The sequence below is a fragment of the Acinetobacter puyangensis genome (assembly GCF_900096995.1).
GTDB classification, from domain to species: domain Bacteria; phylum Pseudomonadota; class Gammaproteobacteria; order Pseudomonadales; family Moraxellaceae; genus Acinetobacter; species Acinetobacter puyangensis.
Map to the genome: position 1 here is coordinate 173,015 of NZ_OANT01000004.1, position 57,671 is coordinate 230,685.

A 57,671-nucleotide genomic window follows, 5' to 3' on the forward strand; every position below is an offset into this window, starting at 1 on the left:
CATGTTTGGTATCAAGTTCGATGGACATCCGATGTTACGTCGTATTCTATTGCCAACGTACTGGGAAGGCCATCCGCTACGTAAGGAATATTCCGCCCGTGCGACTGAATACACTCCGTATATGCAGAACCAAGCTAAACAGGATTTTGAACAGGAGCATTTGCGTTTTGTACCCGAAGATTGGGGTCTAAAACGTGGTAATGCCGATGAAGACTATATGTTCCTGAACATTGGTCCTAACCATCCGTCAGCGCATGGTGCCTTCCGTGTGATCTTGCAGCTTGATGGTGAAGAAGTGCTAGATTGTGTGCCGGATATTGGTTATCACCATCGTGGTGTGGAAAAAATGGCTGAGCGTCAAACATGGCATTCATTCATTCCGTATACCGACCGTGTTGATTATCTCGGTGGTGTAGCGCAAAACATGCCGTATGTGATGGCGGTTGAGCAAATGGCAGGGATTACTGTGCCGGATCGTGCGCAATGTATTCGTGTCATGCTATGTGAGTTATTCCGTATCAATAACCACTTGCTGTATATCGGAACAGCAATTCAGGATACCGGTGGTATGACACCGGTATTTTATATGTTTGCCGACCGTCAGAAAATTTATGATGCGATTGAAGCGATTACTGGTTTCCGTATGCATCCGGCCTGGTTCCGTATCGGTGGTACAGCACATGATTTGCCGAATAACTGGCAAAAGTTGATCAAGGATATTCTGGACTGGATGCCAAAACGTCTGGACGAATACCACAAGGCAGCATTGAAAAACTCGGTGTTTCAGGGTCGTACCAAAAATGTGGCGCAGTATGATGCCAAGTCTGCATTGGCATGGGGTGTTACAGGTACGGGTCTACGTGCCACAGGGATTGATTTTGATGTGCGTAAATATCGTCCATACAGTGGTTACGAGAATTATGACTTTGAAGTCCCTGTTGAATATGAAGGCGATGCCTTTGCCCGTGTCATGGTGCATTTCCATGAAATTCGTGAATCATTAAAGATCGTTAAACAGTGTCTGGATTATATGCCATCAGGTGCGTATAAAGCCGATCATCCACTGGCTGTTCCACCGCCAAAAGACAAGACTTTACAGGATATTGAGACCCTGATTACACACTTCCTGAGTGTGTCATGGGGACCTGTTATGCCTGCGGGCGAGTCGTCATTTATGGCAGAAGTGGTAAAAGGTGCGAGTACCTATTATCTGACATCGGATAAGGCGACGATGAGCTATCGTACCCGTATCCGTACACCGACCTTCACGCACTTACAGCAAATTCCTTCAGTGATTAACGGTAGTTTGGTTTCTGACTTAATCATTTATTTGGCAACCATTGACGTGGTTATGGCAGATGTGGATCGCTAGGGGTAACGTATTATGATGATTTTGACTGATAAAAAACCTCGTGTGAATGTGGAAGGGATTTTGACCAGTGAAGAAATTCACGAAATTGATCATCACATTCACCATTATCCGGATCCACGTGCAGCATCACTGGATGCATTGAAATGTGTACAGCGTCGTAATGGCTGGGTTGATGATGCACAGATGAATGCGATTGCACAGTTGCTGACAATTAGCGTGGCAGATCTGGAAGGTGTGGCAACATTCTACAACCGGATTTATCGTCGTCCTGTGGGTCGTCACGTGATCTTGTTATGTGATTCGATTGCCTGCTTCTTGATGGGCGCTGAAACACTGGCAGAAGCATTCCAGCGTGAATTGGGGATCCAGTTTGGTCAGACCACTGCCGATGGACGTTTTACCTTGTTGCCAATTTGCTGTCTGGGCAATTGCGATAAAGGACCAACACTTATGATTGATGAAGATACACACGGTTTGGTTGCTGTATCTTCGGTCAAACAGTTATTGGAGAAGTATGTATGAATACTGAACCAAAACCGATTTATGGCGACGGCAATCCTGAAACGCATCCTTTAACATGGCGTTTAAGCAAACAGGATCATGTCCGCAGTGCTGATGCTTATGAAGCACTGGATGGCTATGCTGGCTTTAAAAAAGCCATTACCATGCAACCTGCCGAAGTATTGGACGTAGTGAAAGCTGCTACAGTCAAAGGGCGTGGTGGTGCAGGTTTTCCAGCCGGGATCAAATGGTCGTTGATGGCACCGAATGATGGTGGTCCTCGCTATTTGATCTGTAATGCCGATGAGATGGAACCGGGAACCTTTAAAGACCGCTTGTTGATGGAGCGTTTGCCACATCAACTGATTGAAGGCATGTTGATTGCAGGTTATACCCTTGAAGCAACACAGGGCTATATCTTTATTCGTGGTGAATATATTGAAGCTGCGAAATATTTGAATGAAGCACTAGAGCAGATTCGTGCCAAAGGTTATCTCGGTGAAAATATTCTGGGTACCGGCTGGAACTTCGAAATGCATGTGCATACCGGTGCCGGACGTTATATCTGCGGTGAAGAAACTGCATTGATTAACTCGCTGGAAGGGCGTCGTGCCAATCCTCGGACCAAACCACCATTTCCACAGGTTGCTGGTGCATGGGGTCGCCCAACCATCGTGAATAACGTGGAAACTTATAATAACTTACCGGCGATTATGTTACGTGGTCCGGAATGGTATATCGGCCTGTCGGCGGGTAAATCCAAAGATCCGGGCACAAAAATCTATGGTGCTTCAGGTAAAGTCAATTTCCCCGGATTATGGGAATTGCCATTTGGTACTACCGCACGTGAAGTGATCGAAGAGCATGCCGGCGGTATGCGCGATGGTCTGAAACTCAAAGCATGGTTACCGGGCGGTGCATCGACCGACTTTCTTGCCGCAGAGCACATTGATCTGCCGATGGATTCGGAAAGTATCATGAAAGCAGGTTCACGTTTGGGGACATGCCTGCTGATGGTAGTCGATGAAACCCAGTGTATGGTTGCCGCAGTGCGTAATCTTGAAGAGTTTTTTGCACGTGAATCCTGTGGCTGGTGTACCCCATGTCGTGATGGTTTACCATGGGCAGTAAAAGCACTTAAAGCCCTCGAAAATGGTGACGGTACCATGGAAGATATACAGCATCTTCAGGAACTCACCAAAAAATTATGGATTGGTAAAACCTTCTGTGCCCATGCGCCCGGTGCAATGGAACCGTTAATGGGTGCATTAAAATATTTCCGTAGCGAGTTTGAAGCAAAAGTGACCAATCGTCCGGTTGCTCAAGCCAGCCACGTTGAACAAGTTTAAGGAATTCGACTATGGCTACAATTCATGTCGATGGAAAACAATATGAGGTCAATGGCTCAGAGAACCTGCTACAGGCATGTTTGTCTCTGGGGATTGATATTCCTTATTTTTGTTGGCACCCATCCTTAGGTTCAGTTGGTTCTTGTCGTCAATGTGCGGTCACGCAGTATGCAAATCCTGAAGACACACGCGGACGTCTGGTGATGTCATGTATGACACCAGCGGCTGACAATACCTATATTTCGATTGAAGACAAAGAAGCGGTTGATTTCCGTGCTTCGATTGTTGAACTGCTGATGACCAACCATCCACACGATTGTCCAGTGTGTGAAGAGGGTGGTCATTGTCATTTGCAAGATATGACAGTGATGACACAACATGATCGTCGTCGCTATCGTTTCACCAAACGTACCCATCATAATCAGGAATTGGGTTCGTTTATTGCGCATGAAATGAACCGTTGTATCGCGTGCTATCGTTGTGTGCGTTATTACAAGGATTATGCTGGCGGCACCGACTTTGGTGTGTATGCCAATGCATCTCGGGTTTATTTTGGTCGTCCTGAATCAGGGATACTGGAATCTGAATTTTCAGGTAACCTGACTGAAGTTTGTCCAACAGGTGTATTCACCGATAAAACCCATTCCGAACGTTATAACCGTAAATGGGACATGCAGTATGCACCTAGCGTATGTCAGGGCTGTTCTTCCGGTTGTAATATTTCACCGGGTGAGCGTTATGGCGAATTACGCCGTGTCGAAAATCGTTTTAATGGTGAAGTCAATCAATACTTCCTGTGTGATAAAGGACGTTTTGGTACTGGTTATGTCAATCGTAGCGATCGTCCACGTCAGCCACAATTACGTGCCAATGGCAATGTGGTGACTTTATCCACTGATGAAGCACTGGATCAGGTGCTGCTTAATTTAAAAGGCAAAAAAGTCCTCGGTATTGGTTCACCACGTGCCAGTCTGGAATCCAACTATGCACTGCGAGAATTGGTAGGACGTGAGCATTATTCCACCGGGATGAGTCAGAAAGAACAATCTCTGGTAGAGCTGGCTGCGGACATTATGCAAAGTGAAGGGATTTATAATCCCGGCATGCGTGAAGTGGAAAGCTATGATGCGGTATTGATTCTGGGTGAAGATTTAACCCAGACCGCACCACGTATGGCATTGTCGGTACGTCAGGCAGCAAAAAACAAAGCCAAGCAAATGGCAGCGGAAAAACGTACACAGGAATGGTTGGCAGAACCGGTACAACGTATCGGACAACATGCCAAATCACCAGTGTATATTCTGGCAGCAACGCAAACTCGCTTATCTGATATTGCAGAAGCAGAAGTGGTTGCATCGCCGAATGATATTGCCCGTTTAGGTTTTGCAGTGGCTGCTGCATTAAAAGGTGAAACACTGACTGGTTTGGCTGATGATGCAAAAGCATTTGCACAAACCATGGCAGATACCTTAAAAGCTGCGAAAAAACCATTGGTGATTTCAGGTACCAGTTTACAGGATCCGGCAATCATCGAGGCGGCTGCGGCAGTTGCACAGGCCTTGGGTGAACCTGCTGGCTTAAGCCTGACTGTACCGGAAGTCAACTCAATGGGCTTGGCAATTTTCGGTGGGTTAAGTCTGGAACAGGCATTTGCACAAGATTACGATACAGTTGTGATTATCGAAAATGACCTTTTCCGTCGTTTACCGGCGGTACAAGTTAAAGCAGCATTCAATAAAGCACAATGTGTCATTACGCTGGATCACAGTGAAACCGAAACAGTAAAAGCATCTGATTATGTCTTGTCTGCGGCCAGCTTTGCCGAAGGTGATGGCACAGTCGTGAGTCAGGAAGGTCGTGCACAACGCTTCTACCAAGTTTATGATCCTGCTTATTACAAACCTGAATATGTGATTAAGGAATCATGGCGCTGGTTGCATGCCATTAAAACCGAGCTGGAAGGTCGCGAAATTTCATGGACCTTGCTGGATCATGTGATTGAAGATGTGGCACGTTCTACACCACAATTGGAAGCTGTACGTGAGGTTGCACCTGATGCCAGCTATCGTATTCATGGTCTGAAAATTGCCCGTGAACCACGCCGCTATTCTGGTCGTACCGCAATGCGTGCACCTATTTCTGTGCATGAGCCAAAACAGCCAGTTGATGTTGATTCTGCCTTGACTTTCTCTATGGAAGGTTATGTTGGCCCGCAAAAAGAATCTTCACTGATTCCATTTGCATGGGCACCGGGCTGGAACTCACCACAATCCTGGAATAAATATCAGGATGAGGTCGGTGGTCACTTAAAAGGCGGTGACTCTGGTATACGTTTATTTGATCGTTTGCCAAAACGTCCTGCGCGTAGTTATGTGGCACCGAATGCAGCGGTTGAAAATCCGGACGTTTTCCGTCTGGTACCAATGCATCATATTTTTGCCTCAGGTGAATTTACGGTGAAAACACCTGCCATGCAATCCCGTATTCCGGAAGCTGTTTTTGCAGTTGGAGAACAGGATGCAACACGTTTGAATTTGCAGGATGGTCAGCGCATCACAGTAAAAGCGGGTGACAGCATTGTAAACTTGCCGATTCAGGTGATTGAATACTTACCAACGGGTTATATTGGTTATCCGATTGGTCAGGCACCTACAGTATCTCTTGCCGAACCTGTAGCAATCTCAGTCGAAGCACAAGCGGTAGGAGTGTAATCATGAACGAATCTTTACGCGTTCTGCCGACTTGGGTTGCAGGCTATGAAACTGCCTTTTTGGTGATTCAGGCGATTGTGATTTTGCTGGTTGTTGTACTGGTTGCAGCATTTATGTCATTTATCGAGCGTCGTTTGCTCGGTTTATGGCAAGACCGTTATGGTCCCAACCGTGTTGGTCCGTTTGGTATTTTCCAGATCGTTGCCGACATGTTGAAAATCATGTTTAAAGAAGACTGGACACCAAAGTTTGTTGATAAATTGACATTCCGTCTGGCACCTGCTGTAGCAATGGCGACGGCAGTTTTATCATTTTTAGTGATTCCGGTGAGTCCGTCACTGGGTGTGGCAGACATGAGTATCGGGCTATTGTTCTTTATGGCAATGGCAGGTATTGCTGTCTATGCCGTGTTATTCGGTGGCTGGTCTTCCAATAACAAATATGCCTTACTTGGTGGTTTACGTTCTGCCGCACAAACCATTTCTTATGAAGTCTTTTTAGGGATTTCATTAATGGGTGTGGTGGCGATTGCTGGTTCATTTAACCTGCGTGAAATCGTTGAAGCGCAGCGTGATGTCTGGTTTGTGATTCCACAATTTTTAGGTTTCCTGATCTTTGTGGTGGCCGGTGTTGCAGTAACACACCGTCATCCATTTGACCAGCCGGAAGCCGAGCAGGAACTGGCAGAAGGTTATCACGTCGAATATGGTGGTATGAAATGGGGGATGTTCTTCGTTGCCGAATATGTCAACATCATCCTGATTTCTGCGTTAATGACCACATTATTCTTCGGTGGATGGCTTGCGCCGTTTAATCTTGAAATTCCATTTATTCCGCCAATCTTCTGGTTTGTGATCAAAACATTGTTCTTTATGATGATGTTTATTCTGGCGCGTGGTTCGTTAATTCGTCCTCGTTATGATCAGGTGATGAACTTCGGTTGGAAAGTATGCTTGCCACTGGCACTTGTAAATTTACTGGTGACCGGCGCAGTTATTCTGTGGTTGAACTAAGGAGGCAGGAAGAATGATTAAAATATTAGCTTCCTTAGGGAAGGTTGTGATTGGTGCAGGAACGATTATACGTTCTTTATGGATGGTGTTCAGCCATGCGACACGTCCGCGTGACACCATTTTATATCCGGAAGTGAAGGGTGAAGATATTGTTCCGCCACGTTATCGTGGACGAATTGTACTGACTCGTGATCCGGATGGTGAAGAACGTTGTGTGGCCTGTAACTTGTGTGCTGTGGCATGTCCGGTGGGCTGTATTTCTCTGCAAAAAGCAGAAAAAGAAGATGGTCGTTGGTATCCGGAATTTTTCCGTATCAACTTCTCGCGTTGTATTTTCTGTGGAATGTGCGAAGAAGCCTGTCCGACTACTGCGATTCAACTGACACCGGATTTTGAGCTGGGTGAATATGTGCGCCAGGATCTGGTGTATGAGAAAGAAAACTTACTCATTTCTGGTCCAGGTAAATATCCGGATTATAACTTTTATCGTGTAGCAGGTATGGCTGTGGCAGGTAAAGAAAAAGGTCAGGCACAAAAAGAAAGTGCACCGATTGATACACGGAGCTTATTACCATGATGTGGCCATTTTACTTAATGGCTCTTGTGGCCATTATCTCTACGATTCGAGTGATTACCAACTCGAATCCTGTACATGCTCTGTTAAGTTTGATTATTTCCTTACTTGCAGTTGCGGGTATTTTCTTTATCGTGGGTGCACCGTTTGCCGGTGCGCTGGAAATCATTGTTTATGCGGGTGCGATCATGGTGTTGTTCGTATTCGTGGTGATGATGCTCAACCTTGGCTCACATACGGTTGCTCAGGAAAAATCATGGTTGACTTCTGAAACTTGGGCATATCCGGCAGCCATGAGTTTTATCATGGGCTTGATTCTGGTATGGACATTGAGTCATAGCACAACCGATGCTGTGATGGGACAACAATTGATTGGTCCAAAACAGGTGGGTATAGCCCTATTTACCAAATATTTATTATTGGTAGAAGTGGCTGCGTTGCTTTTACTTGCATCATTGGTGGCTGCTTACCATCTGGGGAAACGCGGCTTAGGCCAAGAGCAGGGTGAAGTGCAGGGTAAAAATCATAGCGAAGACAAGAAGGAGCAAGGCTAATGGGACATATTCCTTTAGAGCATGGCTTAATCCTTGCGACGATTTTATTCGCCTTAGGATTCTGCGGTGTCATGGTGCGTCGTAATGTATTGTTCATCCTGATGAGTCTTGAAGTGATGATGAATGCGGCAGCACTGGCGTTTGTACTGGCAGGTAGTGCTTGGGGACAGGCAGATGGACAGATTATGTTTATCTTTATTCTGACGCTTGCAGCAGCAGAAGCCTGTATCGGTTTGGCGATCGTACTTCAGTTTTATCACCGCTTCCATCACTTGGATGTGGATGCAGCTAGTGAGATGCGCGGATGAGTTATTTATATTTAACAATTCTTTTTCCGCTAATTGGTTTTATCTTATTGGCGGCAGGGCGTGATAAGCTCTCTGAAAATGTAGCAGCAGTGATTGGTGTTGGGGCAGTGGGGTTATCTGCACTGGCTGCACTGTTTGCAGGTATTGATTTTTACAATGTCAAAGCTGCATTGCCAGCAGATTCTGCGGTACTGGGTTTTAATCAGCATTTATGGACATGGTTTAGTGTCGGTGGATTTAGTCCTGCAATTGGTCTACATCTTGATGGTCTGTCATTATTGATGACCGGCATGGTTAGCGGTGTTGGTTTTCTGATTCATATTTTTGCATCATGGTATATGCGTGGTGAAGAAGGCTATGCACGTTTCTTCTCTTATTTTAACCTGTTTGTGGCAAGCATGTTGGTGCTTGTATTGGGTGATAACCTTGCGTTGTTATTCTTGGGTTGGGAAGGTGTAGGTCTGTGTTCATACCTGTTGATTGGTTTTTACTATGCCAATCCTGCCAATGGTTGGGCTGCAATTAAAGCCTTTACCGTAACCCGTGTGGGTGATGTATTTTTGCTGATTGCGCTATTCTTGCTGTACCAACAGTTCGGTACCTTGGATATCCGTACCATTGTCGATCATGCATCTACAGTATTAACCGATAGCAATATTGCATTCTGGACAGCATTGATGTTGTTTCTGGGTGCTGCGGGTAAATCTGCACAAATTCCATTACAAACCTGGCTTGCCGATGCCATGGCAGGTCCGACACCAGTTTCTGCATTGATCCATGCGGCAACGATGGTTACTGCCGGGATCTATTTAACCAGCCGTTTATTCAGCGTGTTTGAAATGGCGCCTGAGATTTTACAATTTATCTCAATTGTTGGCGCAATTACCTTGCTGGTTGCTGGTTTTGCGGCATTGGTACAAACCGATATCAAACGTATTCTGGCTTACTCTACCATGAGTCAGCTGGGTTATATGTTTATGGCGGTTGGTGCAGAAGCCTATCAGGCTGGTTTGTTCCATATGCTGGCACACGCATTCTTCAAGGCATTATTATTCTTGTCTTCCGGTGCGGTGATTCTGGCCTGTCATCATGAGCAAAACATTCTCAAAATGGGTGGTCTGTGGAAAAAGATTCCATTTGTCTTTGCCTGTTTTGTGGTCGGTGGCGGTGCCTTGGCTGCGCTTCCATTTATTACCGTTGGTTTCTTCTCCAAAGATGCGATTCTGGGTGCGGTCTATGCCCATGCAACACTGGCAAACTTACCACTGTATAACACTTTATACTGGGTTGGTGTGATCGGTGCTTTCCTCACTTCAATTTATACCTTCCGTTTAATTTGGCTGGTATTCTTTGGTCAGGAAAAAACACATGCACATGAAATCAAGGGCGTGACCTATTGGGGGCCTTTGTCGATCTTACTGGTTCTGTCTACTGGTGTGGGTGGTTTATTAAAAGCACCTGTAGAAAGCTTGCTGAATTCTGCCAAAATTCCGGCATTCATTATCCCAGAGAGTCTGGAACATGCAGTACATGGTGCAGAACATCTGGCTGTCGGTATTGCTTTGGCTGGCTTGTTATTGGGTGTGGTGTTGTTTGTGTTTGCATACGGTAGCGTAAAAAATATTGCAAATACTTCATTTGGTGCGGGTATCGCACATATCTGGCGTACTGCATTCGGTTTTGATGCCTTATATGACATCGTGTTTGTAAAACCATATTTATTCATTGCACGTCTATTGGGACGTGATCCGATCGATGGTTTATGGCTTGTGCTGCCTGCGCTGGTAAAAGGTGGTCATAAATTTACGAGCTGGCGTCAAACTGGTTCATTACGTGAATACGCTTCGAGTATTGGTTTAGGGGTTGTGGTGTTATTGATCATCCTCGTCATTACTCAGGTGGGGGTATAAGATGGATAACAATTTACTTCTTCCCGCACTGATTCTTGTTCCATTTATTGCAGGGTTTTTATGCTGGATTGCAGATAAAACCAGCTCAACACTGCCAAAATGGATTGCACTGATTGGTATGCTGATTACCCTTGGTTTGTCACTGGCATTGTGGCAAACCGGGACCTATCAATTTGTGCCACAAGGTGCTGTACCGGAATGGGCTGCACAGTTTCAGGTGCAATGGATTCCAACTTTCGGTATTAGCATTCATTTGGCTGCCGATGGTTTATCCATGCTGATGGTTGCCCTGACTGCCTTACTAGGTGTCATGGCAGTGGGTTGTTCGTGGTCTGAAATTCAAAAGAATGAAGGTTTCTTCTTCCTGAACCTGTTATGGAGTTTGGGCGGCGTTATTGGGGTCTTCCTCGCAATTGATATGTTCCTGTTCTTCTTCTTCTGGGAGATGATGCTGGTACCGATTTACTTTTTGATTGCGCTATGGGGTCACAAGGGGTCGAATGGTCGTTCCCGTGTCTATGCTGCAACCAAGTTCTTTATCTATACTCAGGTTGCCGGTTTGATCATGCTGGTCGGTATTCTGGCACTGGTATTGATCAACTATACTCAGCAATTACAGCTAACCCCTGAAACTGCACGTATTACCTTTGACTATATGGATTTGCTGGGAACACAAATTCCGCATGGTCTGGATTATGCGTTAATGCTGTGCTTCTTCATCGGTTTTGCGGTGAAACTTCCAGTATTCCCGTTACATGGCTGGTTGCCGGATGCACATGCACAGGCACCGACTGCCGGTTCTGTTGACTTGGCAGGGATTCTGATCAAGACTGCGGCCTATGGTTTGATTCGTTTTACCATTCCTTTGTTCCCAGAAGCTTCGGCTGAATTTGCCAATATCGCCATTATCCTTGGTTTGATTGGTATTTTCTACGGTGCATGGTGTGCATATCAACAAACCGATATGAAACGTTTGCTGGCTTATACCTCTATTTCACATATGGGCTTTGTATTATTGGCTATCTATGCCGGTAATATCCTGAGTTATCAGGGTCTGATGGTGATGATGCTGGCACATGGCCTGTCTTCTGCGGCATTGTTCATTATGTGTGGTCAGATTTATGAGCGTTTACATACCCGTGATATGCGTTTGATGGGTGGTATGCGTGGTCAGTTCCGTTATTTACCATTCTTCCTGATGTTCTTTGTGGCAGCCCTTGTGGGTATTCCGGGTCTAGGTAACTTTATTGGTGAATTCCTGATTTTGATGGGTGCATTCAGTATCTATCCTGTATTTACCATTATCGCTGCGGTCAGTCTGGTTTTTGCTGGTTTATATGGTTTAATTCTGATTCATCGTGCTTTATTTGGTGAACCGAATGCAGAACAAGCCCAGCATTACACCCAACCATTGAAAGATTTGTCTGCTCGTGAAATCGGCATTCTGATGGTTGCTGTGGTGGGCTTGGTATGGTTAGGTCTGTATCCGCAAACCATACTTGATGTATCAAATTCAAGCATGGAATGGATCGTAAATAGCTATTTGCCGCAGGCTGGTACTCATATTGGTACTGTGGCTGAGCCTATTGCTCACCTTAACCCTACGGAGATCCAATAAGCCATGAACTTCACAATTTCATTTTCGGAGCTATTGCCATTAGCGCCTGTGATGATCGTGGCAGTGACAGCGATCATCGTTATGCTTTTGGTTGCGCTCAAACGCAACCATACCCTTGTTGCAACAGTGAGTGTGATTGGTTTAAACCTTTCTGCATTTGTAATCCTGCGTGATTTATGGCTTGGTGTAGCACCAGCGAATGTCATGGGCTTGTTTACTGTAGATGCGTTTGCACACATTTATATGCTGATGATTCTGGTGGCAGCTCTGGCATGCTGTACACTTTCACATGCCTACATCGACAGCTATAAAGACAATAAAGAAGAACTTTATATTCTATTATTGAGTTCTGTGGCGGGTGCAATGTTAATGGTGTCTAGTACCCATTACGCCTCGTTCTTTATCAGTCTGGAATTGATGTCTATTCCGGTCTATGGCATGTTGGCCTATACTTATCAGCGTGGTAAATCACTGGAATCAGGGATTAAATATCTGGTGCTGTCTGCGACTGCATCTGCCATGTTGTTAATGGGTTTTGCCTATGTATATGCCTATACAGGCGAAATGTCCTTTACCGGTTCTGCCCTAAAAATTATCGAAGTCGTACATGAACCACTCGTAGTGATGGGATTAGCACTGGTGTTATTTGCCTGTGCATTCAAATTGTCACTGGCACCTTTTCATAAATGGACGCCTGATGTTTATCAAGGTGCGCCAACACCGATGGCAACTTTCCTTGCCACCGTGTCAAAAGTTGCCATGCTTGGTCTATTGTTACGCTATATCCTGACTTCCGGTACGTTGGTACTCGATGGCATGGTCACTGTATTAACAGTAATTGCAGTACTCTCTATCGTTGCTGGTAACTTGCTTGCAGTCACACAGGTCAATATCAAGCGTATTCTGGCGTATTCATCGATTGCCCACTTTGGTTATTTACTGGTGGCATTGGTCAGTACCGATGTATCCAGTGTCAGTACCATTACTGTGTATATTGCGACCTATGTTTTGACAACGATTGGTGCCTTTGGTGCGGTGTCCTTGATGTCTAGTCCGTATAATAATCTGGACGAGGCAGAAAGTCTGGCAGATTATCGCGGTCTATTCTGGCGTCGTCCAATTTTGACGGCAACTTTGACCGTGATGATGTTATCGCTTGCAGGGATTCCATTAACTGCCGGCTTTATCGCAAAATTTGTAGTGGTATTGGCTGCGGTTGCTGCAACCAACTGGTTCCTGGCTGCAATGATTATTGTTGGTAGTGGTATCGGTTTGTACTATTACCTGCGTGTGATGGTGGTGATGTATATGACAGCACCTGATGTACCACGTATTGATGCACAAGGTAACTGGGGTAAAACTGCGGGTGGAGTAATGGTCTTACTTGCAGCATTACTGGTATTGGTACTCGGTGTTTATCCAGAACCTTTATTAAACTTTGCCGAAGCTGCAAAAATTGCTGTAGTGCGATAATTTCGTTTATTAAAGATTATAAAAGCCCACAAATTTCGGTTTGTGGGCTTTTTTATATAAAATGAAATAGCAATTTTTAATATAATTTTTACAGCTAATCTTGGCAAAAGACTTCCGATAGATTACACTTTAATAGAGAATAGTTATCATTTTCAATTTTGCAGGTCGATATGAAACAGGGGTCAAACCAGCTTATCGAGTTTTTTGTCAGTCATCATGATGAATTACTAAATTACCTGAATACCCGTTTGGGTAATCGGCAGTTTGCACTGGAAATGTTACAAGAAGCATATCTTCAGGTGATTAGAAAATCAGAATATTTTGAAAATAAAACAATGACGTTGGCATTACTTAAGCGGGTATCTTTGAATCTGGCGATTGATCATTGTCGTAAACAACAAGTGTTTAATGATTATATTGAATTTGATAGTGAAAAAATTGATGGTGTATTTTCCTCAGATCTGGAAGGATGGACTTCCACAGAATTGGCTGTTGCCAGAGAACAATTTGAACAAAAAATACTTGAAAAAATAGATGAATTACCCTCAGCGTGTCAGGATGTATTCATCCTTGCCCATGTACATCATTTGACGCAGGAAGAAATCACTGTGGCACTTGATTTGTCCAGAAGTATGGTCATCAAACACTTGAATCGTGCCTATTCATACTTTATTCCATTACTTTTTCCAGCAGATGATGCGTATTAACAAATTGTAGCCCGCCATGTCAAAAACACAGCCAAACTCTTCCAAATCCAGATTGGTATCCTATACTGGTCGTGATATAGATGATGCCTTAGAGCCATTTGAACAGGCACTCGTTGCTAATTTGCCAAGTAAAGAACAAATTATCTTGCGTGCCAGACAGCGCAAGTTACGGAAAAAACTGGGGACTTCTGCACTTGTACTCGTGGCATCATCTTCATTTTTATTGTGGTTAAATCCGGCTTATCAGACAGAACAATGGTCAACAGCATTAGCTGAAAATCAAACGATTGATCTCTCTGATGGCAGCCAGATTCAGCTGAATACACAATCAAAAGTCGTGGTCAAAATGCGTTTGCATTCCCGTGAAATACAATTACAACAGGGTGAAGCAACATTCCATGTGGGGCACTTGCCAGATCGCTGGCGTATATTTGAACGTCCGTTCACTGTTCAGGCAGGACAATTGTCTATTCGTGATATTGGTACAGTATTTAATGTGCGGCGTTATTCGGAGCAGCATGCTGTGGTCACTGTATTGCAAGGTAAAGTGCGTGTAAGTACGTTGGCAGAACCAAAACATTTTGTTGATCTAGAACACAACCAGAGTATTGAAAATCATGCTACACAACTTGGTCAGCTCAAAACAGTGAATGCACAGGCACAGACGGCATGGCATAAGGGACAACTTAAATTTGATAATATGACTTTGGCCGATGTGATGCAGGAATTCCAGCGTTATTCCACATTTAAGGTTGTATTTAGTCAGAAAAAGATTGAACAGCTTAAAATATCGGGAAGTTTTGAGACAGCGCAATATCAACAATTTATTCAATTATTGCCAGATTTTGCGCCTGTACAGGTGCAACAGTTGCCATCGGGTACATGGCAAATCACATCAAGAGAAAATAAATAAAAATTTTTAATGATAAGGGTGTACATAATGCGTATCTAAATCGTTTAAGCAAATGAACAGTTATTTTTTCATTTGTGGGATTGGGTATGAAGCAAAAATATCAAAACATGATCAAATTGTGGCAATTAAACACAATGAGTCTGGTTGTGGTGACAGCACTTTATTCGGGGAGTTTGTATGCACAGGATATTGCACTTGAAGTAAATTTGCCTACACAATCGTTACAGGCATCTGTAGAACGAATTGCACAGCAGGGTAATGTGCATATTGTCTATGTCAGTGATGTATTGCAGAATAAAAATGCATCGGCATTACAGGGAAAATATACGGTTGATCAGGCCTTACAGCAATTATTACAGGGTACGGATTTAACCGTACAAAAAAATGGCAATGTTTATACTATTTTGTCTGGTTCATTTGCGATTACACAATCTGACAATAAAATAATTGCTAGTTATCAAATATCTGAAAGTTACGATCCAGTACAATTGCCAATTATTAATGTCAAAGCCGAACAAGATAGTATTTATGATCAACCACATTCTATTAGTGTGATTAGTCGTGAACAGATGGATAATCGACCAACACGTCATGCTGCTGATATGTTGGAACAATCGGCAGGAGTCTACTCCAGTGTGAGCCAGCAAGATCCTGCTTTATCGATCAATATTCGGGGTATACAAGATTTTGGTCGGGTAAATATGAATATTGATGGGATGCGTCAAAACTTCCAAAAAACCAGTCATGGTGCACGTGACGGTCAAATGTATATCGATTCGGAATTATTGTCTAACGTAAAAATTGAAAAGGGTGCTACCAATAGTTTGGGAAGTGCAGGTACTTTAGGTGGTATTGCCACGTTTAGTACGGTCAATGCTGATGAGTTTTTATCTGATGGTAAAAATATGGGCGGAAAATTACATGCAAGTACAGGTAATAACGCAACTAATTTTATCGGCAGTGCAATTGTTGCAGGTCGTTATCAGGATATTGATGTATTGCTAGGTGTTAGTGCGCGAAAGTTAGGTGATTACGATCCGGGGAAAAAAGGTAATATTGGTGATATTCGAACATCTGTTAGTGACCCTTACAATGCAGGAGTTACCACAACAGCAATGCAGGAAGCTTTGAAGAATCAGAAAGTTTTGTATTCAAATTATGAAATGAAGTCCACTTTATTTAAGATCGGCTGGAATATTGATGAAAGTCAGCGTTTACAATTTAGCTATTTGCAGACTGATACCGATACACCAAATGCGGGAATGATCACCGCAATTTATGATGATCCGAACAATACTCGTGGTTATTATACCTTGGGCTGGAAAAATACAGGGTTTAGTGAGGTAAGTGCTAAAAACTTTGCACTGGATTATAGCTTAAAGCCAGTCGGTCAGGATTGGCTGGATTTAAGAGCCAAAATATATCATGTGGATACCGAAGATAACACGAATACTTATAGTACCAGTAGTCTAACAGATAATAGTTACTGGACAGAAACCCAATTGAAAACCTATGGATTACAACTGGAAAATACTTCACGATTTCCTTTGCTGGATAAACACATGCTACAGGTTAATTATGGGCTAGATTTTTTTTATGATAAAAATGACAGCCAGTCAACCAAAGCCACCATGGAAGGAGTCACTCCCAAAGGTAATCGCTGGATGGGAAGTATTTTTGGGAACCTTGCCTACAATTATGAAGACTGGTTGAGAGTAGAAGGTGGTTTGCGTTATGATCGCTATCAATTAAAAGGGAATACTAGTATAGATGGAATATGGTATATCTATGATGTTTGCACAGAAAGAAGGGCTTCTTCATGTACATATCAGGATACGATGAGTTGGAATGTTGATCGCGAAGGAAGCAAATTATCACCGAATTTTGCAGTGGGAATTAAACCAGGGCTCGAATGGCTGGAATTTTTTGCTAATTATGGCAAAGCTTATCGTCCACCTGCAATTACTGAAACACTGGTCTCGGGTAGTGCACACAGTTCTGCTACAGTATATCCCAATCCTTATGCAGAAGAAGAAAGATCGGAATCATGGGAAACTGGATTAAATATAAATAAGCAAAATTTATTTTTTAAAAACGATCGATTTAATACAAAAATTGCTTATTTCGATACTAGTGTTGATAACTACATTTCACTGGCAACCAATAGGATTCTACCTGGATATGGCGTTCTTGCCAGTTCCGGATATGCTGCATATGTTAATAATCTATTAAAAACACAATTTAGAGGGATTGAATACCAATTTAGCTATGATGCAGATATTTTCTATGCGAATCTGACTTATACAAGAATGTTAGGGAAAAATGATTTTTGTTCCAAAGCAGCATGGTTAGGGAATAAAATTCAATTTGGTGGAGAAGCTTATAATTGGTATCCAGTTGAATATGAACAAAATACCTTGGCATGTAGTAATAGTGATTCTGGAATAACAAGCGGTACATTTAGTAATCTTAATTATCTCCCTGGGGATAGAGGTTCATTAACTTTAGGTGGACGCTTATTTGATCATCGTTTAGATTTTGGCACGGTTATTCGGTATAACAAAGGTCAACAGGATCATTCTGTAGTTGCAAGTAGTGGTGCTGTAGGATCATTTTATGTCGCTGATTGGCCGAAATACACTTTATTTGATATTTATGCCAGTTATCAGATTAACCAAAAGTTAAAGCTCAGCGGATCGGTGGAGAATCTGACGAATCGTGCTTATGTAGTTGCTTTTGGTGATACTTTATCTTATACCCTAGGTCGTGGTCGCACCTTTCAGGCCGGGCTGGAATATCGTTTCTGATTTGATACAAATTTAAATTTACTATTTAGCACAGTATTTCTAATCATGGAAGTGTTGTGCAATTGTTAAATTCCAGCCCGTTTGCAAGGAAATATTATGAATATCGTTCAATCCGAACAGCAAAATTTATTATCAACACGTTTAAAAACCGAAACCAGCCATGAACATGAGCGCATGGAACAGTTAATGGAAAAAGCACAGGTTTTTGCCAACAAAACCAATTATGCACAGCATACACTGGCGCAATATTACTTCCAGCAGGACGTGGAAAATCTATATCGTCATGTAGAGGTAGAAAAAATCATACCGGATTTAGAGGTGCGGGGACGTTCACAAGCTGCGTTACTGGATTTGCAGGATTTAGATATTGAACCGCACAGTGAAGAAATTGCCACTTTAAATGTAGGTTATCCAGAAGCCTTGGGCTGGATCTATGTCTCAGAAGGTTCAACATTGGGGGCAGCCTTTTTATTTAAAGAAGCACAAGCCAAACTGGGCCTATCGGCAGAATTTGGTGCAAGAAATCTGGCAGCCTATCCTGAAGGTCGCATGCGAGTCTGGAAACGATTTAAACAGGCTTTAGATGATGCAAATTTTAGCAAGGAAGATCAGGACAAAGTGATTCAAGGCGCTTTGGACGGTTTTTCCCGTTTTGGTGTTTTACTGGAAAATCTGGATCAATTGAAGTAAATAAGGATCATGATGCCGATGCAACCAGCCAAGCCAGATCAAAAAATTGGAAAACAACCAAAACTGGCAAAATCAGCGATCATTCGCTGGTTATGTATCATCTTGGCTTGGGCTTGTATCATCATTGGTACGATAGGGATTGTCGTGCCGGGCTTACCGACCATTGATTTTTATATACTGGCCGGGATTTTTGCTGCAAAAGGCTCACAGCGTTTACATTTCTGGATTTATCACAATCGTTTTATTGGACCGATCTTGCAGCAGTGGCATGAACATCGCAGTATTCCAAAAAAAGCCAAATATATTTCCCTGATCAGTATGAGTATTGCAGCAGGGATCATGATCTGGAAAGTACCGCATCCATGGTTTGTTGGGATCACCATTGGTTGTATGGTGTTGGTACAGGTGTGGCTGTGGCTAAAAGTTCCCGATAAGGTTGGATGAATTTTAATGGACCGTATTTTTTTCTAAAATCAGATTCTTGACTGTTATAAGAAGTTTCGTAACTCTCTTGCCGTATCTTGTAATAGTGGCAGAATATTTTTAATGAGATAATCCTGTGTAGTACGCATACTGGGCGATACAATATTCAGCGCTGCCACGACTTTGCCAAAACTGTTATAAACGGGTACCGCCAAAGCGTGTACACCAAGTTCATGTTCCTCACAGGAATAGCACCAATCCTGTTCTCGAATGTCCTGTAAGAGTGCTAGAAATTGATTATTATCGGTATGTGTATATTTGGTTAGACGTTGAAGCGGATATTTTTCCAGCCATTCCAGAATTTCCTGTTCTGATAAATGTGCCAATAAAATTTTACCTGCCGAGGTAGCATGCGCAGGCAAACGATTGCCCAGATGTAAACCATAAGGATTGACCCGATCTGTTTGTTGATGGGCGGCACTTCGTGCGATGGTGATTGCTTCATAACCTTCTAGCACCATCACCGAAAAAATCTGTGATGTTTGATTGGTGAGCAGATTTAACAAGGGTTGTGAGATTTTTGGTAATTGTGCGGCACCAAGATAGGCACCGGAAAATTTTAAGACTTTGGGGGTTAAATAAAAATAATGACCATCAGATTCTAAATAACCCAGATATTCCAATGTGAGCAAATGGCGTCTTGCCGCTGCCCGGGTCATCCCGGTTTTTTCAGCCGCCATGGAAATATTCAAGCGATGTCGATCTGTACCAAAGCTGTCTAAAATGGCCATTCCTTTACTGATGCCTGCAATAAAATCTTCGTGGCGAATGGTTTTTTTATTCTCATGATTGAAGATCAGTTTTTCCGTAGTCATGTATATATCCTTAGCTTGCTCGTCCTAAGTCACCTTATTAATATACGTTAAAATTATGACATAATGTTCGATGATTAGTCTTAATTGACGATTATCGAACAAAAAATGGTGTAGTGACTAGCATTTCAGAACAAAATTATAAAAAATGAGCATAACGGAATGTTAAGTAAAATACTCAGGATTAGAGATTAAAAAGTTTACTCTTTGCATAGTACTGATCACTCAATTTGTATTTGCATTCCAAACAAATTTTTTGTTGTGTAATGGAGTCACCCCATGATTGATAAAAGCCAAGCTTCTCTTTCGGAAGTATTGTCCCAGATAAAAGATGGATCAACCATCATGATAGGTGGCTTTGGTACAGCAGGACAACCCGCCGAGCTGATTGATGGTTTAATTGAGCTTGGTATCAAGGATCTGGTGATCGTTAATAATAATGCCGGTAATGGCGACTATGGTCTAGCCAAACTGTTAAAAACCGGTGCAGTCCGTAAAATCATTTGTTCTTTTCCACGTCAATCCGATTCTTGGGTGTTTGATGAACTCTATCATGCCGGCAAAATCGAACTTGAGTTAGTACCGCAAGGCAATCTGGCCTGCCGTATTCAGGCTGCCGGTATGGGATTGGGTGCAGTATTTACCCCAACCGGTTTTGGTACATTATTGGCAGAAGGCAAGGAAACCCGTCATATTGATGGTAAAGATTATGTACTGGAATATCCGATTAAAGCTGATTTTGCCCTGATCAAAGCGCAGCAGGGTGATCGTTGGGGCAATCTGGTGTATCGTAAATCGGCACGTAATTTTGGTCCGATCATGGCCATGGCTGCCGATGTCACCATTGCTCAGGTCTCAGAAGTGGTACAACTGGGAGAACTTGATCCGGAACATATTATTACCCCGGGTATTTTTGTCCAGCATGTGCTGGCTGTAGGTACATCACAAGGTCAAGGAGAATAAAATGAGCTATCAAAAATTAAGCCGTGACCAGATTGCGCAGCGTGTAGCACAAGATATTCCCGATGGCGCTTATGTCAATCTCGGTATTGGTTTACCCACCAAAATTGCCAGTTATTTACCGTCCGATAAAGATGTGTTTTTGCATTCCGAAAATGGTTTGCTGGCTTTTGGCCCACCACCTGCCAAAGGTGAGGAAGATCCGGAACTGATCAATGCCGGCAAAGAATTTGTCACCATGTTGCAAGGTGGTTGTTTTTTTCATCATGGAGATTCCTTTGCCATGATGCGCGGTGGACATTTGGATATTGCAGTACTGGGTGCATTCCAGATTGCTGAAAATGGTGATCTGGCCAACTGGCATACCGGTGCACCTGACGCTATTCCTGCGGTCGGTGGTGCCATGGATCTGGCAGTCGGTGCCAAGAAAGTGTTTATCACCACCGATCATGTCACCAAAAAAGGTGAAGCCAAAATTGTCAAGGAGCTCAGCTATCCTGCAACAGGTCTAAAATGCGTGGATCGTATCTATACCGATCTATGTGTGATTGATGTGACAGCAGACGGCTTAAAAGTGATTGAAAAAGTTGAAGGATTAAGCTTTGACGAATTACAGTCATTGACTGGTGCGACGCTGATTGATGCTACACAGCTTAATACGACACAAGGTTAAGGAAAACAGCATGTCTATATTAAAAAATGCCTACATTATCGATGCCATCCGTACCCCATTTGGTCGTTATGCCGGTGGACTTGCGCCAGTACGTGCTGATGATCTGGGTGCCATTCCAATTCAGGCATTGATTGCGCGTAATCCACAAGTCGATTGGCAACAGGTGGATGATGTGATTTATGGTTGTGCTAATCAGGCCGGTGAAGACAATCGTAATGTTGGACGCATGTCGGCTTTACTGGCAGGTTTACCGTATCAGGTGCCGGCAACCACCATTAATCGTTTATGTGGATCATCACTGGATGCCATCGCGATTGCTGCCCGTGCCATCAAGGCAGGTGAGGCAGATTTAATGATTGCTGGTGGTGTAGAAAGTATGAGCCGTGCACCTTATGTGATGGGCAAATCGGACAGTGCTTATGGACGTAGCCAAAAGATTGAAGACACCACCATGGGCTGGCGTTTTATCAATCCAAAACTAAAAGAATTGTATGGTGTGGATAGCATGCCACAAACTGCTGAGAATGTAGCAGAGCAATTTCAGATTAATCGTGCCGATCAGGACCAGTTTGCTTTAAACAGCCAACAACGCACGGCGGCAGCACAAGCCAAAGGTTATTTTAAGCAAGAAATTATCCCGGTCACCATTCCACAGCGTAAAGGCGATGCCATCGTGATTGATAGCGATGAGCATCCACGTGCTTCAACCACGCTTGAAGGTTTAAGTAAACTTAAAGGTGTGGTCAAAGCCGATGGTACAGTGACTGCGGGCAATGCATCCGGGATTAATGATGGTGCAGCAGCAGTATTGATTGCGTCTGATCAGGCGGTGCAAGATTATAAATTAACACCACGTGCCAGAATTATTGCAGCAACAACAGTGGGTGTAGAACCACGGATTATGGGATTTGCGCCAGCGCCTGCAATCAAAAAGTTACTAAAACAGGCTAATCTAACCTTGGATCAGATGGATGTGATTGAACTGAATGAAGCCTTTGCAGCACAGTCCTTGGCAGTGACCCGTGATTTAGGCTTGGCAGATGAAGATACACGTATCAATCCCAATGGCGGTGCGATTGCATTGGGTCATCCATTGGGTGCTTCGGGTGCCAGACTGGTGATTACTGCTTTAAACCAGTTGGAACAGACGGGTGGAAAATATGGTTTGTGTTCGATGTGTATTGGTGTTGGTCAAGGTATTGCATTGATCATTGAGCGGGTCGGTGAGTAAGTTGAGTAAAGGAATCCTGATATGAGCCAGTTATATGCCAGCCTATTTTATCAAGCGGACGTCACCGAAATTTTTAGTGATCGTGCATTGCTGTCTTATATGATTCAAGCCGAGGTTGCATTGGCAAAAACACAGGCACAGGTCGGTGTGATTCCACAATCTGCGGCAGATGTCATTGCACAAGTGGCTGAACAGGCACTGGATCAAATTGATCTGGACGCCTTGGCAACTGCCACTGCACTGGCGGGTAATATCGCCATTCCTTTTGTCAAGCAATTGACTGCCATTGTCAAAAAAACCGATGAAGATGCATCCCGTTATGTACATTGGGGTGCCACCAGTCAGGATATTTTAGACAGTGCTTGTATTTTGCAGTGTCGTGATGCTTTGAATCATATTGAATCGCAACTGCAACAGGCGTATCAAATTACATTAGCGCAGGCAGAAGCCTATCGTCATCAGGTGATGATCGGTCGCACTTGGTTACAACAGGCTTTACCGATCACTTTTGGATATAAGCTGGCACGCTGGGCATCTGCCTTTAAACGTGATCTGGATCGTCTGCACGCAATGAAAGCACGGGTTTTGACTGTGCAATTGGGTGGGGCAGCCGGTTCTCTGGCATCATTACTGGATCAGGGTTCGGCTGTTGTCGAAGCCTATGCCGCAATATTGGATTTAACCGCACCACATTGTACTTGGCATGGTGAACGGGATCGTATAGTAGAAACAGCCGGTGTACTGGCCATCATTGTCGGTAATCTGGGCAAGATGGCACGTGATTGGTCATTACTGATGCAAACTGAAATTGCCGAAGTTTTTGAGCCGACTGCAAAGGGACGTGGTGGGTCTTCTACCATGCCGCATAAACGTAATCCGGTTGCAGCCGCTACGATCTTGGCCGCGGCAAACCGTGTCCCTGCATTGATGTCTAGTGTTTATCAAAGCATGGTACAAGAGCATGAACGTAGTTTGGGTGCATGGCATGCAGAATGGTTAAGTATTCCGGAAATTTTCAAGCTATGTGCCGGTGCATTGGAGCGGACCATTGATGTCCTGCAAGGGATTGAGGTACATCCCGATGCCATGCAACGCAATATTGAATGTACGCATGGTTTGATTATGGCAGAAGCACTGATGATGGCACTTGCACCGAAAATAGGTCGCTTAAATGCACATCATCTGGTCGAAACGGCATGTCAACAAGCCGTTGCACAACAACGTCATTTAAAAGCAGTGGTCAGTGAAATAAGCGAGATCAATCATTATTTTAGTGCTGATCAACTGGAACAGATATTTGAACCCGCATCTTATTTGGGCAATATTCAGGCACAAATTGATGCAGTGTTGCAAGAAGCCAAAGGAGAGGCAAAGTGAGTCAAATCACGATTACCAATCGCCAAGGGAAACACTTGGCCGTCTTTGTGGAAGGGCCTGAGCAGGCACCAGTCATTGTGTTTTCCAATTCACTGGGCACCGATCACCACATGTGGCAAGCGCAGGTTGAGGCCTTTAAGCAAAGCTATAAAGTTGTGACTTATGATACACGCGGACATGGTGCAAGTAGCCTAATAGCGCCTACAGCTTTACAAAATCTGGCAGACGATGTGATTGATATTTTAGATACTTTAAATATTGAGCAGGCACATTTCTGTGGTATTTCAATGGGCGGAATAACAGCATTGGCTTTGGCTATTGATTATCCGCAACGATTTTTGAGTATTACTGTCGCCAACTCCGCAGCAAAAATCTGGACAGCCGAGGGCTGGAATAACCGTGCTGAGGCGGTAGAACGTGATGGATTGGCAGATATTGTGGCGACGACACATAGCCGCTGGTTTAGTGACAAATTTGATTATCAGCATGATGCGCTTGCATTGAAAACCATTCAAAGTCTGGCACAAACGTCTGCCCAAGGATATGCCAATGCCTGTCGTGCTTTGGCAAATGCAGATTTACGTGAACAACTGGCGCAGATTCATCTGCCCACCTTGATCATTGCCGGTCGATATGATCCGGTAACCACCGTTGCAGATGCCGAGTTTATGCAACAGCATATTGAGGATAGTACGCTATTGACGCTTGACGCATCTCATTTATCCAATATTGAACAACCGGCAGGATTTAATCAGGCAATTGGACAATTTATTGAGTCGATTTCAATAGTTTAAATATCTTAAAAGGACTTTCAGCCTAAGGAGGCAGATATGGCGTCTCAGGATAATGCTACTCAAAAAACGAGTATAGACGCACAGGCATTGATTAATGATGCACCGCTGAGCAAATACCAATGGTTTATTGCCATCGTGTGTTTCCTGATTGTGTTTGTAGATGGAATTGACACCGCAGCCATGGGCTTTATTGCACCGGCATTGGCTGAAGACTGGGGCATTGACCGTTCACAACTTGGCCCAGTGATGAGTGCTGCCTTGGGAGGCATGATCGTTGGTGCACTGGTGTCGGGTCCAACGGCCGATCGATTTGGTCGCAAGATTGTGTTGTCGATTTCGATGTTGATCTTTGGTGGTTTTACTTTGGCTTCGGCATATGCACAGGATTTAAATACGCTGGTGGTGCTGCGTTTTCTGACCGGGATCGGGCTGGGTGCAGCAATGCCGAATGCCACCACATTATTTTCTGAATATTGTCCGCAACGTGTCCGTTCTTTGCTGGTGACCTGTATGTTCTGTGGTTACAACCTGGGTATGGCCATAGGCGGTTTTCTCAGTAGCTGGCTGATTCCGACTTTTGGTTGGCATAGTTTGTTCTTGCTGGGTGGTTGGTCGCCACTGATCCTGATGCTACTGGTGATTTTTTTCTTACCTGAATCTTATCGTTTTCTGATTGTCAAAGGAAAGAATAATCATAAGGTTGGTCAAATTTTAAGACGTATTGCACCAGCACAGGTTCAGGGCGCTACCGAGTTTCATGTACCGGAAGAGAAGAGCGAAGGCAACAAGAAAAATGTTTTTGCCATCATGTTCTCCAAGCAATATGCCAAAGGTACATTTTTGCTCTGGTTTACCTACTTTATGGGACTGGTGGTGATTTACCTGCTGACCAGCTGGTTACCGACGCTGATGCGTGAAACAGGTGCGACCATGGAGCGTGCGGCATTTATCGGTGGGTTATTCCAGTTTGGTGGTGTGCTGAGTGCCTTGTTTATTGGCTGGGCCATGGACCGTTTTAATCCGAATCGGATTATTGCAGGGTTTTATTTAATGGCAGGTATTTTTGCCGTGATCGTTGGACAAAGTCTGTCCAATCCGACTTTACTGGCATTTTTTATCCTGTGTGCAGGGATTGCGGTTAATGGCGCACAATCGTCAATGCCTGTACTGAGTGCCCGTTTTTATCCAACGCAGTGTCGTGCAACAGGCGTGGCATGGATGTCCGGAATCGGACGGTTCGGTGCAGTATTTGGGGCATGGATTGGTGCAGTCCTGCTTGGCAATGATTGGTCATTCACCATGATTCTAAGCATGTTGTTTATTCCTGCAACGGCTGCTGCAATTGCTATTTTTATTAAGTCTCGTGTTGCGCATACCGATGCAACCTGATGGAGGATTTTGTGATGAATGATGAACAACGCTACCAGCAGGGTATCGCAGTGAGAACCGAAGTTCTGGGTGAAAAGCATGTCAACCGTTCACTGGACAACCTGAATGATTTTAATCAGGATTTTCAGAATTTTATCAGTCGTTTTGCCTGGGGTGAAGTGTGGTCACGTCCGGGACTGCCACGCCATACCCGTAGTCTGGTGACCATTGCCATCTTGTTGGCCTTGGGTCGTGAGGACGAATTGCGTATGCATTTACGTGCTTGCTTTAACAATGGCGTGACCAAAGATGATTTAAAAGAATTGATTTTACATTGTTCACTGTATGCGGGCTTACCAGCTGCAAACGCAGCGATGCATATGGCAGAAGAGGTCTTTACCGAGCTTGGTATTGCACCGGAAAAAATCAACAAGGATTAATGAATAAAGGAATTAAAGGGAGACGATAACATGTCGCAACTTATTTTAGGCGCTTATGCACAGCGCAATACAGATGATCATCCGCCAGCATACACACCCGGCTATAAAACCAGTGTGTTACGCTCGCCCAAAAATGCCTTGATCTCGATTGCAGAAACGTTGACAGAAGTCACTGCTCCACAATTTAGTGGTGATATATTTGGTGCAAAAGATAACGATTTGATTTTGAATTATGCCAAAGATGGCTTGCCGATTGGTGAGCGCGTCATCGTGCAGGGCTATGTACGTGATCAATTTGGTCGTCCTGTGAAAAATGCACTGCTTGAAGTCTGGCAGGCCAATGCTTCTGGTCGTTATCGTCATCCCAATGACCAGTTTATTGGTGCTATGGATCCAAACTTTGGTGGCTGTGGCCGTATGTTGACCGATGCCAATGGCTATTATGTATTTCGGACCATCAAACCGGGTCCTTATCCATGGCGTAACCGCATCAATGAATGGCGACCTGCACATATTCATTTTTCCCTGATTGCCGATGGCTGGGCGCAGCGTTTGATTTCGCAGTTTTACTTTGAGGGCGATACCCTGATTGATTCGTGTCCAATCCTTAAAACCATTCCATCGGAAGAACAACGACGTGCCCTGATTGCACTGGAAGATAAAAGTAATTTTATAGAATCGGATAGTCGTTGTTATCGCTTCGATATTACCCTACGTGGTCGTCGGGCAACTTATTTTGAAAATAATTTGACTTAAGGGAGTGATCTGTATGAATGCTTGGAATTTTCAGGAATTAAAAGAAACCGCCTCACAAACTGGTGGACCCTATGTACATATTGGCTTGTTACCGAAACAGGCCAATATCGAAGTGTTTGACAATAATTTTAACAATCAACTGGTACAGGAACAAACCCAAGGCAAACGTATACGTTTGGAAGGACAAGTGTTTGATGGACTGGGTTTACCTTTACGTGATGTATTGATTGAAATCTGGCAAGCCGATGCCAATGGCATTTATCCAAGTCAGGCGGATACGCAAGGCAAACCAGCCGATCCGCATTTTCTGGGTTGGGGACGTACCGGTGCGGATTTTCAAACCGGTTTCTGGCACTTTAATACCATTAAACCTGGCGCGGTACCAGGGCGTAACGGTACCACACAAGCACCGCATATTGCGTTGGTGATTTTTGCTCGTGGTATCAATATTGGCTTGAATACCCGTGTTTATTTTGATGATGAAGCGGACACCAATGCCAAAGACCCAGTTTTAAATGGAATTGAATGGGTACCACGCCGTCAGACTTTGATTGCAAAGCGCATTGAACAAGACGACGGAGAAATTGTTTATCGCTTTGATATTCGCATTCAGGGTGAAGATGAAACAGTGTTTTTTGATATCTAATGGACTTCAACTGCATTCTGATGCAGGATGCAGCCATTTCAATCTACAGGGAAAAGTAATGTTTATACTGAAAAAAATAGCGACACAGATTTGTCTGGGCAGTACCTTGATGATGACATTGCCATATACATATAGTTATGCTGCGGAGGCGGTTCGTCCACAAGTAACCAATTATGTGGTGAAAAACATCAATATTGCCGAATTGCCCGTGAAAACCATTGTACCGATTACAGCGAGTACCGCTGCACAGGCATTGGCACAGGCACAAGTGATTGCGGATAATCCAGATGCCGATTTGGCTGAGTTTCGGGTTGATTTACTAGCGTTTGCTGCCGATAGCAAAAAAGTCATCGCATTAGGTAAACAGCTGAATCAGATTCTAAAACATAAGCCCTTGATCGCCACGATTCGTACCCACAATGAAGGCGGCAAATTAACAGTGACGGATCAGGAATACGAGAAAATTTATCGTGAATATCTGAAACAACCGTTTATGCAGCTCTTGGACATTGAAATGTTTCGTGATCAGGGTAGTGTCGAGCGACTCACCAAATTGGCACATGATAAAAATGTGCTGGTGATCATGTCGAATCATGATTTTAAGCAAACTCCTGATGAGCAGGAAATTGTCAATCGTCTATTGAAACAGGATCAATTGGGGGCTGATATTTTAAAAATTGCGGTCATGCCACAGTCCAAACAAGATGTGTTTAGCTTGATGAATGCCACGTTAAAGGTGAGCGAGCAAAGTAAAAAACCTTTACTGACCATGTCAATGGGACGTTTGGGCACCATTTCCCGTATTGCTACAGCCAATATGGGTGGCAATCTAAGTTTCGGTATGATCGGCGAAGCTTCTGCACCGGGTCAAATTGATGTGACACAACTGAAGCAGTTCTTAAACACTGTTCAGCCTACACCATAATTTAAAAAGGAATTTAAATCATGAAATTGATATCTTCGGGTTTTAGTGCATTGGCTTTAGGTTTAATGCTATCAGGTGTTACGAGCGCAAAGACTTATATTGTTGATCGTTATCAGGACGATTCGGAAAAAGGTTCTTTACGCTGGGCTATCGAACAATCCAATACAAACACCAGTGAGGCCAATGAAATTCTGATTCAGGCGGTGGGACAAGCGCCTTATGTGATTAAGGTGAACTCTCCCTTACCTGCGATTAAATCATCGGTTAAAATTATTGGTACGCAATGGCAAAAAACCGGTGAATATATTGCCATAGATGGATCAAATTATATTAAAGGTGAGGGTGCTAAAGCCTGTCCAGGTGCAAATCCTGAACAATATGGCACCAATGTTCGTACCATGACTTTACCCGGTCTGGTATTACAGGACATTAATGGCGTGACCATCAAAGGACTGGATATTCATCATTTCTGTATTGGTGTGTTGATCAACCGTTCTAGCAATAACTTAATTCAGCATAACCGCATTAGCAATAACTATGGCGGTTCCGGTGTGATGTTGACCGGTGATGATGGTCAGGGTAATCCGACTGCAACCACCACCAATAACAACAAAATATTGGACAATCTATTTATTGATAATGGTGACGGACTCGAATTAACCCGTGGTGCAGCCTTTAATCTAGTGGCCAATAATCATTTTATTTCCACCTCTACCAATCCGGAACCTTCTCAAGGGATTGAAATCCTTTGGGGCAATGATAATGCTGTGGTCGGCAATAGATTTGAAAACTATTCCGATGGTCTGCAAATCAACTGGGGCAAACGCAATTATATCGCCTATAACGAGCTGACCAATAATTCACTGGGTTTTAACATCACAGGCGATGGTAATATTTTTGACAGCAATAAAATACATGGCAATCGTATCGGTATTGCGATTCGTTCGGAAAAAGATGCCAATGCCAGCATTACCTTAACCAAAAACCAGATTTGGAATAACGCGAAAGACATCAAGCGCTGTGAAGCAGGTGGATCATGTGTTGCCAATCAACGTTTGGGCGCAATAGTATTTGGTGTGCCTGCATTAGAACATGAAGGATTTGTCGGTTCTCGTGGCGGTGGTGTGGTGATTGATGCCAAAAATCTACAAAAAACCTGTACACAAGCCAATCAACAAAACTGTAATGCGATTCCCAATCAAGGCATTCAGCCACCGAAATTAACCCGTGCTAAAGGTCAAATTCGTGTTGATGTGGTGGGACAACCTAACCAACGTTATCAGGTTGAATTTTTTGCCAATAGCAATGCTGCATCCAATGAAGCTGAAACTTATCTGGCAACTGTGCTGGTGTCCACCAATGCTACAGGACAGGGTCAGGTGACATGGAATCCGACGGTAAAATCCGGTTCAATTACTGCGACTGTGACTGATAAAAATGGGGCAACCTCTGAATTAAGTCCAGCGGTTCGCATACAATAGGTTTAGGAAAGAAGCACTTATCTTTTGATCTTAGTTTAAAATGTAAGTGCATATTTTTGGGGAATAGACAAGGAATTGCCATGAATAATTACATATCAGCACTTAGCGTATTAACAGCTTCGGTATTGCTTTCACCTTTGAGCATGGCAAACCAGCCCTGGTCACAAGATCGCCAATGGCTTTTTGGAGATTGGAATGGTGAGCGTACACAACTGGAACAACAAGGCTATAAATTCACTGCTGCCCTGATGAATCAGTCGGCTTATGGTTTGGATGGCGGATATAAAGATAACAATGGTTTTGAAACAACCTCGCAACTCACATTTGGTGCCAATTTTGATTTGGCAAAAATTGCTGGCTGGGACGACACAACAGCAAATATTATTGTCACCAAGCGTGAAGGCAAGTCACTCACCAACGAAAGTATTAAAGATCCGCGCGCCAGTCAACTGGGTAATGTACAAGAAGTCTATGGTCGTGGAGAAATCTGGCGTTTAACTCAGGCATGGGTGAAAAAAGGTTTTAATGACAATACAGTACAGTTCAAGATTGGTCGTATGGGCTTATCCGATGACTTTAATGCGTCACATTGTGAATTTCAGAACTTATTGTTGTGTGGTGGACAGTTAGGCAAATCTATTGGTTCAATTTGGTATAACTGGCCGGTCAGTGTTTGGGGCGCTAACTTAAAGTATCAGTTTGCACCGGAATGGACAGTGGGTCTGGGGGTTTATGAAGTGAACCCCGACAATATTAAAACCGCATCGAATAGTGACGGTTTTAATCTAGACATGAACAATGTGGAAGGTGCATTAATTCCTGTCGAGTTGATTTGGAAACCAAAACTTGCCCTATTTAACGGATTGCCTGGAGAATATAAGCTTGGTGCCTTGTATTCTAGTGCAGAAGCCAATGATGTCAGTGTTGCGGGTAAGGTGCATGACAGTAAACATAGCGTCTGGCTGAATGCTCAGCAACAACTTAGTCAGCAAGGAGCAGATGCAAAGCGTGGTTTATATGTCAGTTTTAATGCGGTGATCAACGATAAAGATACTACTGCTGTTACCAGTACACAACAACTGGCATTTTGGTATAAAGGGCCATTTGATAGTCGTCCGAATGATTCGGTTGGCTTTGGTCTGGCAAATTATGTCGTGAATGATCGTGTCACTGACCGACAGATTGCCACCAATAACAGTCGTGGTTATGTGGATTATGATGCATTTGCAACAGATTACGTGCCAGTACAAGATGATGAATTAAATGTTGAGTTGAACTACAGCTATCAATGGTCTCCGGCGATTATGCTGCGTCCTAATCTACAATATATTTATCAACCTGCGGGCATCAAAGCGGTCAAGGATGCGTGGGTTGCAGGCTTAACCATGCGTATAAATTTCTAACGCGTATTCAATTTTAGAATTTGACTAAAATTTAAATGGTCCGCGTTATGCCGGAATCAACCAGCCAAAGTGGTTATGCTGCTTTGGCTGAACTTGTTAACATACGTGTATTCATGAGTGGGTATTGGCGAATATCAATGATAAAATATGCGCATGTCGTTTGGAGTAAGATCTATGTCTGACACTCATGCAAAGTCCCATATGCTATTTAAAATATGGTGTTTTATTCTGGGACTTGCCCTGTTATTGACAGGTGCATTTTATGTGATCGGTGGTGGAAAACTGGTGAGTCTAGGTGGCTCTTGGTATTTCCTGCTTGCCGGTTTGTTTACTTTGGCGTCTGCGTTCTTTATCTTTAAAAAGAAAGCACTTGGCGTCTTGATTTTTACACTGGTCTTTGCGGCAACCCTGATTTGGTCATTATTGGACGCAGGTTGGGAGTTTTGGCCATTATTCTCAAGATTAATGTTTCCGGCAGGTGTTTTTGCGGCATTAATGCTGACTTTACCGGCAATCCGTCGCTATCAATTCCAAACCAGTTTATCTGTACCGGCCTATGCAGTGGCCGGATTGACCATAATCGGCATGTTCGTCGGTTTGTATCAGATGTTTCAGCCGCATCCGACGGTTAGCGCATCAGGTCAGGCCCTCCCTTTAATCCCTGTGGATGCTGAAAAACAGCAGGTCAACTGGGCGCATTATGGTAATGATGAGGGCGGTAGTCGTTTTTCTGCACTGGATCAGATTAACCGGGATAATGTCAAAAATCTTAAAGAAGTCTGGCGTTTTCGTACGGGTGATTTTACCACCGGGAGTGGGAATGGCGCAGAAGATCAAATGACACCATTGCAGGTGGGCAATAAACTGTTCTTATGTACACCGCATAATAATATTTTTGCGCTGGATGTCGATACAGGCAAGCAATTGTGGAAAGCCGAAGTAAACTCTAAAGCGGATGCATGGGAGCGTTGTCGTGGCGTGGCTTATTTCGATTCAACTCAGCCTTTGACTCAGCCGACACTTGCCAGTGCAACGCCTGTAAAAGCAGTTGCCAGCAATACAGCATGTTTACGCCGTGTCTATACCAATACCCCTGATGGCCGCTTAATTGCAGTCAATGCAGATACAGGCGAACGTTGTGCAGATTTTGGTGTGAATGGTACGGTTGATTTATTGCAGGGTCTGGGTGATGGTACCAAAGCACCACGCTTTGAGGTGACTTCTGCACCCACAGTTGCAGGTTCAGTACTTGTGGTGGGGAGCCGTATCGCAGATAACTTTGCCGCAGATATGCCGGGCGGGGTGATTCGTGCCTATGATGTGATTACTGGAGAATTGCGCTGGGCATTTGATCCACGTAATCCTGATCCAAACTATAGATTAAAACCGGGTGAAACGTACAAACGTAGTTCTGCCAACTCTTGGGCGGCGATGTCATATGATCCACAGATGAATACCGTATTCTTGCCGATGGGAAGCTCTTCTGTTGATGTATGGGGCGGTAATCGTCAGCCACTGGATCATAAATATAATTCCTCTGTATTGGCCTTAGATGCGACCACCGGAAAAGAGAAATGGGTTTATCAAACCGTACATAATGATCTATGGGATTTTGATTTACCGATGCAGCCAAGTCTGGTTGACTTTCCAATGCAGGATGGCAGCAATAAACCTGCCGTGGTGATAGGCACTAAATCAGGTCAGTTCTTTGTACTTGATCGTGTCACAGGCAAACCACTGACCAAAGTGATCGAACAAGCCGTAAAACCTGCCGATATTGTTGGTGAGCAATATAGCGCAACCCAACCTCGTTCAGTCGAGATGCCGCAAATTGGTAATCAGACTTTGACGGAATCGGATATGTGGGGCGCAACACCGTTTGATCAATTGATGTGTCGGATTAACTTTAAGTCCATGCGTTATGAAGGGTTATATACTGCGCCCGGAAAGGATATTTCATTAAGCTTTCCCGGTTCTTTGGGTGGCATGAACTGGGGCAGTATTGCATTTGATCCAACCCATCAATATATGTTTGTCAATGACATGCGTTTGGGATTGTGGATTCAATTGATTGAACAAACACCGGAAGACTTGGCGCTTGAAGCCAGTGGTGGTGAAACTGTCAATACTGGAATGGGGGCAGTACCGATGAAAGGTACGCCGTATAAAGTCAACAAAGATCGTTTCTGGTCGAAGTTGAGTATTCCTTGCCAAAAACCACCGTATGGCACCATGACGGCAATTGATATGAAAACCCGTCAGATTGCATGGCAAGTTCCGCTGGGTACCGTACAGGATACTGGACCATTAGGCATTAAAATGGGATTAAAAGTACCGATTGGTATGCCGACCATTGGTGGTCCAATGGCAACACAAGGCGGACTGGTATTCTTTGCAGCGACACAGGATTACTATCTTCGTGCATTTGATTCATCAAATGGTCGTGAGTTATGGAAATCACGGTTACCGGTAGGAAGCCAAGGTACACCGATTTCTTATCGCTCGGCAAAAACCGATAAACAATATGTGGTGATCTCGGCTGGCGGCGCACGTCAATCTCCAGATCATGGTGATTATGTGATTGCCTATGCCTTGCCGGATTAATCGGTAAAGCTCACTTTTTATGTCATATCTGACGCCTGATTGAATGAAATATTTGATCAGGCGTTTTTTGTTAAAATGATCAAAGTTGATTGATGATTCCTCAATAATTCGGGCGTCGATTAAAATTAATTCATTAAACATAATCTCGGCATATTTCAGGTTAAAACCTTGGTGATCAGATTAAAAAATCCCTATAATAGCGTTTTGATTTAAATTTAAGGTAACGTCCTGTGCCGATACAAGAAATTCGCCATCCATTGATTCGTCATAAACTTGGTTTATTACGTCGCTCTGATATTAGTACCAAGAATTTTAGAGAGTTGGCACAAGAAGTCACGATGTTACTGACCTATGAAGCCACCAAAGATTTACAACTGGAAGACCATGTGATTGATGGCTGGGCTGGAAAAGTGCATTCAGAGCGTATTGCCGGCAAAAAAATTACAGTTGTACCCATCTTACGTGCCGGCATTGGGATGTTGGACGGTGTGCTTAACCTGATTCCAAGTGCAAAGGTGAGTGTACTGGGGCTGGAGCGTGATGAAGAAACACTGGAAGCACGTACTTATTATAAAAAACTGGTTCCGGATGTCTGCAATCGTATTGCCATGATCATTGATCCTATGCTGGCAACTGGCAGTTCACTGGTGGCAGCGATTGATGTATTAAAAGCTGGTGGTTGTAAGGATATTCGGGTCATGGTTTTGGTTGCTGCGCCAGAAGGTATTCAGCGTGTAGAAAATGCCCATCCAGATGTGCGAATCTATACAGCATCTATCGATGATCGCCTCAATGAAAATGGTTATATCATTCCAGGTCTTGGGGATGCAGGTGACAAGATTTTTGGTAGTGTGCAGAAATAATTTTTAAAATAAATAGCACTTAACGTTTAAAGAAAGAAGCAATTAAGCTTCTTTTTTTACTTGATCTTCACAAAATTGCATAAATGCCTTAAGCCCGGGTCCCTGATATTTTTGACGATGTACCAGCATAAATAAGGGACGGGTTAACTGCCAAAATGGGGTATCCAAAATAACAACCTGATTTTTTTCAGCAAGTGGGGCAATCGCCAGCTTGGAAATACATGCAATGCCAATTCCACCTGCCACAATTTTTAAAATCGCCTCATTATGGCCCAGTGTAAGACGAATATTGGCATCGGGTAGATCCTGCAAAATGGCATGATCAAATACTTCCCGAGTTCCCGAACCTTCTTCCCGCAAAATCCATTCTACGTCTTTAAAATCATCAATACTAAGTTTACGTTGTAATTGTGCCAACGGATGTGAGGGCGCACAGCACACTGCCAATTCATCATCTTGCCAGTGAATACACTGGAGTTGCGGTAAATGGCAAGAGCCTTCAATCAAGGCCAAATCGAGCTGGAATTGACTGACTGCTTCTATAATTTGCCGGGTATTGCCGACCTGAAGCTGTAAATGTGCCTGAGGCTGCTGCAATAAAAAGTTTGCCATTAGATCTGGAATTAAATAATCACTAATGGTTAAAGTCGCACCCAGACGCAAATCTATCCCTTGTAATTCACCTTTTGCGGCTTGTTCAAAGGCTTCGCAACGTCCAAGAATTTCCAATGCCTGTGGTAATAAATAACGTCCAAGATCATTGAGTTGTAGACGTTTACCCTGACGATCAAACAGCGGTGAACCTAAACCATCTTCCAGATCCGATAAGGCCATACTCGCTGCACTCTGGGTCAGTCGAACAGCATCACTGGCACGTGTTACCGTTCCCTCTTGTGCGACTGCAACAAATACAGCCAATTGGCGAAGCGTCATACGCATAATCAGGCTCTTAAATTAAAATAGTGAGTGAATCTTTGAGTCATGCTAACATGAGTGCTTTACAGTATGCCACGAAGTTACCATGTCTGAGGAAAAATATACTTTAGAAACCGTACTTTCTGTCAAAAGATGGACAGCAAATTTATTTAGTTTCACCATGACGCGGCCATCCGCTTTTCGTTTTTCTGCGGGACAATTTGCACGGATCGGGATTCAGGTCGAAGGGGAACTGATTGTACGGGCATATTCCATTGTGTCATCACCTTTTGATGAGACTTTAGAGTTTTTTTCTATCGTTGTGCCTGATGGTGCATTCACTTCACAATTACAATATTTAAAACCGGGTGATCAAATTTATCTGGAAAAAATTCCTTATGGATTTTTAACCCTAGCACGTTATCAGGAACCTGCACCACACGATTTATGGTTGCTGGCGACAGGAACCGGTTTAGCTCCGTTCATTTCCATGTTACAGGATTTTGAAACATGGCAAAAATATCGTTATATTGTTTTGGCTTATAGTGTGCGTACTCAGCAAGAGCTGGCCTATGTCGATCGAATAAATGAAATTCAAAACACTTTTGGTGAGAATGGTGCAGAATTTTGTTTTTTACCGATCATTACCCGTGATCCTTTTGCCAAACTCAATCATCGATTACCGAAATTAATCGAATCGGGTGATTTGGAACAGGAAGCCGATTTAAAATTTAATGTCGAAAGTAGTCATGTCATGCTGTGCGGTAATCCGCAAATGGTAGAAGATACCAAAGAAGCACTGAAATGCAGAGGCTTGATCATGAACCGCCGTGGCGTGGGTAATATTGCTGTAGAAAACTATTGGTAATCGATAAATTGCTAATAGAGAGATTAAAGCTATTTTTCTGAAAAAATTAAGTGGTTGGCAGACGATTTATGCCTGTGCATTATCATCTTATTTAACGTGAATTCGGGATAAGATGAGTAGAAAAAATCGATTTCGTAGCAGTGTCCGCTGCTTGTCCGAGGTTAGTAAGTTGTCTGCAAGATAATGTTTTTCAATTAATTTGTTTTTTTAGCGGTATTTGACCGAGTTTGCAGCGGACAAATGGTTTTGCCCTTGCGTGGTTATACCACTCATCCCGAAAGCCTTGCGAGCTATAGCTCTCAGGTCGAACCCAAGGTTAAACCAGATATATGAGCCTATAATATAAGACTCCGTCGTGATTCTTTCATTGAAATTAATTTTATCTATATAAAACAAGTGCTTTTATCCAGAACTGACGTTTATTTACACAAACTTAAATCTAAACCTTATATCTCGACGGTCGTATATCGTGTTGTGAGGTGTAAATGAATGATACAGCAGCAAAGAAAATCGGATTGATCCCTCTTAAAGCATTTTTTGTAGGTTTGGGATGGGTGATTATAGCGATTCTGCTTAATCTTATTTTTCCCTATCAGGGTGGATGGCCTGCACTGTCCAGAGCAGTCGTCTTTATTTTTATTTTAATAGCTGCTGGCGTGTATAGCGTCGGTTTCTTTATCGTTTCATTATATTTGTGCTGGACGTATAGCAAGCATGTCGATCTTAATGTGGTGCCAGCACAATGGGCAGCGGGATTGTACGGTAGTACTATAATTCTTTTGCTTTTATTTTGGTTTTCAATCTAATAAATTTAATTTTAAGTATTCTCGACAAGAATTAATGAACAAACATATCCATAAATTCACGAATTTCCTTGATGGCATGATTGACATCGCTACATAACCAAGTCGGATCAAAAATGCTGGCGTAAGATTCCATCTGATCGGGCGCAACGACAAGGCGTATCAGACAATCTTCTTCCTGTAAGCGCCACGGGGTAAGCACCAGATCATTATCAATAAATGCATTAAAATCATGAATATCAATAATCATGGCATTGACGCATTCTGGAAATGGCATCAATGAAAACTCCTCGATACGGCGACGACAATATTCAATATCCCCCCAAGTCAATTCGGAGTCAGGTTTGGAAAATTTAACAATGCCGACAAGATGTTGGTCACGTGTCTTATGCAACCAGCATTGATGACTAACATCGGTCGCAAGAGATAAACTAACGGGGATCAGGCGATAAGCCATATACGGCAACACCAATAAAAAAGGGTCAACTATTATAGATGCCAATTGGCAAACTTCAAGCTAAAAATATAATTGTGAATATTTCCTTTATAAATTGTCAACATACTATAGCCATACAAAGTTAGCCAAAACGATACATTTTAAAACACATACACTTAGCTTGCTTTGTTAGCATAAAAAATATACAAATTACAAGGAGTAATATGCTATGACTTCACAACAACCTGGCAATGATCCCGAAGAGTTAAGCCCAAAAGAAAAAACTAAACGTGTTAAATATATTGGGATAGCAGTTGCTCTATTTTTCCTCATTTGTTTAATCATTATGTTGGTGAATATCAAACCCAATCCGATGGAATTACCGGCACAGCAAAATAATCAACAACAGGAGCAATAGTCAAGAAATACATATGTTTAATAATCTTTCATTTGATGTAAAAGTCAAGTAAAGATAATGATTCAATTAGAGAAAAAGCACAGAGCTGTCTCTATCGTCAAAATAAGTTACACGTATAGTACGGGTAATTTAAAAGTAAAATTATAAGGGGAATACTGGTATGAATGAGCACTTTGGCTTTAATCAAGCAGGACAACGTCTTGATTTTTACTACTTTTGGGATCAATTCCATCCAATATTAGGTGCCATTGCCATCTTTATTGTCGGTTGGATTGCAGCTTTATTAATTTCTGGAGGAATTAAAAAGCTACTGGAAAAAATTCATCTCAATCAAAAGCTTAATCAGTCAACGCAAACAGGTACAGATATCGAGCAAATTTTTGCCAGAATTATATTCTGGTTTATTTTGATCATTGCCATTGTTGCGGGTTTAAATGTACTGAATCTACATTCGGTCAGTGCACCGTTTGCCAATATGGTGGGTGAAGTTCTGGCATTCATTCCAACTTTAATTGCGGCTGCAATTGTGAGTTTGGTTGGTTGGCTTGTGGCGACACTGGTACGTGCAGGTTTAAACAAGGCACTTGCCCGCACACAACTTGATGAAAAGCTCAGTCAGGATGTAGGCGTTGCACCTTTAAGCAAAAATATTGCTGAAATTAGTTATTGGTTAATTTTATTAATATTTTTACCGATTGTGCTGTCGATCCTTGGCTTAAATGGTTTACTTGCACCAGTACAGGTGATGGTAACGGAAGCGGTTTCATTTATTCCGAATCTCTTTATTGCCGGTATCATTGTTTTTGCCGGTTATATTCTTGCCAAAATCGTGCGTGGTATCGTGGAAGGCTTGGCCAATAGTCTGGGATTGCAAACACAAGCCGAAAAAATTGGTGTATTTAAACAAACCAATTTGCCAAAATTATTAGGGTCTTTCGTATTCACTGTGGTCATCATCACTGCATTGATTATTGCATTTGATGCACTTGGCGTAGAGTCGATTTCTCAACCTGCAACCTCCATGTTGAATCAAATTCTTGTCGCCATTCCTAATATTTTAGGCGCTGCAATTATTCTGATTATTGCCTATGTGGTTGCACGTTTTGTCGGGCAGTTGGTGGCAGAATTACTTGCAGGTACAGGCATTGATAATATTCCTGCAAAACTGGATGTACAGCGCTTTTTGGGTGAACAAAAAATTTCCAGCTTTATCGGATTTTTGATTGTGTTCTTCACTATGCTGTTTGCCACTGCCGAAGCAGCGAATCGACTGGACTTTGGTCAGGTCAGTGCTTTGATCAGTATGTTTATCCAGTTTGGTGCAAACATTCTGTTAGGTGCTGTGATTCTGGTGATTGGTTTCTGGTTAGCCAATACGGTTGCCAATGTGGTTCAACGTGGCGAATATAACAGTTCGCGCTGGTTGGGTAATTTGGTCCGTATTTTGATTATGGGACTGGTTATTGCCATGGGCTTGCGTGCCATGGGCATTGCCGATTCTATCGTCAACCTTGCATTTGGTTTAACACTTGGTGGTGTCGCTGTGGCGTTTGCACTGGCCTTTGGTCTGGGTGGTCGTCAACCAGCAGAACGTTTGTTAACTAAACTGATTGATAAAGCCGAAAAAGAGGCCAATCAACCTAATCCGATTACACCTGCAACTGATTCAAACGCAGCGGTAAATTTACCGACAGGTGTTGCAGACATTAATCTGCATCCAGAGGATGACCAACACAAACTTTAATCGCTGCGCTTAAAATCAGCAGATTTAAGTTTTGAGATAAAAGCCACTTCGGTGGCTTTTCTTATTTAAGTAATAGGATCCATTGATATTAGCTGTGTGAAATTTAATACTAGAGCGTATTGAGACGTAGTCACATATTAAATTTGAGTTAAAAATAAAGAATTGTTTATTCTATTTTTGTAGATCTATATTGCGTTAATCAGCTTGTCAATATAAATATATTGGTTAGGATGCTTGCCTTATCTAAGCATAATTTTTCTCATTTTTCACAGCAAACATTAAATTTTAATAAACCCTGATAATTGATAATAAATTTTTTAGATTTATTCTAACTTTAAATCGTTATTGCTGAATTATTAGCCAATCTTAAATGACAGAAAAAATTCAAAGTTGGCAAAATAATATTTGGTATATTCCTTGCTTAAATTGACAGGAGTTTTTTAATTAACAGAATAGGATTAAAATGAATCGCCGTGAGTTCTTAAAGAAATCTACTTTAGGCCTAGTTGCTTTATCTGCCTTACCTTCTATTGCTAAAGCAATAGGTACAGGTAACATACAATTGAATAATTATAATATTAATGATGTGGCTAATGATCCTAATGACCCATTAGGTGCATTTATGAATTATGGTAAAATTCATTTAAAAACAACAAATAAAGGTCCATTGCATGGTAAAACTTTTGCAATAAAGGACAATTTTCACTTAATTGGATACCCTACAGGTGCTGGGAATCCAGATTGGTTAAAGACACATGGTATTGAAAAGTCTTCAGCACCTGTAGTTAATCTACTATTGGCTGCCGGTGCAACCCTTGTGGGGAAAACACATATGGATGAACTGGCTTGGAGCCTTATGGGAAAAAACGCACAGTATGGAATCCCTATTAATAAAAATGCACCAAATCGAATCCCAGGTGGATCATCAAGTGGTTCTGCTTCAGCGGTATCTGGAAAAGTTGTTGATTTTGCATTAGGTACTGATACGGGGGGGTCTATACGTGTGCCAGCATCTTTTTCAGGACTATTTGGCTTAAGACCAACACATGGTCGTATTTCATTGGAAGGTGTGGTTCCGCTGGCGCCCTCCTTTGATACCGTTGGCTGGTTCAGTCGAGATACTACTACTTTTGAAACTGTAGGGCATGTGCTATTTGGTGTAGAAAGAACAGTAAAACCTAAGAAAATTCTATTAGCAGATGATATTTGGAAAGCAGCAGGTGCAGATGTTTCAGGAGCAGTTCAATATGGACTAGATACATTACAAAAAAAACTCAACATTCCAATAGAGCATATAGAACTAGGCAAGAATGATGATTTAAAACAGTGGGGCAAAGCTTTTAGTACAATTCAATCAAGTGAAATTTGGCGAGAATTAGGTTCTTGGGTAGAACAAAATAATCCTCAATTTGGACCCGGAATTAGTGATCGATTTAAGGCTGCAAAACAAGTCAAAACTGAGCAAGTAATAGAGGCTCAGAAGCTAAGATTAAATGTCACAAAAAAATTATCTAGTTTGCTGGCAAATGGAACAATTTTAATTTATCCAACTGTCCCCGGGATTGCGCCGAGAATAGATACATCAGAAGCGGATTTAAATACTTTTCGAGCAAAAATGCTAGAAATGCTGTGTCCTGCTGGATTTGCAGGATTACCTCAAATGAATTTACCAGTCGGTATTTTAGATAATTGTCCTGTAGGTTTATCTGTTGTTGGTGCTCAGAACACAGATTCACAACTATTAGCATTATCACATTTAGTTGAAGTTCGTGGACAAAAGAATTAAAGGAGACAATGAATATGGCTGGGTTATCTATTTGGCACGTTTTAATTTTTCTAATAGTAGTTATTTTATTATTTGGTACCTCCAAGTTAAAAAATCTTGGTAAGGATGTGGGCGGTGCAGTTAAAGATTTTCGTAAATCAATCCAAGAGGATGAAAAAAACCTTCCTGAAAATAAAAAAGATCAATCAAAGTTATAAATAGGTTTCTATATGTTTAATGTTGGCTTAGGTGAATTATTAGTTTTTATCATAATTACCGTAATTATACTTGGGCCAACTAGACTACCGGAAGGTATAAGAATGTTTTTAAATTCATATAGAAAATTAAAGTTAATGATGATGAATGTTCAAAATGATATTGATAAAGAATTAAAATTATTTGAATTACAAAGTCAGCTTCAAGAAGAAATGCAAAAAATTAAAGAACTAGAAGATAAGCTCCATGATAGGTTCCAATCTATAGAAGAATTTATTAAACATCAAAAAAATGATAGTGAAAATATAGATTTTATATATACTCCACTTGAAATTAATATTTATGCACCTACAAACTATCATTTATTTTTTTATAAAATAAATCTTCAGAAGGTTAAAAAGGTAGCATAAAATGATAACAGTAAGTAAATATAAGGAAGTGAGTTTTTGGGATCATATTCAAGACTTACGTAAATTTTTTATTCAATGTATTACTGTTTTTATTATAGTATTCTTGTGTCTATTACCATTTGCAAAATCTTTATATAATATTTTATCTGCACCTCTACAGGAAATACTACCTAAGAATGCACATATTATTGCTACAGAAGTTACCACAACATTTTTAGTTCCAATGTTGCTTACGGCATATGTTGGCTTGCTATTGGTTGCTCCATTAATAATGTGTTTGATTTGGAATTATTTAAAATCAGCGCTATATAATCATGAAAAAAAGTTGCTTTCTATTTTTTGTAGTTTAGGATTGGTGCTTTTTTATTTTGGTAATATTTTTGCATTTTATATAACATTGCCATCAGTTTTACACTTTTTCATAATGATGTCTCCTGATTCCGTATTGCCTATGACAGATATTTATAGTTATTTTAGTTTCTGTATAAAGCTATTATTGGTTTTTGGTATTATTTTTGAGATTCCTCTACTTGTGTTGGCATTAACGACACTTAATATTATTCATATAAATTCTTTAAAAAAGAAACGTAGATTCATTATCGTAGGATTTTTTTTCATATCAATGTTTATAACACCGCCTGACGCATTAAGTATGCTTTTGCTGGCAATCCCAATGTGTTTACTATTTGAATCAGGACTTATATTAGCTAAAATTTTAAATAAAACATACGGTGAGACATCTTGAGATAACATGTTTTAGATAGTCTACTATGGAGACTAACTTTTACTCGGACCTTGCCTATAATCATCTTCGTTTCTTTTAGCAATTTGTTCTTTCACGAAGAGTTTTAATATTTCATTCATAGAAAATTTAGCCTATTTTTTATGCAGTTACGCTTGCCATTTGAACCCTTTTTCTCAACGATTATTGTGTCTAATATATATCGTTATGTAAGTTGTTAGACAATTTTTAAGGCTAAAATTTGATCAAATATTTACAATGATCAAGTGTTCATTAAATTGTGAGAATTGGCATGAAATATCGTCCAAATGTGAAATTTATCCCAGCATTGATTGTCGGGACAATGATCTTTTTTATCGGTTCTGCGATAAAATTTGTGTTTTATCGTGATACAAAACAGGAACATGAGGAAACCTTTATTGAAAATGCAAACCACTGATGACGGGCTATACCACTTCACCAGCAACAAATCCCGATGACCATGCCCACTGAAAGTTGTAGCCACCCAAATGTCCTGTGACATCCAGTACTTCACCAATAAAGTATAAGCCGTGTTGTTTTTTACTTTGCATGGTTTTCGAGGATACCTCATCGGCACTTACACCGCCTAAAGTCACTTCGGCTGTACGATAACCTTCCGTGCCAGACGGTTTGACAGTAAAGCCCTGTAGCTGCTTAGCAATATCTTGCAAAATCGCATCACTCAGTTGACCAATGTGTATTTCACTATATTTTTGCCAGATCCAGTGCTGTAATTCCAGCACCACACTTTTGGGTAAAAATTCATTTAATAAAGTACGTAATAAGACTTTCGGTTGTTGCTGTTTTTTATGCAGTAAAAAATCAAAGACCTCGAGTTTGGGTGAAAAGTTAATCTGGAAGGCTTGTCCAACATCCCAATAATTAGACAGTTGCAAACTACTGGGGCCGCTTAGACCACGATGGGTAAAGAGTAGGGCTTCATTAAAACTGGTTTGATCATTACTCAAGGTTACATCAATCGCATTACCACTGAGTTTTGCTGTGGTTTCCTTAAACTGATCACTAAAAGTAAAAGGTACCAAACCTGCCCGTGTTGGATAGACATGGTGTCCAAACTGTTTTGCAATCTGATAGCCAATACCTGAACCGCCCAGACTTGGAATCGATAAACCACCACTGGCAATGACCAGTGATTCACATTGAAATTGACCAATATTGCTGCTGATCTGAAAAGAAGCGTCTAATTTTTCAACCTGGTGTACTTCGGCTTGTACTTGAATATCAACGTTTTGTGTTTGCTGACATTGATCGAGTAGCATCTCCAAAATATGTTTTGCGCCATCAAGGGTAAATAGTTTGCCCAAATCACGTTCTTCGTAAGCAATACCATAATCGCAAACCATGCCGATAAAATCCCAGTTTGTATAACGGGAGAGTGCGGAAATGACAAAATGCGGATTGTGACAGATATAATTTTCTGCTTCGACTGAGAGATTGGTAAAATTACATTTTCCACCGCCGGACATCAGAATTTTTTTACCGATTTTATTGGCTTTTTCCAAGACTAAAACTTTGCGTCCCCGTTTGCCTGCCTGTGCGGCACACATTAATCCGGCTGCACCAGCTCCAACAATAATGACATCAAAAAAAGTGTTAGACATGCCGAGCTCGCAGGATAAAACGCTAAATTATACGTTTCCTCGGCATGAAAGTGTAGAAAATCATATAGGATTGTAATGGGAAATATGCTATAAAAATAATAATTATTATCAAAAAAAGTGCTGCTATCATGACAATTAATAACAACATTCATCAAACTAATCCTGATTTCTCTAATCATGAATCATTACGGCAATATACATTGGTGATTTATATTCTCTATGCATTGAGTATCGTGGTGGGCATTACCAGTATTGTCGCCATTATCATGAATTATATTAAACGTGAAGAAGTGCAGGAAACATGGTTACAAAGCCATTTTGACTGGCAAATCAAGACTTTTTGGTACACCTTATTGGGTGGCATTATTGGCTTTGTCCTAATGCTGATTTTAATTGGCTATCTTGTGGTATTTGTCGTTAGTGTCTGGTTTATTTATCGTATTGTAAAAGGTTTGGTTGTATTTTTGGACAATAAACCGATTGGTAATGGCTGGTTTTAATGACTTGCTGCAAAAGCCTGCAAGCCGCCTGTATGAATAAATAAAATCCGCGTTGATGCAGGGAAATGATTGTCCTGCATCATTTTGTAGAGTTGATAGAAAGCCTTGCCAGTGTAGATGGGTTCTAACGGTACATCATATTGCTGTTGAATTTCGGCAATAAAATCTGTAAGTGTTGTATTAAATTTGCCATATCCACTGAAAGTTTCTTCAGAATAAACAGACCAGTTATTTTTCGTGGTCCATTGCTGGATTTCTGCTTTTAAAAAATCACCTTTTAAGGCAGAAAATCCAATCACATGTTGCTGTGTAGAACTGCGATTGATTAGGCCGGAAATCGTGCCGCCTGTTCCTACTGCACAACAAATTACATCAAAATTTTCTCGATCATACTCCGTTAAAATTTCCTCACAGCCTTGAACGGCCAAAGCATTGCTTCCGCCTTCGGGAATGATATAGGCATCGGGATAACGCTGTTGTAGTTGTTGTAAAAATTCTGCTGTATGTTTTAGTCGATAATCCTGCCGCGAGATAAATTCCAGTTGCATGCCCAATTTTTTTGCTGTTGCTAATGTGGCATTTAAACTTTGATGCTGTAACTCTTGTCCTCGAATCACACCGATACTGTGAAAGCCATATTCATATGCAGCATGGGCAAGCGCAAAAATATGATTAGAATATGCACCGCCAAAACTCAAGAGCCGGTTATATCCTAGCTGTCTGGCAGCCAGCAAATTATATTTGAGTTTAAAAAATTTGTTGCCGGAAATATTGGGGTGAACCAGATCAAGTCGCTTGATTGTGATGCTGATATCATTGGCAAACGAAATTTTTTGATAAGGAATAGCAAGTACTTGATCAAACATGAATATAAAAACTTTAGCTTTGCTGTAATTCTTGCGACAATACTACAATATCCTGAATAAATTGAAATGCGATGAATGCAAAATTGCCTTTATATGTCACCAGTGGCGAACCTGCTGGAATAGGTCCTGATATTTGTCTTGATCTGGCAGGGCGTGTTGATCAGCGACCGCTTGTGGTACTGGCAGATCGTCAGTTATTACAACAACGCGCCGAGCACTTGGCCAAAGCGGTAGAGTTGGTTGACTATGTCGGACAAACCGAGGCAAGTGCTGTCGGGCAATTATATGTACAGCATATTCCTCTCAATGTTGCAGTGACCCTTGGACAACTCGATGCACATAATGCAGATTATGTGATTCGTCAGTTGGCTTTGGCAGCTAATATGGCATTACAAAACAAAAGTGCTGGTATTGTGACTGCACCGGTACAAAAATCGGTCATCAATGATGCAGGTCTGGCATTTAGTGGACATACCGAATTCTTTCAGGAAAAAGCCGGCGTTGCCCGTGTGGTGATGATGCTTGCCACCAAGAATTTACGGGTTGCCTTGGCGACGACACATTTGCCGCTGCGTAACGTGGCAGATGCCATTACCGAACAGCGTCTGACGCAGGTGATTGATATATTAATCCATGATTTGCAAAGCAAATTTAAAATTTCCGATCCTAGAATTTTGGTTTGTGGTTTAAACCCACATGCCGGTGAGGATGGCTATTTGGGTGATGAAGAAATCAAGGTGATTAATCCTGTATTGCATCGCTATCAACAGCAAGGCATAAACATCAGTGATGCGATGCCGGCGGATACCTTATTTACCCCTGAGCATTTGCAGCATGCCGATGCGGTATTGGCGATGTATCACGATCAGGGCCTGCCTGTGTTAAAATCACAGGGCTTTGGTGAAGCGATCAATATTACACTAGGCTTGCCTTTTATTCGTACCTCAGTTGATCATGGTACGGCCTTAAGTCTGGCTGGAACAGGACTGGCAAAAAGCTCAAGTTTGATGGTCGCAACGGATCTGGCTTTACAGATGGCCCAATCTGCATAGATTTTAGTAAATTGAATAAACCACATTAGGAAGAATTGCATGTATCAAATTAATGCCCTAAACCCAAAAGACGAAGGGCATCAGGCACGAAAACGTTTTGGTCAGAACTTTTTGCATGATCAGCGTGTAATCGAAAAAATTGTACGTGCAGTCAATCCGAGACGCGATGATAACGTGGTGGAAATTGGACCGGGTCTGGCGGCATTAACCTCACCGCTGATTGCAGAAGTTGATCAGCTGACGGTGGTTGAACTGGATCGTGACTTGGCTGCGGGTCTACCGAATCGTGTCCTACATCCAGAGCGGTTGAGCATTGTCGAAGCGGACGCACTTAAGTTCGATTTTTCCAGTCTGGCAACAGAAAAGCCTTTGCGAGTGGTTGGAAATCTACCTTATAACATTTCTACACCACTGCTTTTCCATCTGGTACAACAGGGAAAAGTGGTACAGGACATGCACTTTATGTTGCAGAAAGAAGTGGTTGAACGTATTACCGCTTCACCCAACAGCAAAGAGTATGGTCGTCTTTCTGTCATGTTGCAGTATTATTGTAAGGCAACCTATTTATTTGAAGTACCAGCCGGTGCATTTAATCCTCCGCCCAAAGTCACCAGTGCGGTATTCCGTTTAGAACCTTATCTGGATAAACCGATTATTGCGAAAAGTGAGAAAAATCTGGCAGCACTGGTCGCACATGTGTTTACCCAGCGTCGTAAAACATTACGTAATAGTTTGAAAGGTAAATTGGATGAGGCCGGATTTGCACAGGCAGGAGTAGATCCGATGGCACGACCAGAAACTTTGTCTTTGACCCAATTCGTTGCTTTATCTGATGCATGCACAGAGTTATTTTAGATGAACACTGATGTTAAAAAATTTCGTCATACCTATGTGATTGGCGATTTACAGGGCTGTTTTGCCGCATTAAAGGCCTTACTCAAAGAGATTCAGTTTGATCCTTCACAGGATTTTATTTATTTTACGGGTGATCTGGTGGCAAGAGGAGAGGACTCACTTTCCTGTCTGCGTTTTGTTAAAAAACTGTGTGATCAGGGCGCTGCTGCGACAGTATTGGGTAATCATGATTTAACACTGATTGCGACTGGTCGTGGTTTTAAAAAAGTAAAGGAAAAAGATCAGACTCAGCCAATTTTTGATGCCATTGATGGCAGTGACTTGATCGACTGGTTACGTCATCAACCTTTATTGATTGAAATTAATTCGCATGCTGTGCTGACCCATGCAGGTATTCCACATATTTGGTCACTGGCTCAAGTCAGACAATTTGCCCAAGAAGTTGAGCAGGTGTTGCAGTCAGATCTGGAGACACTGGATCATTTTTTGCTTGAGATGTTTGGTGCCAAACCAGATATTTGGTCAGATGATTTAAAAGGAACTGAACGATTACGTGTGATTGTCAATTATTTAACTCGCATGCGGATTATTAATCAGGCCGGTCATCTGGATTTTGAGTTTAAGGAAAGTCTCGATGATCCGATGCCGCAAGGTTTTAAACCTTGGTTTATTTTTGAAAGTCAGATCACAAAAACGCATGACATATTATTTGGTCATTGGGCAGCATTAGAGGCCAAAGAAATACATCCGCATATTGTTGCGCTGGATGGCGGTTGTGTCTGGGGCGGCAGGCTGGTTGCCTATGAAATCAATACTCGACAAAAATACTCAATTTTCAATCCTTTAGCCTAAGCATACTAATTGATTTTATTGTGATTTTCATCACAATATATTTTTTGTGAAGTGGCAAAGTTTGATTGGAAAAGCAGGGTATCTATGTTAAAAAAGAAGAATAAAATATAGTGTTGATGTATTCAATACGATATGAATTTGTTTTGGGATCCCGAGTAAAATGGAAGACAAACTTCGCAATTTAAAAGTAATGATTATAGACGATTCAAAAACGATTCGTCGTACTGCGGAAACATTGTTGCAACGTGAGGGGTGTCAGGTTGTAACAGCAATTGATGGTTTTGATGCTTTGGCAAAAATTGCCGAAACTAATCCAGATATTATTTTTGCAGACATCATGATGCCGCGTTTAGATGGTTACCAGACCTGTGCATTGATTAAAAATAATCAAAATTATCAGAATATCCCAGTGATTATGCTATCAAGTAAGGATGGCTTGTTCGATCAAGCAAAAGGCAAGATTGTGGGTTCAGAGCAGTATCTAACTAAACCGTTTAGTAAAGAAGAGTTATTTGAAGCAATTAAGAATCACGTGGCACTGTAAGTACAAGAACGGGCGTTTATACAATTTAGAATAAGGATCTTTGTATGGCTAGCATCTTAATTATCGATGACTCCCCAACCGAAACATTTCGTTTTAAAGAAATTTTAACGAAACATGGTTTTAGCACGATTGAAGCAAGCAATGGTGCAGATGGCGTCACACTTGCAAAAACGGAACAGCCGGATCTCATCCTTATGGATGTGGTGATGCCGGGTGTAAATGGATTTCAGGCAACCCGTCAGATTACCCGTTCACCAGAGACCCAACATATTCCGGTGGTGATTGTCAGTACCAAAGATCAGGCCACAGATCGCCTATGGGGAAAACGTCAAGGTGCCAAAGATTATTTGGTCAAACCTGTGGATGAAAACAAGCTGATTGAAACCATCAATAGCTATTTGAATGTGAATTAAGTCATGGCAGCTAAGGGATTTATTGAACTTCTTCGCTTGGCAGATCGAGGTAAAAAAAGACAAGTCAGTCTGATTGATCCGCAATCAAGATGGTCCGGTGTTGCATTTGAGATATTGGGTAAATATTTTGTTGCGCCGCTGGGTGATGTTGCCGAAGTGATTTATCTGCCGGAGTGGACACCCATTCCAAGAACCAAAGTCTGGTCTTGTGGTGTTGCAAATCTACGTGGACGATTGCTGTCTATTACAGATTTATCGGCTTTTATTGCAAATTCTGCCATAGAGATTAAACCGACCAGTAAAATTTTGTGTTTGTCTCATTCTGAATATTATTGTGGGGTCATTGTCGATCAGGTTTTCGGGATTCAGCATTTTAATACGCAAAGCTATTTTAAAAAATCTGATGCGTTGTCTGAGCCTTTTAAGGAATTTTGTCAGGGTCATTTTATTCATCAGAACAAACCCTGGCATGTATTTATGCTAAGAGATTTGCTCAATAGTCAACGTTTTATGAATCCATCATTATAGTCATAGCAGTTTTGCTAAATTATTAAGGTATTTAGGGGGAGAGCTTGCATGGGCTTGGGGCTAGGAAAAAACAAAAGTAATCAGGGGCGGTCTCGCAATCCTGCATTTAATAAAGCAGGAAAATTATTAGATCAACTTGCCTCGTTCTTTGGTGGGGATCGACAGCAAGCGATTCGTTATCTGGGTTTGTTATTTGTTTCATTACTGGTATCGATCATCTTGTTCTTTGCGGTGCTCTGGTCGAACAGTCGCGAAACGACCTTAACCCGTAATATCGGAGACTTGCGTTTACTGTCGCAGCAAATCTCAAAACAGTCCGCAGAAGCGGCTGTGCAGGGTGATGAAAAAATCGTTAACACGTTAAAACAGAACCAGACTCAATTCACTCAAGCACTGGATACCGTTGTCAATATCCATGGTAATGATGAGAAAATCCAGAAGCTGGTGGCGGACTGGAAGATTACCAATAGCAACATCGATTTAATTGTAAAACGTCAAAAAACCATCAGTACGCTACAAGGTTTAGGCCTGCAAATTACCGAAGCGATACCGGGAATGCAATCTGAATATAACTTGCTGGTCGATGAAATGACACGTGCTGGTTATTCTGCCTCACAAGTTGCCTTGGCGAAAAATCAGGTCTATTTGGCTGAACGTATTTTACGCTCGATTAATACAGTATTGACGGGGAATGAAAATTCTGTTGAATATGCCGATAACTTTAGTACCGATACAGAAACATTCGGTACCTATTTAAACGGTCAGCTTAATGGCAGTGCAGAAAATGGTGTAGAACGTATTGGCGATCCTAAAATGCGCCAAATTCTTGAAGGTATTCAAACCGAATATGATCAAGTCTTAAAAAGTGCCGCAGTCAATGTGTTGGTGAACTCTGCACCGCTGCTGGAAGTGCGTCAGGCCTCGGCAAAAATATTTAGTCAATCTGACGAGTTACTGGAAACCTTAAATTCGCTTGCAGAAGAAACCCATTCTTATGTAACACTGTTGTCGATTCTATTGGCGATTACTGTATTAGCAGCGGCATTTGCGGTGTATAAGTTACTTAACTTGCGTAACAAAGCCGACCAGCAACGCGTATTAGGCTTGCAGGAAGAATATGATCGTAACCAAAATGCGATTTTACGATTATTGGATGAAATTGCTGATTTGGCTGATGGTGATTTACGTTCATATGCAACGGTATCCGAAGACTTTACCGGTGCAATTGCCGACTCGATTAACTTTGCGATTGACCAGTTACGTGATCTGGTTTCCCGTATCAATACCACCTCAGAAGAAGTGGCAAAATACTCACAGGAAACCCAACACATTACCATGCAATTGTCAGAAGCGTCTGAACACAATGCACAGGAAATTGCGGGTGCTTCTGCTGCGATCAGTCAAATGGCGATCTCAATTGATCAGGTATCGGCAAACTCACTGGAATCTGCCGAAGTTGCTAAACGCTCGGTTAATATCGCAACCAATGGTGCAAATGTGGTAAATCGTACTATTGAAGGGATGGATACCATTCGTGAACAGATTCAGGAAACGTCAAAACGTATTAAACGTCTGGGTGAATCTTCTCAGGAAATTGGTAATATTGTCTCACTGATTAACGATATTGCAGACCAAACCAACATCCTCGCATTGAATGCTGCGATTCAGGCCTCAATGGCAGGGGAAGCAGGTCGTGGTTTTGCGGTGGTTGCTGATGAGGTGCAACGTCTTGCAGAGCGTTCTGCAACTGCAACCAAACAGATTGAGTCACTGGTGAAAACAATTCAAACGGATACCAATGAAGCGGTGACCTCGATGGAATTAACCACTACCGAAGTGGTAAGAGGGACTACACTTGCCAAAGATGCAGGTATTGCACTGGATGAGATTCAAAATGTATCGGGAACATTGGCAAGCCTGATTCAAAACATTTCAGATGCGGCACGTGAACAGGCAGGTTCTGCAAGTCACATTTCGCAAACCATGAATGTGGTCCAAGACATTACCATACAGACCACATCATCTACCATGGAAGCGGCGCGTTCTGTTACCGAGCTTTCACATATGGCTGAGGCTTTACGTGAATCGGTGACCGACTTTAAGTTACCTGAAAATATGTAACTTGCTATCCGATGTAATCAGTTGATTACATCGGAAGATAACCAACTTTTATTGAATAAAATGTATTTGCGCATACGAACAACAAATGGATTTTCAGATTGAAATAGAAAGATTTAGTTTGAAAATTTATTGTTCACACAGCATTTGATGGTATAGAAGAAGCAAAGCTTATGAACGAAGTTTTAAAAGAATTAATTAGTCATATTGAGCTTCCCACTGATCAATTGAAAGATCAGGATCCAGAAATTCGTGAAATTTTTATTGAAGAAGTACAGGAAATTATCGAGTTTCTGGATTCTGTTTTGCCGCAGTGGCTTGATAATCCATCAAATCAGATAATTCTGACCGATATACGTCGTTCTTATCATACCTTAAAAGGCTCTGGTCGGATGGCTGGTGCCTTATCGTCCGCTGAACTGGCCTGGGCGGTGGAGGAGATGTTAAATCGTGTAATGGCAGGGGTGATCTCACTTAATAAGGACGTACAGGAACTGGTTTATTCTGTTGCGATCTTATATAAAATACTGGTGCTGGATTTTGAAAACGGTGAGGGTCATCAGATTGATATTCGATCATGGATTGTGACAGCAAATCGCTTACGAGATATGCAGGAAGTTGAACCTGCATTACGTTTCACTATTGAGTATTATCAAGCCCAAGATACTCTAGTTGAAAATATTGGTGAAAGTGTATTCGAATCTGACACATCACAGTCTGAGGTTGAGGAAACTATTGCAAGTCCAGTAGAGCTTGACAATCTTGAACTCGTAGAAGAGACAGAACGTACTGAAAATATAGAAGAAACCAATTATCTTGTAGAAATTGAAAATATAGAAAATTTTGAAAGCATAGGTGATGTTGAAAGCGTAGAAGATCAAACACTAGAAATCTTTCTGGAAGAAAGTGCAGAACATCTACAGATTATTTCCAGTTTCTGGCATTTGCAGCATGAACCTAGTGTGGAAGAGTTTAACCAGTTGATTCGGGCTGTACATACAATTCGTGGTAGTTCTGGCATGGTGGGTGTCGATTCGATTTTTGTAGCCAGTAGCAATGTCGAAAATGTCTTTAAACATATTGATCAGGATCGATATCCACAATTAAATGCAGAAAAACAGCTATTACTTGAATATCATGAATATGTGAATGCCTATATTGGTGTGCTGTCTGACGATAAGACATCTGATCAATTGGCCTTGCTGGATGAGGCTTTTGCACATACTTTTGCCTTGTTTGAAGCTGATTATGGTATTGATAACAATGATAAAAATACACAAGGACTGGTTTCTAAGCTTCTGGATTTAGGTATTAATGATTTACTTGATGCCGAGTTTGCTTTTGTCGAAGAAGCTGAAGCTGGTTTGATGGGTTATTTGATCAGCTTATTAGAGCAAGCTGAAATTTTGCAAACGCATCTCTATGCCAAGCAAACAGAGTCATTACGCAAAGTTACCCAATATTTAGACCAGTGTTATCACGCTCTATTAAATCAAAAAATTTCCGTACAACAACATTTGGACTTATTCAAAAAAGTTCAGGCTTTACATCAATATCTGATTGATGCTTTTGATGGCCTGGCATCAGGTCAAAATGTTGCTATTACCCATTTGGTTGAAGCCGAGTTTGAGCAAGTCCTGTCAGAAATTCAGGAAGTTGATATACCTCATCGCTCTCTAGTCTTAACGGACAATGTATTGCCTGCAAACGTTTCATATGACAGTACTTTATCTAAAGATACTGCATTACAAGGTATTGATACAGAACATGCTGATATCGAAAGTCGTGATCATATACAGACACAACATGCCAATATAGTATTTGATGCCGAATTGCTGGATATTTTTCTGGAAGAATCCTATGAGCTTGTGGCTGCAATGGATGCAGATTTCAATTTATGGGAACAAAATCCGGAAAATACACAGGTTTTGAAAGATCTCTTTCGTTATTTGCATACCTTAAAAGGTGGTGCAAATATGATTCAGGCTACGCATCTGGGTGAGATTGCACATGAGCTGGAGAGCATTTATGAACGCATCTTAAATGGTCGGATTCAGCCTTCTATAACAGCGATACAAAGCATACGATATGCACAAGATGAGATTGCTGCACGGTTGCAACAATTACGTGATCATGCCATTGATGAGGATAATCCTGATCTGATCGCCAGTTTAAGGGCGATTTCTCATGCTGCACAGTCTAGTTTACAGGCTCCACAGATTATTGTGCATGACGATGCAAATGAAATCATGGTAGATCAGACAGCTCTATCTGTATTGTCCGATCATGTGGATTCTGTTCAGGATCAAGCGCAGGAATCCGATCAGGATCAATCTACTGCACAGCAGCATGTGATTGATTTTGAATGGGTTGAACCTGATCTTTCTGTTCAACAGGCTGCTACTTTAGATCAGGCGCATCAGGTTGCCACATCGCAAGATGAGCAACAAGATGTCGAACCCATGTCTGAACCACAAGGTTTTGATGATGAGTTACTGGCCATCTTTCTGGAAGAGTCTGATGAACTGGTTGCGGCAATGGATACTGATTTCAATGCGTGGCAGCAGAACCCGGAAAATACACAACTTTTAAAAAATCTGTTTCGCTATTTGCATACCTTAAAAGGTGGGGCAAATATGGTGCAGGCAAGCCATCTTGGTGAGATTGCACATGAACTGGAAAATATTTATGAACGTGTACTGAATGGGCAAGTTTCACCTTCTACGCAAGTCATGCAAACGATTCGTTACGTACAAGATGATATTGCCATTAGACTGCAAAAATTACGTGATCAGTCCATTGATGAAGCAAATCCTGCTTTAATTGCCGATTTACATCGGATTGCGGCAGGTGAAATAGTTGCCGATTTGGGTATCCAGTCATTGGTGCAACATGACCAATCTGAGGTTGGTGAACAAGTCATTGAGAGTAATACGGATACAGCAGCAGAAAATACGATTACAGATGCTGCTCAACCTATTTCAGAATTGTCTGAATCTGTTAACTCTGATGTTGTAGAACCAGTTTCCGTTGAAACTCAGGATCAGCATAGCGCTGAAACAGCCTTGTTATCGTCTGAAGTAACAAGCGATACGGTTAATTCTACGATTCCACCACTACTCGCACATGCAATTGCCGAAGGTGACGAAGAAAAAATTGTTATTGTAGAAAGCTATATCGAAGAAGCACAGGAATTGCTGAAACAAGGCGAAACCGTATTCGAGCAATGGCGTAATGATCGTAATAACCGTAGGATCTTGCTGACCTTACAACGTGCATATCATACCTTGAAAGGCAATTCCCGCGTTGTGCATGAACAGTTGGTTGCTGATATTGCATATCAACTTGAAACAGTATTTGAGCGGTTTTCAATTCATCAATTTGCCTCAGAACGCTATGATCATTTGATTCAACAGGCGCAAGCGTGGTTGTATCATGCCATTTTAAATGGCAGCTTTGATGGTGCAAGTGAGTTAAAAGCGCGTTTGCAAGCGATTAAATATCAGGATTCACAGTTGCCTGCCGATGAAGAGTTGGGCAGTGAAACGATTGATTTTGCTACGGTTGCACAATATGACGTGGTACAAGGCGATGGTTCGACACCACCACCGATGTATGCAGAAGTTGAGAAGAATCATGAAACCCAAGCACAGGAACAAATCCGTATTTCTGCCGATCTGGTTGAAAAAATGATTGATCTCTCTGGTGAAAGTGCCATTAACCGTTCCCGTATCGAACTGGATTTGGGACAAATGAATTTTACCTTATCTGAAATGGAACTTGCCATTCAGCGTCTTGCGGATCAGCTGCGTCGAATGGAAGGTGAGTTGGAAACACAAATTCTGGTGAAACATGAAATAACCGGTCAGCGTTATGGTGAGTTTGATCCACTGGAAATGGACCAATATTCGGCATTGAACCAGTTGTCAAAGTCACTGGCGGAATCTGCATCGGATTTAATTGATTTTAAAACCACATTGTCGGAAAAAATTCGTGATACAGAGAATCTGCTGTTACAGCAATCCCGTATCCAGAATGAATTACAGCAAAGTTTAATGGGGACACGTCTGGTACCATTTACCCGCCTGTTACCACGGTTACAGCGTTTAGTACGTCAGACTTCCACCCAGCTCAATCGACCAGTTGAGTTGAATATCGAGAATACCGAAGGCGAGTTGGACCGTAATATTCTGGAACGTCTGGTTTCTCCACTTGAACATATGTTGCGTAATGCAATTGACCATGGGATTGAAGATCCGGAAACCCGTAAACAGTTGGGTAAATCTACAACAGGGCATATCAATTTAAATATCGCCCGTGAAGCGAATGATATTCTAATCATTTTTTCTGATGATGGTCACGGCATTGATGTCGCCGCAGTCAAACAGAAAGCAGAGCAAAATGGCCTGATTACAGCGGGTGTACAGATCAGTGATGTCGATCTGATGCAATATATCTTCCATTCCGGATTAACCACTGCTCAAAAAGTCACGCAAATTTCTGGACGTGGTGTCGGTCTTGATGTGGTACAAAGTGAGATCAAATCACTGGGTGGTCATGTCAGTGTCAATTCGGAATTGGGCAAAGGGACAGAATTTACCATACGCGTACCAACCACTGTGGCAGTTAGTGATGCCTTGATGGTCCGGGTAGGTGAGCAGCAATTT

General features: G+C 42.0%; 53 protein-coding genes (2 of these 53 running past the window's edge). 48 read left to right on the top strand and 5 right to left on the bottom strand.

Features of this window, described 5'->3' with window-relative positions:
• The 16 genes from nuoC to CRO21_RS09420 all read left to right on the top strand — a co-directional run.
• A protein-coding gene (gene nuoC, locus CRO21_RS09345; protein WP_097079047.1) for an NADH-quinone oxidoreductase subunit C/D crosses the window boundary here: on the top strand, positions 1 to 1,372 show its 3' portion. Its footprint begins 413 nt before the window's first position; the window shows 1,372 of its 1,785 coding nt (coding positions 414–1,785); its start codon lies beyond the left edge, outside the window; the stop codon is at positions 1,370 to 1,372.
• 12 nt (positions 1,373 to 1,384) lie between these two features.
• Entirely contained in the window at positions 1,385 to 1,894 is a 510-nt protein-coding gene (nuoE, locus tag CRO21_RS09350; protein WP_097079048.1) for an NADH-quinone oxidoreductase subunit NuoE, read from the top strand.
• The gene (gene nuoF / locus CRO21_RS09355; RefSeq protein ID WP_097079049.1) at positions 1,891 to 3,222 is read left to right on the top strand and encodes an NADH-quinone oxidoreductase subunit NuoF; all 1,332 of its coding nucleotides are present in this window, start codon (positions 1,891 to 1,893) and stop codon (positions 3,220 to 3,222) included. The genes nuoE and nuoF overlap by 4 nt, the downstream gene beginning before the upstream one ends.
• Before the next feature lie 11 nt (positions 3,223 to 3,233).
• Positions 3,234 to 5,933 (top strand): NADH-quinone oxidoreductase subunit NuoG, encoded by a 2,700-nt coding sequence (gene nuoG / locus CRO21_RS09360; RefSeq protein WP_097079050.1) that lies wholly within the window; start codon positions 3,234 to 3,236, stop codon positions 5,931 to 5,933.
• 2 nt (positions 5,934 to 5,935) lie between these two features.
• Entirely contained in the window at positions 5,936 to 6,946 is a 1,011-nt protein-coding gene (gene nuoH / locus CRO21_RS09365; protein WP_097079051.1) for an NADH-quinone oxidoreductase subunit NuoH, read from the top strand.
• Positions 6,947 to 6,959: 13 nt separating this feature from the next.
• Positions 6,960 to 7,523 carry an NADH-quinone oxidoreductase subunit NuoI gene (gene nuoI, locus CRO21_RS09370; RefSeq protein WP_097079052.1) on the top strand — a complete coding sequence of 188 codons (564 nt, stop codon included), beginning with the start codon at positions 6,960 to 6,962 and terminating at the stop codon, positions 7,521 to 7,523.
• Positions 7,523 to 8,074 (top strand): NADH-quinone oxidoreductase subunit J, encoded by a 552-nt coding sequence (gene nuoJ, locus CRO21_RS09375; RefSeq protein ID WP_171294031.1) that lies wholly within the window; start codon positions 7,523 to 7,525, stop codon positions 8,072 to 8,074. The genes nuoI and nuoJ overlap by 1 nt, the downstream gene beginning before the upstream one ends.
• Positions 8,074 to 8,382 carry an NADH-quinone oxidoreductase subunit NuoK gene (gene nuoK, locus CRO21_RS09380; RefSeq protein WP_087621682.1) on the top strand — a complete coding sequence of 103 codons (309 nt, stop codon included), beginning with the start codon at positions 8,074 to 8,076 and terminating at the stop codon, positions 8,380 to 8,382. The genes nuoJ and nuoK overlap by 1 nt, the downstream gene beginning before the upstream one ends.
• Positions 8,379 to 10,292 carry an NADH-quinone oxidoreductase subunit L gene (gene nuoL, locus CRO21_RS09385; RefSeq protein ID WP_097079054.1) on the top strand — a complete coding sequence of 638 codons (1,914 nt, stop codon included), beginning with the start codon at positions 8,379 to 8,381 and terminating at the stop codon, positions 10,290 to 10,292. Before nuoK ends, nuoL begins: the two co-directional genes overlap by 4 nt.
• 1 nt (position 10,293) lies before the next feature.
• Entirely contained in the window at positions 10,294 to 11,910 is a 1,617-nt protein-coding gene (nuoM, locus tag CRO21_RS09390; protein ID WP_097079055.1) for an NADH-quinone oxidoreductase subunit M, read from the top strand.
• A gap of 3 nt (positions 11,911 to 11,913) precedes the next feature.
• Complete coding sequence (nuoN, locus tag CRO21_RS09395) at positions 11,914 to 13,383, top strand: NADH-quinone oxidoreductase subunit NuoN (RefSeq protein ID WP_097079056.1); 1,470 nt, start codon at positions 11,914 to 11,916, stop codon at positions 13,381 to 13,383.
• A 170-nt stretch (positions 13,384 to 13,553) separates the two neighbouring features.
• Positions 13,554 to 14,090, top strand: a complete 537-nt coding sequence (locus CRO21_RS09400; RefSeq protein ID WP_097079057.1) for an RNA polymerase sigma factor — start codon at positions 13,554 to 13,556, stop codon at positions 14,088 to 14,090.
• Between the two features lie 16 nt (positions 14,091 to 14,106).
• Complete coding sequence (locus CRO21_RS09405) at positions 14,107 to 15,003, top strand: FecR family protein (RefSeq protein WP_097079058.1); 897 nt, start codon at positions 14,107 to 14,109, stop codon at positions 15,001 to 15,003.
• Positions 15,004 to 15,089: 86 nt separating this feature from the next.
• A complete protein-coding gene (locus CRO21_RS09410) occupies positions 15,090 to 17,810 on the top strand; it encodes a TonB-dependent receptor (RefSeq protein ID WP_097079059.1) in 2,721 nt (906 codons plus the stop codon).
• A 96-nt stretch (positions 17,811 to 17,906) separates the two neighbouring features.
• Positions 17,907 to 18,500 (top strand): biliverdin-producing heme oxygenase, encoded by a 594-nt coding sequence (locus tag CRO21_RS09415; RefSeq protein WP_097079060.1) that lies wholly within the window; start codon positions 17,907 to 17,909, stop codon positions 18,498 to 18,500.
• A gap of 9 nt (positions 18,501 to 18,509) precedes the next feature.
• A complete protein-coding gene (locus CRO21_RS09420) occupies positions 18,510 to 18,944 on the top strand; it encodes a YbaN family protein (protein WP_097079061.1) in 435 nt (144 codons plus the stop codon).
• 44 nt (positions 18,945 to 18,988) lie between these two features.
• Here the strand turns inward: CRO21_RS09420 and pcaU are convergent, their stop codons facing one another.
• Positions 18,989 to 19,798 carry an IclR family transcriptional regulator PcaU gene (gene pcaU, locus CRO21_RS09425; RefSeq protein ID WP_097079062.1) on the bottom strand — a complete coding sequence of 270 codons (810 nt, stop codon included), beginning with the start codon at positions 19,796 to 19,798 and terminating at the stop codon, positions 18,989 to 18,991.
• Positions 19,799 to 20,074: 276 nt separating this feature from the next.
• Here pcaU and CRO21_RS09430 point away from each other — a divergent pair, with 276 nt between their 5' ends.
• The 14 genes from CRO21_RS09430 (at position 20,075) to upp (ending at position 35,316) form a co-directional block, all read left to right on the top strand.
• Positions 20,075 to 20,758, top strand: a complete 684-nt coding sequence (locus CRO21_RS09430; protein WP_097079063.1) for a 3-oxoacid CoA-transferase subunit A — start codon at positions 20,075 to 20,077, stop codon at positions 20,756 to 20,758.
• A 1-nt stretch (position 20,759) separates the two neighbouring features.
• Positions 20,760 to 21,428 (top strand): 3-oxoacid CoA-transferase subunit B, encoded by a 669-nt coding sequence (locus tag CRO21_RS09435; RefSeq protein WP_097079064.1) that lies wholly within the window; start codon positions 20,760 to 20,762, stop codon positions 21,426 to 21,428.
• Positions 21,429 to 21,438: 10 nt separating this feature from the next.
• A complete protein-coding gene (gene pcaF / locus CRO21_RS09440; protein WP_097079065.1) occupies positions 21,439 to 22,659 on the top strand; it encodes a 3-oxoadipyl-CoA thiolase in 1,221 nt (406 codons plus the stop codon).
• Positions 22,660 to 22,680: 21 nt separating this feature from the next.
• Positions 22,681 to 24,036, top strand: a complete 1,356-nt coding sequence (gene pcaB / locus CRO21_RS09445; RefSeq protein ID WP_097079066.1) for a 3-carboxy-cis,cis-muconate cycloisomerase — start codon at positions 22,681 to 22,683, stop codon at positions 24,034 to 24,036.
• Positions 24,033 to 24,830: a 3-oxoadipate enol-lactonase gene (pcaD, locus tag CRO21_RS09450; protein WP_097079067.1), complete on the top strand. Its 798-nt coding sequence runs from the start codon at positions 24,033 to 24,035 to the stop codon at positions 24,828 to 24,830. The genes pcaB and pcaD overlap by 4 nt, the downstream gene beginning before the upstream one ends.
• Before the next feature lie 36 nt (positions 24,831 to 24,866).
• Positions 24,867 to 26,219, top strand: a complete 1,353-nt coding sequence (locus CRO21_RS09455; RefSeq protein ID WP_097079068.1) for an MFS transporter — start codon at positions 24,867 to 24,869, stop codon at positions 26,217 to 26,219.
• Between the two features lie 14 nt (positions 26,220 to 26,233).
• A complete protein-coding gene (pcaC, locus tag CRO21_RS09460; protein WP_097079069.1) occupies positions 26,234 to 26,638 on the top strand; it encodes a 4-carboxymuconolactone decarboxylase in 405 nt (134 codons plus the stop codon).
• A 30-nt stretch (positions 26,639 to 26,668) separates the two neighbouring features.
• Positions 26,669 to 27,394, top strand: a complete 726-nt coding sequence (gene pcaH / locus CRO21_RS09465; protein WP_097079070.1) for a protocatechuate 3,4-dioxygenase subunit beta — start codon at positions 26,669 to 26,671, stop codon at positions 27,392 to 27,394.
• 13 nt (positions 27,395 to 27,407) lie between these two features.
• Complete coding sequence (pcaG, locus tag CRO21_RS09470; RefSeq protein WP_097079071.1) at positions 27,408 to 28,040, top strand: protocatechuate 3,4-dioxygenase subunit alpha; 633 nt, start codon at positions 27,408 to 27,410, stop codon at positions 28,038 to 28,040.
• A gap of 58 nt (positions 28,041 to 28,098) precedes the next feature.
• Positions 28,099 to 28,965 (top strand): type I 3-dehydroquinate dehydratase, encoded by an 867-nt coding sequence (gene aroD, locus CRO21_RS09475; RefSeq protein ID WP_097079223.1) that lies wholly within the window; start codon positions 28,099 to 28,101, stop codon positions 28,963 to 28,965.
• A 20-nt stretch (positions 28,966 to 28,985) separates the two neighbouring features.
• Positions 28,986 to 30,446: a NosD domain-containing protein gene (locus CRO21_RS09480; protein WP_097079072.1), complete on the top strand. Its 1,461-nt coding sequence runs from the start codon at positions 28,986 to 28,988 to the stop codon at positions 30,444 to 30,446.
• A gap of 80 nt (positions 30,447 to 30,526) precedes the next feature.
• Positions 30,527 to 31,849: a carbohydrate porin gene (locus tag CRO21_RS09485; RefSeq protein ID WP_097079073.1), complete on the top strand. Its 1,323-nt coding sequence runs from the start codon at positions 30,527 to 30,529 to the stop codon at positions 31,847 to 31,849.
• A 174-nt stretch (positions 31,850 to 32,023) separates the two neighbouring features.
• Entirely contained in the window at positions 32,024 to 34,453 is a 2,430-nt protein-coding gene (locus CRO21_RS09490) for a glucose/quinate/shikimate family membrane-bound PQQ-dependent dehydrogenase (RefSeq protein ID WP_097079074.1), read from the top strand.
• Between the two features lie 230 nt (positions 34,454 to 34,683).
• A complete protein-coding gene (gene upp / locus CRO21_RS09495) occupies positions 34,684 to 35,316 on the top strand; it encodes a uracil phosphoribosyltransferase (protein ID WP_097079075.1) in 633 nt (210 codons plus the stop codon).
• Positions 35,317 to 35,358: 42 nt separating this feature from the next.
• On the opposite strand, the gene gigC is transcribed toward upp, so the two are convergent.
• On the bottom strand, positions 35,359 to 36,255 hold the full coding sequence (gene gigC / locus CRO21_RS09500) for a LysR family transcriptional regulator GigC (RefSeq protein ID WP_097079076.1): 897 nt from the start codon (positions 36,253 to 36,255) through the stop codon (positions 35,359 to 35,361).
• Positions 36,256 to 36,337: 82 nt separating this feature from the next.
• Between gigC and CRO21_RS09505 the strand changes: the two genes are divergently transcribed.
• Together CRO21_RS09505 and CRO21_RS09510 are read left to right on the top strand one after the other, a co-directional pair.
• On the top strand, positions 36,338 to 37,099 hold the full coding sequence (locus CRO21_RS09505; protein WP_097079077.1) for a ferredoxin--NADP reductase: 762 nt from the start codon (positions 36,338 to 36,340) through the stop codon (positions 37,097 to 37,099).
• 485 nt (positions 37,100 to 37,584) lie between these two features.
• Positions 37,585 to 37,905: a hypothetical protein gene (locus tag CRO21_RS09510; RefSeq protein ID WP_097079078.1), complete on the top strand. Its 321-nt coding sequence runs from the start codon at positions 37,585 to 37,587 to the stop codon at positions 37,903 to 37,905.
• A 31-nt stretch (positions 37,906 to 37,936) separates the two neighbouring features.
• Here the strand turns inward: CRO21_RS09510 and CRO21_RS09515 are convergent, their stop codons facing one another.
• Positions 37,937 to 38,359: a hypothetical protein gene (locus tag CRO21_RS09515; protein WP_097079079.1), complete on the bottom strand. Its 423-nt coding sequence runs from the start codon at positions 38,357 to 38,359 to the stop codon at positions 37,937 to 37,939.
• Positions 38,360 to 38,567: 208 nt separating this feature from the next.
• On the opposite strand from CRO21_RS09515, the gene CRO21_RS09520 reads away from it, so the two are divergent.
• The 7 genes from CRO21_RS09520 (at position 38,568) to CRO21_RS17565 (ending at position 44,072) form a co-directional block, all read left to right on the top strand.
• Entirely contained in the window at positions 38,568 to 38,756 is a 189-nt protein-coding gene (locus CRO21_RS09520; protein WP_097079080.1) for a hypothetical protein, read from the top strand.
• Positions 38,757 to 38,916: 160 nt separating this feature from the next.
• On the top strand, positions 38,917 to 40,500 hold the full coding sequence (locus tag CRO21_RS09525) for a mechanosensitive ion channel (protein ID WP_097079081.1): 1,584 nt from the start codon (positions 38,917 to 38,919) through the stop codon (positions 40,498 to 40,500).
• A gap of 463 nt (positions 40,501 to 40,963) precedes the next feature.
• Positions 40,964 to 42,286, top strand: a complete 1,323-nt coding sequence (locus tag CRO21_RS09530; RefSeq protein WP_097079082.1) for an amidase — start codon at positions 40,964 to 40,966, stop codon at positions 42,284 to 42,286.
• A gap of 14 nt (positions 42,287 to 42,300) precedes the next feature.
• Positions 42,301 to 42,483 carry a Sec-independent protein translocase subunit TatA gene (locus CRO21_RS09535; RefSeq protein WP_097079083.1) on the top strand — a complete coding sequence of 61 codons (183 nt, stop codon included), beginning with the start codon at positions 42,301 to 42,303 and terminating at the stop codon, positions 42,481 to 42,483.
• A gap of 12 nt (positions 42,484 to 42,495) precedes the next feature.
• Positions 42,496 to 42,891, top strand: coding sequence for a Sec-independent protein translocase protein TatB (tatB, locus tag CRO21_RS09540; protein WP_097079084.1), 396 nt, complete (start codon positions 42,496 to 42,498; stop codon positions 42,889 to 42,891).
• Position 42,892: 1 nt separating this feature from the next.
• Entirely contained in the window at positions 42,893 to 43,636 is a 744-nt protein-coding gene (gene tatC, locus CRO21_RS09545) for a twin-arginine translocase subunit TatC (RefSeq protein ID WP_097079085.1), read from the top strand.
• A gap of 289 nt (positions 43,637 to 43,925) precedes the next feature.
• On the top strand, positions 43,926 to 44,072 hold the full coding sequence (locus tag CRO21_RS17565; RefSeq protein WP_171294022.1) for a hypothetical protein: 147 nt from the start codon (positions 43,926 to 43,928) through the stop codon (positions 44,070 to 44,072).
• Between the two features lie 7 nt (positions 44,073 to 44,079).
• Here CRO21_RS17565 and CRO21_RS09550 read toward each other — a convergent pair whose 3' ends face one another.
• On the bottom strand, positions 44,080 to 45,276 hold the full coding sequence (locus tag CRO21_RS09550; RefSeq protein ID WP_097079086.1) for a BaiN/RdsA family NAD(P)/FAD-dependent oxidoreductase: 1,197 nt from the start codon (positions 45,274 to 45,276) through the stop codon (positions 44,080 to 44,082).
• Positions 45,277 to 45,404: 128 nt separating this feature from the next.
• Here CRO21_RS09550 and CRO21_RS09555 point away from each other — a divergent pair, with 128 nt between their 5' ends.
• Positions 45,405 to 45,776 (top strand): DUF4870 family protein, encoded by a 372-nt coding sequence (locus tag CRO21_RS09555; RefSeq protein WP_097079087.1) that lies wholly within the window; start codon positions 45,405 to 45,407, stop codon positions 45,774 to 45,776.
• Here the strand turns inward: CRO21_RS09555 and CRO21_RS09560 are convergent.
• Positions 45,773 to 46,642, bottom strand: coding sequence for a 1-aminocyclopropane-1-carboxylate deaminase/D-cysteine desulfhydrase (locus tag CRO21_RS09560; RefSeq protein ID WP_097079088.1), 870 nt, complete (start codon positions 46,640 to 46,642; stop codon positions 45,773 to 45,775). The two genes, CRO21_RS09555 and CRO21_RS09560, sit on opposite strands and share 4 nt — an antisense overlap.
• 71 nt (positions 46,643 to 46,713) lie before the next feature.
• Here CRO21_RS09560 and pdxA point away from each other — a divergent pair, with 71 nt between their 5' ends.
• The 8 genes from pdxA to CRO21_RS09600 all read left to right on the top strand — a co-directional run.
• Positions 46,714 to 47,694, top strand: a complete 981-nt coding sequence (pdxA, locus tag CRO21_RS09565; RefSeq protein ID WP_097079089.1) for a 4-hydroxythreonine-4-phosphate dehydrogenase PdxA — start codon at positions 46,714 to 46,716, stop codon at positions 47,692 to 47,694.
• A 39-nt stretch (positions 47,695 to 47,733) separates the two neighbouring features.
• Positions 47,734 to 48,549, top strand: coding sequence for a 16S rRNA (adenine(1518)-N(6)/adenine(1519)-N(6))-dimethyltransferase RsmA (gene rsmA / locus CRO21_RS09570; protein WP_097079090.1), 816 nt, complete (start codon positions 47,734 to 47,736; stop codon positions 48,547 to 48,549).
• Entirely contained in the window at positions 48,550 to 49,401 is an 852-nt protein-coding gene (locus CRO21_RS09575) for a symmetrical bis(5'-nucleosyl)-tetraphosphatase (RefSeq protein ID WP_097079091.1), read from the top strand.
• 160 nt (positions 49,402 to 49,561) lie between these two features.
• A complete protein-coding gene (gene pilG / locus CRO21_RS09580; RefSeq protein ID WP_097079092.1) occupies positions 49,562 to 49,945 on the top strand; it encodes a twitching motility response regulator PilG in 384 nt (127 codons plus the stop codon).
• Positions 49,946 to 49,989: 44 nt separating this feature from the next.
• Positions 49,990 to 50,358: a response regulator gene (locus CRO21_RS09585; protein ID WP_097079093.1), complete on the top strand. Its 369-nt coding sequence runs from the start codon at positions 49,990 to 49,992 to the stop codon at positions 50,356 to 50,358.
• A 3-nt stretch (positions 50,359 to 50,361) separates the two neighbouring features.
• Positions 50,362 to 50,886, top strand: coding sequence for a chemotaxis protein CheW (locus tag CRO21_RS09590; protein WP_097079094.1), 525 nt, complete (start codon positions 50,362 to 50,364; stop codon positions 50,884 to 50,886).
• A gap of 48 nt (positions 50,887 to 50,934) precedes the next feature.
• Complete coding sequence (locus CRO21_RS09595; protein ID WP_097079095.1) at positions 50,935 to 53,007, top strand: methyl-accepting chemotaxis protein; 2,073 nt, start codon at positions 50,935 to 50,937, stop codon at positions 53,005 to 53,007.
• 170 nt (positions 53,008 to 53,177) lie between these two features.
• On the top strand, positions 53,178 to 57,671 hold the 5' portion of the coding sequence (locus CRO21_RS09600) for a hybrid sensor histidine kinase/response regulator (RefSeq protein ID WP_097079096.1). The gene runs 819 nt beyond the window's last position; the window shows 4,494 of its 5,313 coding nt (coding positions 1–4,494); its start codon is at positions 53,178 to 53,180; its stop codon lies off the right edge, out of view.

Coding starts and splice junctions, on each gene's coding strand:
- CRO21_RS09505 (WP_097079077.1), top strand. CDS start 36,338: ATGTCTGAGGAAAAATATACTTTAGAAACCGTACTTTCTGTCAAAAGA.
- pcaG (WP_097079071.1), top strand. CDS start 27,408: ATGAATGCTTGGAATTTTCAGGAATTAAAAGAAACCGCCTCACAAACT.
- aroD (WP_097079223.1), top strand. CDS start 28,099: ATGTTTATACTGAAAAAAATAGCGACACAGATTTGTCTGGGCAGTACC.
- CRO21_RS09510 (WP_097079078.1), top strand. CDS start 37,585: ATGAATGATACAGCAGCAAAGAAAATCGGATTGATCCCTCTTAAAGCA.
- CRO21_RS09420 (WP_097079061.1), top strand. CDS start 18,510: ATGATGCCGATGCAACCAGCCAAGCCAGATCAAAAAATTGGAAAACAA.
- nuoK (WP_087621682.1), top strand. CDS start 8,074: ATGGGACATATTCCTTTAGAGCATGGCTTAATCCTTGCGACGATTTTA.
- CRO21_RS09555 (WP_097079087.1), top strand. CDS start 45,405: ATGACAATTAATAACAACATTCATCAAACTAATCCTGATTTCTCTAAT.
- nuoG (WP_097079050.1), top strand. CDS start 3,234: ATGGCTACAATTCATGTCGATGGAAAACAATATGAGGTCAATGGCTCA.
- pcaH (WP_097079070.1), top strand. CDS start 26,669: ATGTCGCAACTTATTTTAGGCGCTTATGCACAGCGCAATACAGATGAT.
- CRO21_RS09550 (WP_097079086.1), bottom strand. CDS start 45,276: ATGTCTAACACTTTTTTTGATGTCATTATTGTTGGAGCTGGTGCAGCC.
- CRO21_RS09435 (WP_097079064.1), top strand. CDS start 20,760: ATGAGCTATCAAAAATTAAGCCGTGACCAGATTGCGCAGCGTGTAGCA.
- CRO21_RS09485 (WP_097079073.1), top strand. CDS start 30,527: ATGAATAATTACATATCAGCACTTAGCGTATTAACAGCTTCGGTATTG.
- pcaC (WP_097079069.1), top strand. CDS start 26,234: ATGAATGATGAACAACGCTACCAGCAGGGTATCGCAGTGAGAACCGAA.
- CRO21_RS09405 (WP_097079058.1), top strand. CDS start 14,107: ATGTCAAAAACACAGCCAAACTCTTCCAAATCCAGATTGGTATCCTAT.
- tatC (WP_097079085.1), top strand. CDS start 42,893: ATGATAACAGTAAGTAAATATAAGGAAGTGAGTTTTTGGGATCATATT.
- CRO21_RS09530 (WP_097079082.1), top strand. CDS start 40,964: ATGAATCGCCGTGAGTTCTTAAAGAAATCTACTTTAGGCCTAGTTGCT.
- CRO21_RS09455 (WP_097079068.1), top strand. CDS start 24,867: ATGGCGTCTCAGGATAATGCTACTCAAAAAACGAGTATAGACGCACAG.
- pcaB (WP_097079066.1), top strand. CDS start 22,681: ATGAGCCAGTTATATGCCAGCCTATTTTATCAAGCGGACGTCACCGAA.
- CRO21_RS09415 (WP_097079060.1), top strand. CDS start 17,907: ATGAATATCGTTCAATCCGAACAGCAAAATTTATTATCAACACGTTTA.
- nuoE (WP_097079048.1), top strand. CDS start 1,385: ATGATGATTTTGACTGATAAAAAACCTCGTGTGAATGTGGAAGGGATT.
- nuoN (WP_097079056.1), top strand. CDS start 11,914: ATGAACTTCACAATTTCATTTTCGGAGCTATTGCCATTAGCGCCTGTG.
- tatB (WP_097079084.1), top strand. CDS start 42,496: ATGTTTAATGTTGGCTTAGGTGAATTATTAGTTTTTATCATAATTACC.
- CRO21_RS09595 (WP_097079095.1), top strand. CDS start 50,935: ATGGGCTTGGGGCTAGGAAAAAACAAAAGTAATCAGGGGCGGTCTCGC.
- CRO21_RS09430 (WP_097079063.1), top strand. CDS start 20,075: ATGATTGATAAAAGCCAAGCTTCTCTTTCGGAAGTATTGTCCCAGATA.
- nuoM (WP_097079055.1), top strand. CDS start 10,294: ATGGATAACAATTTACTTCTTCCCGCACTGATTCTTGTTCCATTTATT.
- CRO21_RS09480 (WP_097079072.1), top strand. CDS start 28,986: ATGAAATTGATATCTTCGGGTTTTAGTGCATTGGCTTTAGGTTTAATG.
- nuoI (WP_097079052.1), top strand. CDS start 6,960: ATGATTAAAATATTAGCTTCCTTAGGGAAGGTTGTGATTGGTGCAGGA.
- rsmA (WP_097079090.1), top strand. CDS start 47,734: ATGTATCAAATTAATGCCCTAAACCCAAAAGACGAAGGGCATCAGGCA.
- CRO21_RS09520 (WP_097079080.1), top strand. CDS start 38,568: ATGACTTCACAACAACCTGGCAATGATCCCGAAGAGTTAAGCCCAAAA.
- CRO21_RS09575 (WP_097079091.1), top strand. CDS start 48,550: ATGAACACTGATGTTAAAAAATTTCGTCATACCTATGTGATTGGCGAT.
- nuoH (WP_097079051.1), top strand. CDS start 5,936: ATGAACGAATCTTTACGCGTTCTGCCGACTTGGGTTGCAGGCTATGAA.
- nuoJ (WP_171294031.1), top strand. CDS start 7,523: ATGTGGCCATTTTACTTAATGGCTCTTGTGGCCATTATCTCTACGATT.
- pilG (WP_097079092.1), top strand. CDS start 49,562: ATGGAAGACAAACTTCGCAATTTAAAAGTAATGATTATAGACGATTCA.
- pcaU (WP_097079062.1), bottom strand. CDS start 19,798: ATGACTACGGAAAAACTGATCTTCAATCATGAGAATAAAAAAACCATT.
- gigC (WP_097079076.1), bottom strand. CDS start 36,255: ATGCGTATGACGCTTCGCCAATTGGCTGTATTTGTTGCAGTCGCACAA.
- CRO21_RS09515 (WP_097079079.1), bottom strand. CDS start 38,359: ATGGCTTATCGCCTGATCCCCGTTAGTTTATCTCTTGCGACCGATGTT.
- CRO21_RS09410 (WP_097079059.1), top strand. CDS start 15,090: ATGAAGCAAAAATATCAAAACATGATCAAATTGTGGCAATTAAACACA.
- CRO21_RS09490 (WP_097079074.1), top strand. CDS start 32,024: ATGTCTGACACTCATGCAAAGTCCCATATGCTATTTAAAATATGGTGT.
- CRO21_RS09560 (WP_097079088.1), bottom strand. CDS start 46,642: ATGTTTGATCAAGTACTTGCTATTCCTTATCAAAAAATTTCGTTTGCC.
- CRO21_RS09535 (WP_097079083.1), top strand. CDS start 42,301: ATGGCTGGGTTATCTATTTGGCACGTTTTAATTTTTCTAATAGTAGTT.
- CRO21_RS09400 (WP_097079057.1), top strand. CDS start 13,554: ATGAAACAGGGGTCAAACCAGCTTATCGAGTTTTTTGTCAGTCATCAT.
- CRO21_RS09525 (WP_097079081.1), top strand. CDS start 38,917: ATGAATGAGCACTTTGGCTTTAATCAAGCAGGACAACGTCTTGATTTT.
- CRO21_RS09585 (WP_097079093.1), top strand. CDS start 49,990: ATGGCTAGCATCTTAATTATCGATGACTCCCCAACCGAAACATTTCGT.
- nuoL (WP_097079054.1), top strand. CDS start 8,379: ATGAGTTATTTATATTTAACAATTCTTTTTCCGCTAATTGGTTTTATC.
- CRO21_RS17565 (WP_171294022.1), top strand. CDS start 43,926: ATGAAATATCGTCCAAATGTGAAATTTATCCCAGCATTGATTGTCGGG.
- CRO21_RS09590 (WP_097079094.1), top strand. CDS start 50,362: ATGGCAGCTAAGGGATTTATTGAACTTCTTCGCTTGGCAGATCGAGGT.
- pcaF (WP_097079065.1), top strand. CDS start 21,439: ATGTCTATATTAAAAAATGCCTACATTATCGATGCCATCCGTACCCCA.
- pdxA (WP_097079089.1), top strand. CDS start 46,714: ATGAATGCAAAATTGCCTTTATATGTCACCAGTGGCGAACCTGCTGGA.
- nuoF (WP_097079049.1), top strand. CDS start 1,891: ATGAATACTGAACCAAAACCGATTTATGGCGACGGCAATCCTGAAACG.